Origin of the sequence: Desulfovibrio sp. JC010 (assembly GCF_010470675.1) — a bacterium.
GTDB lineage: Bacteria > Desulfobacterota > Desulfovibrionia > Desulfovibrionales > Desulfovibrionaceae > Maridesulfovibrio.
In genome coordinates, this window is the sequence record NZ_VOIQ01000013.1 from 1 (window position 1) to 57671 (window position 57671).

Here is a 57671-nt window from a genome sequence, read left to right on the forward strand (position 1 = left end):
TCCCAAGCAACGGTTCGGGTTAGAAGAACAAAGCATGACGACCCAAGCTCCGGCACGGTCTTAAAAAACCAAGGCAAAATCGGTCTGCCATGCAAAATTACAACTGTTTAATTGGTTAAACAACGTCAATCAAGACGTACTAGGCATTCTTATTTAATCTTTAAATCTTTCTTCAACAAAGTAAGTTCTTTTGCGGAAAGTTCGCGCCATTTGCCGGGCTTGAGGTTGCCTAGCTCAATACGTCCCTGCCGGACCCTTTTGAGGCGCAGGATTGTTTTGTCGAATTCATCGAACATGCGCCGGATCTGGCGGTTGATGCCTTGGCGTAGTTCCATTTCGTATTTGGTTGTTTCGCCTACTTCAGAGACGGCCTTGATCTTGACCGGGGCGAGCAGTTCGCCTTTGTCTTCAAGGTACATGCCGTTTTTCATAATAGACATTTCCTTTTCGGAAAGCCTGCCGCGAATGGTGACATGGTAGATTTTGGGCAGATGCCATTTGGGATGGGTCATGCGGTTGCAGAGCTCACCGTCGGTGGTCAGCAGGAGCATGCCTTCGGAATAGAAATCCAGCCTGCCCACGGGAAAAACCCTGCGTTTGATGATATCATCCGGCAGCAGGTCGAGCACTGTCTTGCGCCCTTGCGGGTCCTTGGCAGTGGTTACAGTTTCAATGGTCTTGTGCAGTAGGATGTAGAGGTCTTTGGACTTTTGATCATGCTGGATCAGCTTGCCGTTTACTTCTACTCGGTCATTTTCAGGATCAACCTGAATGCCGGGGGAATCCGCAAGTTCGCCATTGATTTTAACTTTGCCCTTTTGGACAAGTTCATCCGCCCCGCGCCGGGAAGCGATCCCGGCGGAGGCAATATATTTATTGAGTCGGATTGTTTGTTTTTCGGTCATGTGGGCTTTATTAAGCCTTAATAACCTTAGTGGCAAGCTGTAAACTGGTGACTACGTCGAGCATATTTGTGGTTTCGCCGACCTGTTTTTTCTCGAGCAGCTTAAAATGGTCGAGGCAGGTTCCACAGACAAGGATGGAAACGCCCGCTTTTTCAAGCTCCTGAAGCTTTTCAAGGCACTTGCTGCCTTCAACAGCGAGCTTGACCGCGCCGTTGACCATGATGATCCGCCACAGGGAATCGCCCAGCTCGGGCAGGGTGGAAATAAAGTTGAACATCAGTCCGGCACCAAGGACGTCATCGCCGCTACCCAGAACATCGCTGTTCAGGAAAACGAGGGTCTTGCTGCCGACGTTGGCAATTTCCGCATCGCTCATTACTTCGCAGACTTCACATTCTGCAGGGGACTTTGCGTCGGATACATCTTTTTTGCCTTTTACAACAAAGGCTCCGTTTTTTTCCTTAATGCTGACTTCGTAGCCCTTGGTTCTCATGAAGCGGGAAACGTTTTCTTTGGCTGCTTCGTTATCAACAATGATTTTGATTTTGCCGGGATTTTCGGATTCAATGGCATTCTTGCATTTGAGCACGGGCTGCGGGCAGGGCAGTCCTTTACAATCTATTTTTACTGACATTTCAGTTCTCCTTTATTAAAAATCTTAAAATATCAGCCTGTGTTCAATGGTCAAATTGATTAATCTGATTAAATCGACGCAAAGCAATCAGCTAAATCTATCTTTGCAGAATAGATACTTGCAGTTGACAGCAATGAGAAGTAAGGAAATAGCGCAATCGGCATTCAGCCATAATCAAGGAGTCTAATTTGCCCAAAGGCGAAAGATACAGCTATCTGAAAAATAAACATCTTATTAGAAGATGTCTTTCATATTTCGGACCTTATAAATTCAAGATTTTTGTTTCATTTGTATCCATGGCAATTGTGGCTGCGGCAACAGCTGCCACTGCGTATTTGATTCAGCCGGCCATGGATGACATCTTTATCAATAAGGATCGCGAGGCACTGATGCTGGTGCCTATCGCTTTTGTGGCGGTTATGCTGATCAAAGGCGTATTCAGGTTTTTGCAGACCTATCTGATGAATAGTGTCGGCCTGCTGGTGCTGGAGAAGCTCAGAAATGATCTTTTCAGCAAGATCATCTGTCTGCCCATGGACTTTTTTGAGGAAAGTCAGGTGGGTATGCTCATGTCCCGCATTTTGAACGATGTTATTGAAATCCGGGCCAGCCTGCCTTCATTTGTAATGATGATTCGCGAGGCGTGCACCATTATCTGTTTGATCGGACTGGTTTTTTACCGTGATCCCTATCTTGCATTTTTCGCGGTGCTGGTGCTCCCGCTGGCAATTTTTCCGTTCTTTTATTTCGGGCGTAAGCTGCGCAAGCTGGGCCGTAAAAACCAGAGCAAGATTTCCGATATTAACGCCCTACTGCAGGAAAGTTTCAGCGGGGTAAAGGTGATCAAGGCGTTTGCCAACGAAAAGCTGGAAACCGAAAAGTTCGCGGAAGAGAACTACCGTCTGGTCAGGATAGCCATCAAGTCTGTGCTGAACAGTGAACTTTCTTCGCGGATTATGGAAATCGTCGGGGCCTTCGGTATCGGTCTTGTGCTCTGGTACGGCGGTGCGCAGGTTATTGACGGCCATTCCACTCCCGGTACATTCTTTTCTTTTATCGCCGCGCTGGTCATGCTTTATGAACCGATCAAGAAAATGAACACCTCCAACCACACCATCCAGCGCGCTCTGGCCGGGGCGGAAAGGGTCTTTGAGATTCTTGATTCCCCGAAGATTAATGTGGAGAAGGGCGGCGATGTCGAACTGGAAGAAGATTTCAAAAAGCTTGAAATCAAAGACCTTACTTTCAGTTATCCTTCATCTGAAAAGCCGGTGCTGGATAACATCAACCTTGATGTTGAAGCCGGACAGAAGGTGGCCATTGTCGGTCCCAGCGGATCGGGTAAAACCACGCTGGTCAATCTCATCCCTCGGTTCTACGATGCTCATGAGGGGAGAATTATCCTTAACGGCAAACCCGTTAATGAATACAGCCTCAAATCACTGCGTTTGAAAATCGGCATGGTTTCGCAGGAAACCTTCCTGTTCAACGCATCCGTGCTCGATAACATCTCTTATGTAAGCCTTGAGTCTGATCTTGAAGATGTTGAGGGGTGCGCAAGGACCGCTTTTGCCCATGAGTTTATTGAAAGACTTCCTGAAGGTTACGATACCATGGTCGGTGAACGCGGAGTGCGACTTTCCGGCGGCCAGAAACAGAGACTGACCATTGCTCGCGCTTTGTTCAAGAACCCGCCGCTGCTCATCCTTGATGAAGCAACCAGCGCCCTTGATACCGAGGCCGAGCGCATCGTTCAGATGGCCCTTGAAAACCTCATGAAGGACAGGACCAGCATTGTTATCGCCCACAGGCTTTCTACTGTGCTTTCCGCAGATGTGATCGTGGTTATGGAAAAAGGTAAGATTGTTTCCAAGGGCACCCATAAAGAACTGCTGCAGAATTCCCCCTTGTACATCAAGCTTTACAACATGCAGTTTCAGGATAATTCATAGTCATGAAGATCAAGGTTGATCCGGTCATATTCGCGCCGCAGGTGGCTTTTTTGTACCGCTGGTGGGTACGCTCCATGCGTTTTGATATCAGCGGGTACGAGAATATTATAGAGCCGCATAAGCAGGGTAAGCCGGTTATGCTGGCCCTGTGGCACAATGAGCTGTTCAGCCTGATCGGTATCGGATTTTTGAAAAAACTGCCTTTGGTGACCATGGCCAGCGACAGCAAGGACGGCCAGATTATCACCGAGGTGCTTGAGCGTATCGGTTACGAAGTGGCCCGCGGTTCATCTACCCGTGGCGGGCTGAAAGCCATGCTCGGCGTGGCCCGGATTATGCGCAAGCAGGGCAAGATTGGTGCGATCACCATGGACGGCCCCAAAGGTCCGCGCCATGAAGTCAAGCCCGGCATTCTGGCCATTGCCCAGAAAACCGGAGCTTCTATCATTCCCATGCGCGCCTATCCGTCCAACCCCGTGGTTTTTGAAAAGTCATGGGACAGATTTGAATTGCCTAAGCCTTTCATGCCTTGCAGAATCCTGCTTGGTGAGCCGTTTACAGTAACTGGGCAGAAGCTTGATGAAGAAGTACTGGCAGCTGAAGCCCGTCGCCTTGAAGCAGTTATGGCGGGCATGAATCCGGATTAAGTGTTAAATTTATATGAGATGAAAAGGCCCTGATTCTTAAATGGATCAGGGCCTTTTGTGTTTGTGAGGGTTGCGGAGTTTAAATTCCGGCTGCGTTACTGAGCCTCTCAATGAGCTTTTCAAGCTCCTGCGCTGTTCTTGCCAGAGAGGTAATTGAAGTCGCGGATTCCTGCATGTCTTCTTTGGTGTCTCCAGCCAGCATTTTGAGGTCTTCCACGCTTTTATGAATCTGGTCGTGGGCTTCGGACTGCTGGTCCGTTGCCTGTGCAATTTTTTCAATTTCAGTGGCTGTATCCACGGACATGGAGGAGATTTCCTGAAATGCTTCTACCGATTTGCTCACCAGCTCGCTGGCGTGTTCCACAGCTTCCACGGTCTGGTCGGTATTGGCAATGTTCTCCTGTGCGGAAGCCTGAATGGATTTGATAGCTTCTTCCACTTCTTTGGTGGACTGCACAGTTTTTTCTGCCAGTTTGCGGACTTCATCGGCAACAACTGCGAAGCCCCGGCCTGCTTCTCCGGCACGGGCTGCCTCAATGGCAGCGTTCAGGGCCAGCAGGTTGGTCTGGTCGGCGATGTCATTAATAACGCCAATGATGCCGCCAATGGACTGACTGTGATCGCCGAGCCTGTGCATGTTCTCTTTTACCGTATCCGAAAGAGCCTGCAATTGATCTATGGCCACGCTGGTTTCAGTCATGGTCTGCATGCCGTCTTCTGCACGCACCCGGGTCTGCTTGGCCTGCTGCGCTGCGTTTTCCGCGTTGGTTACGGAATTCATCAGGGTCTGGTTCATTTCAGTAATTGCCTGCGATGAATACTCAATACGGTCGAATTGCTGTTCTGTGTTGGAACTGACCTGATCCACCTGTGTTTCAATTTCGGAAGCACCTTTGGTCAGGTATTTGGAAATGGTCTGTGCTTTTTCGGTGATTTCAACCATTACCTTATGTTGTTCGCTGATCTGCTTTTCCTTAGCTTTCATATCGCTTAGGTCAACGATAACGGCGAATCCTCCGATGAGCTGTTTGTCGAGGTCATAGAGCGGGGCGGCATCAATCCGGACATTGCGGAAATTATTCTTTTTGGTCTTCCAGACCCTCTCCACATTGAGGATTGATTGTTTTTCATCAAGGCAACGAGTCAGGATTCCTTTTTCCCCGGGAGGGGCCTGCAAAAGTTCTTTTACCGGACGGCCGATCCAGTTCTGGCAGGATTGTCCGCTTTCCAGCAGGTCGCAGAGCGGCTGGTTGAGGTAGGATATTTTTGCGTCGGTATCCGAAATCAGGCAGGGCACAGTCATGCCGTCCAGCATGCCTTGGGAAAAGCCGAGTTTGTTTTTCAGCTCCGCAACCATGACCTGAATTCCGTCGGCCAGCTTTTTCATTTCGCTTTTAAATTTACCTTCAAGCTCCGCCTTAAAATTACCTGCGGCAATTGCGCTGACAAAAGATTCGATTCTTTCAATCGGTCCGAGGATGGAGCGGCGCAGGAAGATGAGTGTTACCAGCACGACGAGAACCGCGGTTACCAGTGAGATGATCAGCGCAAAATTTCTGAGATTGTTTACAGCATGAAAAGCTTCTTCTTCATGAATCTCAGAGATTAATGCCCAACGGGATTTGCCGATTTCAATGGGGCAGAAAGCAACCAGCTGTTCAATTCCATCTTTGGAAGTCATTAAAGCGGTCTTGCTTTTACCTTCAAGGGCCATCTTTACAGCCGCGTATTTCACTTTTCCTTTGCCGGGATTTGCGAAGGAGTTTTTAACTGTGCGGAATTGGGGATTGAGTTCCGAGTCCGAGCGCATCAGTAAATCAGGACCGACAAGATAGGATTCACCGGTTTTGCCCATGCCGGAACGAAGAGTCATAATGGAGTTGATTTCCTTAAGCGGAATGCGCAGGGCAACTACTCCCTGAATATCTCCGGCATGGGAGCGAACCGGCGCGCAGACAAAAGCAACCGGTGTGTTGCCCATGGGCGCATACGGTTCAAAATCAGCAAATACAATCTCACCTTTAACGGCTTTAGCAAAAGCCTGTCCGAGATTTGTGTCTTTGTATCTACCTTTTTTAAGGTCAATCCCGAGGTCTTTTTCTTTTTTTACGGAGTAGAGCACCCGGCCATAGTCATTTATAAGGATAGCATCATCATAACCGAGTGTTTTTACGAAAGGCATGAACGGCGCGGAGGCATATTGGTGAAGTTCTTGATATTCTTCGGAAGCAACATCCATGGGTTCGCCTGGATCAGCATATTCCATGGCATATTCACCCACCAGTCCAACTGTATTGTATACTTCCTTTACATTGGAGAAGAGTTCAACTTCATGAAACCATTTGTTGACAAGATCTTGAAGGTTTTTCTTTTTAGCGTCACGGACGGATTCGAGTTGCCCGAAAGCTTGGTCCGATAAAGCTTTTGAGGCCATATTGACACTCAAGGTGCCGACTAGAATCAAAGGTATGAGTCCTATGGCAACGCAAAAAGTTATTAGTTTTAATTTCAGAGACATAGAGAGTTTCCCTCCTCGGCTTTGTTGAGGGCAACTTATGTGTTGTGAGTGATTATTACCATGTCTCAATGGTTACAGTTGTGTGAAAAGTGTCGCTATTTCAAGTGTCTACATGTATGGTGATGAAATGATTACGAATTTTCTTTCATTTTTTGCAATTTTATAAATGAAATTTTTTAGATTATATTTTATGTTAATAAGTTTAACTTAATCGCGATTGACACTCATTTTCAATTCAAATAATGTCCGTGCTGTTTCATTGATAAATTAAATTTCCAAATAGATGGTATTAAATGAGAAAGATAATAGATTTTTTTAGAAGAAAAGAATCATGCGGGAATTGTGTTGCCAGTATGACTGTTCATCAATTTGCAGAATCACTTGGTAATGCCATTGACGCAAAAGATCATTGCACATGTTCCCATTCTGAAGAAGTAGCTGTAGTTGCGCAGGCCTTGGGAGTGCAATTTGGGATGCACCCGCGAGAATGTGAATTATTGCATATTGCGGGACATCTGCATGATATCGGCAAGATCGGTTTACCGGATGCTATTTTGAAGAAAAAAGGTAAGCTTACTGCGGAAGAATATGAAATAGTGAAACAGCACCCTGCTATGGGGGCGGAAATTGTTAAGCCTGTGGCATCTGTTTCCGGGCTGGATCGCATTACGGGTATAATACTGCATCATCATGAAAGGTATGACGGCGGCGGCTATCCTCATGGTTTGAAAGGGGAGCAGATTCCCTTCGGAGCGAGGATTATTGCTGTGGCGGACACTTTATCCGCCATGGCCAGTAACCGGCCTTACCGGGATGCAATCCAGTTTGATAAGATAGTAGAAGAAATTAAATCTTGCTCAGGCAGTCAATTCGATCCGCAGGTTGTATCTGAATTTTTAAAAATATCAGATGAAATAGGACAATATTTTGCTGCCGGAAACGTGCTGGATATAAATCAGTATGAAACTGAAACAGTAAGCGCACAGGGGCAGGTTGCAATAGTTCATCAATGATGATGACCTTTGTGGCTGTTCATTCTTTTTTCCAGTTCCCGCACAATAATTGAGCAGGGGAAAGTGAGAATAAAGTACAGCAGAATAACAAGTGACCAGATTTCGAAGGTCCGGTATGTGGCGGACATCAATTCCTGCCCGGCAAAGGTGAGTTCCTGTATAGAGATAACTGAGACAATGGATGAATCCTTAATGGTGGAAATAAACTGCCCGGCCAGCGGCGGCAGTGAGCGGGAAAATGCCTGCGGCAGGATAATGTGGATCAGTTGATTTCTTCTGGTAAAACCCAAGGCTGCTGAAGCTTCCCATTGTTCTCGGTCGATTGATTCAATACCTGCGCGGACTATCTCGGCAATATAAGCTCCTTCGAAAAGGGCCATGGTCAACACTCCGGAGAGAAAGGCCGGAAGCTGTTCCATCGGTCCGAAAAGTGTGCTCAGCACAGGAGACGTGCTGTCGTCCAAAGAATATGAAAGCTCGGTAATCCCGGTAGCCTGCATTATTTGATCACCGAGAAAGAAATAAAAAATAAAAATCAGTACCAGCGGGGGCACGTTGCGCACCAGTCCCACGTAGCTGCCGGAGATCATGCGCAGCAACGGGCGCGGGCTGACCCGCCAGATACCCATGACTGTTCCGGCCAGCAGGGCCAGCAGAATGGACCACAGGGAAAGGCGTAGGGTGACATACAGACCACGGGTAAGCATGCCTGCCCGCCAATCACCGGAAGCGGGATCAAAGCGGGCAATGTAGCCGGGAATCACGGTCCAGTCCCAGTTGTAGTTGAGTCCTTGGGCCAGATGACGGAAAAGTAAAACAGCTCCTCCCATGATGCATGCCAGCAGCAATACATCACGGGAGGAGATTCTTTTTGGTGAATCAAACATTTAAATGACTATTCTACCTGTGATTTCCAGTCTTCGGTTTTGAACCAGTAGTTGTAGCGGGCTTCGAGCCAGCCTTCAGAATTGCAGACTCTGATCCAGTTGTTCAGGTAGTTCAGGAAGTCCGGGTCACCCTTGCGCACAGCAAAGCCGATGGGTTCGCTGGTGAAATCGGATTTCAGGGGCAGGTAGAGTTTGCCGGGGTATTTCTTGACCAGATTTTCAGGCAGGGGATTGGAGGCCACAAGGCAGGCGGCTTTACCGTTGAGCAGTTCCTGAATGGAGGCTGCTTCATCATTGAATTTAAGGATATTTGCCTTGGGAAGGAAGTTCTTGGCCGCTTTTTCCGCAGTAGTACCGAGGCGAACGGAAACGCGGGTGTCGGCGTTATTAAATGATTTCAGCGAAGATTTGCCGGGAGCAACATCTTTGTTGGCTACAATGGACATGCCGCTGAATTCATAAGGATCGGAAAAATTGACCTTGAGGTTGCGTTTGGGGGTGATGCCCATGCCGCCGATGATGATATCAAATTTTCCGGTCAGCAGGGCGGGGATGATGCCGTCCCATTTGGTAGGTATAAAGCGGGCTTTTACGCCCATATCCGAGGCAAGACGTTTGGCCACATCGATTTCAAAGCCGATGAAGTCTCCGTTCACATCTTTCATGGCCCATGGTTTGAAAGTTGAGAAACCGATTCTCAGAGTCTGGCGTTTAAGGACGTTTTCAAGGGCACTGTCCTGTGAGAGAGCCTGCCTGGCGTCTCCTGCCCAGACGGCGGATGAGAGGCCCATAATCAGGAGCACTGTAGTAATGCCCACGCTGACGGTTTTCCATAAGGTCATTTTTCCTCCGGTTTGTTTAATCGGTGTTTACCATTCGCTTTTGAATTTGCGGGCCGCGTTATCAAGTACCCACGAAAGCAAAAGCGTAATTGAAAGATATATGGCTGCCACAGTAAACCATATCTCAAAGGTGAGAAAGGTTTCTGAAATAATGGACTGTCCCTGCATGGTCAGGTCGTAAATGGCTACAGTGCTGACCAGTGCGGAATCCTTGACCAGTGCTATGGCTTGTCCCGCCAGCGGCGGGGCAACGCGCGGCACGGCCTGCGGCAGGATGACATTGTAGTAGGCAAATTTTCTGTCACCGCCGAGGCTGAAGGCCGCCTCCCATTGACCGCGGTCGATGGAAGTAATCCCGGCCCGGAATATTTCAGAGGCATAGGCACCTTCAAAAAGGCTTAGTGCAATGACTGAAGCCCAGAAGCCGTTCATGTCGACAATGGGTGCTACAACGAAATATATGAAGAAAAGTTGAATCAGCAGCGGGGTGTTGCGGATAATTTCAAGATAGATGCGGGCCAAAGATCTGGCGGTGAATGAATTGGATAGGCGCATGATGGCCGCACCCAATCCGATGGCAAAGGTCAGCACAAATCCCAGTCCGGTAATTTCAAGGGTTACTGCCAGCCCCTGCAGAAGCAGGCCGGGGGTGAACTTCCCGTCATTTATGGAGAAAAGAAATTCCGGTACCCGGAACCACTGCCAGTTATAGCCCAGAGATTCCGTGCCCCTGTAAAGAAGGTAGCATAATCCGCAGATAATAATGCAGAAGAGCAGGGAGTCGAGCAGGAATATTTTTTTATTATCGGCCTTTAAAGGTCGGCCGTCTGTGTCGAACATGCTTTCTGAGTACTATGGAATAGAATACAAATCTAGGAAGTTATTAAATTATACAGGGCAATGAGAATTTGGATGAATTACTGGTAATTTTTTACTGCCCGATAAAAAATCCCTCCCCATTAATTAAAACGGAGAGGGATTTTTGATTGCGATGGGAATGTTTCTACATCATTCCGGATATCTTATCCATCAAACGGACAAGCTGGTTGGTGAAGCTTGCTTCGTTATCGTACCAGATGATGAGTTTGAGCATCTTGCCGTCCATGACTTCGGTGCAGGGACCGTCAACAACACCACCGTGGGTGTCGCCGAGATAGTCAGTGGAGACGAGGGGCATTTCAGTGTAGCCCATGTGCTCGTTGGCAGCCTTGGCGAGTACTGCGTTGACTTCTTCCTTGGTGGTGTTGCGGCCGAGGTCGCAGGTAAGGTCCACAAGGGAGACGTTGGGGGTGGGAACACGGATGGACATGCCGTCCAGCTTGCCTTCCAGTTCCGGGATAACCATAGCTACCGCTTTTGCGGCACCGGTGGTGGTAGGTACCATGTTTACAGCACAGGCACGGGCGCGGCGGATATCCTTGTGGGAACCGTCCAGAACCCTCTGGCTCATGGTGTATGCGTGTACAGTGGTCATCAGGCCGCGTTCAAGGCCGAATTCGTCATTGATGACTTTGGCAACAGGTGCCAGACAGTTGGTGGTGCAGGATGCGCCGGAAATGATATTGTGTTCCGGTTTGATTTCAGCATCGTTTACTCCCATGACCACAGTCAGGTCGGCATCAATGCCGGGGGAGCTGATGATGACTTTTTTCGCACCGCAGGCCATGTGCTTTTCGCAGCTGGCGCGGTCACGGAATTTACCGGTGGTTTCAACCACCATGTCGCAGCCGAGATCTTTCCAGAGCCACTCGCCGGGAGCGCATCTGGTTACCTTGATCTGTTTGCCGTTGACGGTGAAGCCGTCATCGTTTGCTTCAACATCGGCATGGAAGGTTCCGTGCACGGAATCGTGCTTGAACAGAAGAGCGAGGTCTTCATTAGAAGCGCGTGCGTTAATGGCTACCAGATCGAAGTCCTTACTATCGTGAATCAGGCGGACGAGGTAGCGCCCGATTCTGCCAAACCCATTAATACCAACTTTTACAGCCATTGCTTGTTTTCTCCTTATTCTGTCTCTTTTTCCGGGCCGGACAAGTTCTCTGGCGAGTCCGGTCAGGAACAGTTGCAGTGAAACACTGAGCAGCCGCGATTTCCCTGGTGCGGCGGTGTCCCATGCATGGAGACATGCTTCCCTTTTATGCATCTTAATTAAAGATGCGGGTCCCTGGTTTATATGATTACAGGCCGCTCTTTCCCTAAGAGCGGCCTGTAAAAATTATGCTTTGTTGGAGCAGCCCAGCACATTGATAATCTTATGGCGGACCATTTCCTTAACGGCCTTGCGGGATTCACCCAGATAGCCCCTCGGGTCGAATACAGTGGGGTTCTCGGCCATGAATTTGCGGATAACACCGGTCATTGCAAGGCGGATGTCGGTGTCGATGTTGATCTTGCAGACCGCTTTGGATGCGGCTTTGCGCAGCAGATCTTCGGGTACGCCTTTTGCTCCGGCAATGTCACCGCCGAATTCGTTGGCCATGGCTACGAATTCGGGAACAACGCTGGAAGCTCCGTGCAGTACGATGGGGTAATTCGGCATCATGGAAGCGATTTTGTCCAGACGGTCAAAGTCCAGAACTGCTTCTCCGGTGAACTTGTATGCTCCGTGGCTGGTGCCGATGGCGATGGCAAGGGAGTCGCAGCCTGTGCGTTCTACAAATTCAACTGCTTCATCAGGATCGGTGTAGATGCTTTTTTCGGAAGAAACATGTCCTTCCACACCGGCAAGGCGACCGAGTTCCGCTTCTACCCATACGCCTTTGTCGTGTGCGTATTCCACGACCTTTTTGGTCATGGCGATGTTTTCATCAAAAGGAAGATGTGAACCGTCAATCATGACTGAAGTAAATCCGCCGTCAATAACTTCTTTGCAGATTTCAAAGTTTGCGCCGTGGTCGAGATGCAGCACAACCGGGAGGTCGGTTTCCAGCAGTGCGGCTTCCATCAATTTCATGATGTAGTTCAGTCCGGCGTATTTTTTGGCACCGGCGGAAACCTGAAGAATAAGGGGAGCGTTCTCCTCGCTGCCCGCTTCCATGATTCCCTGAATGATCTCCATGTTGTTCACATTGAACGCGCCAATGGCATAGCCGCCGGCATAGGCTCCCTCGAACATTTCCTTGGGCGAAACTAGTGGCATTGTAATCCTCCTTAGTGGATAACTATACTTAAATGATGATGCGGCAGTTTTTCTGAAATTATTAACCGGCAGGAAACTTTCACCTCCGCCGTACTTCCCTTATTCAGTTGTTGATGCCGCAAATTGGTTCCAAATACATCTTATATATCCTATCAGGAAACAAAATGTCCACATCCTCTTGCAAAAGGACATGGACTATACACCGAAGCTTTGCTCCAGAGTCTCAATTGCCTCCCGATCGGTGAAATCAAAATGCAACGGAGTCATGGTTATGTGGCCTTTGGTCAGCAGGTCACGATCTGTGCCGGGGCTGATTTTTTCTTTGGGCATGACTCCGTTCAGCCAGAAATATTTGTGTCCGCGAGGGTCTTCGCGGGTTTCGTACCAGTCCTGCCATGAGACACGGGTGTGACGGCAGATTTTCAATCCTTCGGCATCCTTGACCGGAATTGCCGGGAAATTCAGGTTGACCACAGTCTTATCCCCAAGGCTTGACCAGGGAATCTTTTTGAGCAGTTCAGCGCAGTAGTCGCCCTGATCTGTCAGTTCTTCCGGCTTGAAGCTGTCATAGGAGACCGCCACGGCCGGGTAGCCCATGAGTGCGCCCTCGGTTGCAGCGGAAACAGTTCCCGAGTATAAAATGTCCACTCCCACGTTGGCGCCGCTGTTGATGCCGGAGACCACAATGTCCGGTTTTGTTTCCAGCAGGGTGGTCAGGGCAATTTTGACGCAGTCCACCGGAGTTCCGTAAACGCCCAGTCCGGTGAAGCCGTCTTCTTCAAATTTCTTGACACGAAGGGGCGAGGAGAGCGATACGGCGTGTCCCACTGCGGATTGTTCCGCAACAGGAGCAACAACCTGAACATTCATTCCGGCTCTCTTCAGGCCGTGATAAAGGGCGCGCAGGCCGACTGCCTGAATCCCGTCATCGTTGGTAAGAAGGATATTCATCGGTTTTCTCCGCTGGACATTGCAAAAAATAATTGGACAGTCATCCCGTGGGTTGACTATGAATACAAATTCCGGGCAGTTATAAAAAAAGCCCTTGATAAGTTCAAAAAACGTATCGCCTGATGGCGAGGTATCAAAGCAATTCAGGAATAGCAAGAAGTGTCGCAAAAATATACATATATTAAAGATCTTATAAACGGAGAGAGAGTAAAAGATATATTTCTCATCGGTGACGCCCAGCTGCGTGAATCAAGGAACGGGCCGTTCTGGAATCTGCGGCTGCAGGATAATTCCGGCGTGGTTGAAGCAAAAATATGGAGTCCGTTAAGTCAGAATTTTCAGGGACTTGAAGCTGGATTGTTCGTTGTAGCCGGAGGAATGGTCGGGTCTTTCAGGGACAAACCCCAGCTTACCGTTGAGGTTATGGATGTTCTTGATCCTGAACTGGCCGGGCTTGATATCACCGATTTCCTGCCTTCGAGCAAAGAAAAGCCCGAAGATATGATGCAGGAGCTTGATTACCTCATCGCCGAGCATATGGTTCATATTCCATGGAAAAAGTTCTGCCGTAAGGTGCTCAAGGACGAGACTGTGCGTGGACGGCTGCTTACGGCTACCGGGGCAAAAGCTGTGCATCATGCCTACGTGGGCGGTCTGCTGGAACATACTTTGGCGGTTGCCAAGCTGTGTATGTCCATCTGTGACAATTATCCCGAAGTTGACCGGCAGGTATTGCTGGCGGCGGCTATTTTTCATGATCTCGGCAAGGCGTGGGAGCTTTCCGGCGGTTTGACCAATGATTATACCGATGAAGGGCGTCTGCTGGGGCATATTCATATCGGCGTCGAAATACTTGAACCTTTTCTACTGAAATCCAAGCTGGATACAAAGTTAAAGCTTCACTTGAAACATCTTATTCTGTCGCATCATGGTGAGTATGAGTTCGGCGCACCCAAGCGCCCCAAAACCCCTGAAGCTTTTATTTTGCATTTTGCCGACAATATTGACGCAAAAATGAATACAATTTTCGCGGAATTAGATAAGTTGGAAGGCTCAGACAGCAACTGGACTCCTTACCAGCGGTTTTTGGACAGGTATTTATACAAGGCGGAAAAATCACCCGATAACCCGTCGAGCAAGTGCGAACTCAAAAAATCGGAGGCTCAATGTTCATTACCTTTGAAGGCATAGAAGGAACCGGGAAGACTACCCAGATTAAAATGCTGACCGCTTTTCTGGAAGAATCAGGTCACAGGGTTGATGTCACCCTTGAGCCGGGCGGTAGTCGTATCGGTAAGGAATTGCGTAAGATCCTGCTTAATATGGACAGCACCGATATTACGGGTGAGTGCGAGTTGTTTCTTTATCTGGCCGACCGCGCCCAGCATGTGGGTACAGTGATCAAGCCTGCCGTGGAAGCCGGGAAAATTATTATTTCCGACCGTTTTGCCGATTCTACCATTGTTTATCAAGGGTATGGTCGCGGTCTTGATCCCAGGCTTCTGCGTGAACTTAACGACGTTGCAGTTTCAGGACACTGGCCGGATTTAACTATCCTGCTGGACATTGACCCTGAGATCGGCCTTAAGCGGGCCATGACCCGCAATCTGCAGGAAAACAAGATGCAGGAAGAAGGGCGTTTCGAAGCTGAATCCCTTGATTTCCACAGCCGGGTCCGCGAAGGGTATTTGACTTGGGCGGCACTTAATAATGATAGGATCGTTGTTGTGAATGCCGATCAGACCCCTGATGAGATTTTTGAGGAGATTAAGGAGAAGGTTGTTGAGCGCATAAAAGGGGATTTTATGGGCAACGGCTAATAGATTCTTATAATAAGTCTTTTTTTCATAAACGCAGTCTTTTGGGGGCTGCGTTTTTTTGTGTTTTTGGCCGTGCTACTTATTGTGATATTTGTGTGAAGTGTAGATATGTTATTATGGAGATATGTTTTTGTCTTAAGTAGTTACATTTTTAGCTGTTGTACAACATGAGAGATACATATTTCTAAAAAGTAATATTTAGTGCTATCTTTATCTATACTTCGACAAAATAAGCATCTAAAACAATAATCTGCCATTTGGGGTTGACGCTGTCATAGCAAAATGGTTTAAGAGTAATTAGGATTTTCAATACATTAGCGTTCATGTGATCTTTTATATCAGAGTGAGACGATACTAAAGTTCAAGAGCTGATGGATAAAATTTAGTACGCATTGCGGTTTTGGGCCGGATATGTTTCCGACTCTGGATTGAAGATCGCAATGCCAGAGGGGTAAACCCACTGATCTTTAATTAGAGGATGGAGGTTTTTATGAAATTCTCTGTGGGACTCGGAAAGGATGGAGCGGAAAAACGCCTGGAGCAGAATGGCGTCTCCCGCCGCGATTTCATGAAGTTCTGCGCAACAACCGCCGCTGCTATGGGTATGGGACCCGCTTTTGCGCCTACTATTGCGGAAGCCCTGACCCAGAAGAAGCGTCCTTCTGTTGTTTATCTGCATGCAGCTGAGTGTACCGGCTGTTCAGAAGCTGTTCTTCGTACTGTTTCTCCGTACATTGATGCCCTTATTCTCGACACCATTTCCCTTGACTACCATGAGACCATCATGGCAGCCGCAGGTCATGCCGCTGAAGAAGCACTGCATCAGGCTGTGCATTCTCCTGAAGGTTACATCTGCGTGGTTGAAGGTGCTATTCCTACCATTGAAGGTGGTGCCTGGGGTAAAGTCGGCGGTAAGACCATGCTTGAGATTGTTGAGGAAATTGTTCCTCACGCTAAAGCTACCATCTGCATCGGTACCTGCGCCTGCTACGGCGGTGTTCAGGCTGCTGCACCCAACCCGTCACAATCAAAAGGTGTTTCCGCTGCTCTCGGCGGCGTAACCACCGTGAACCTGCCCGGTTGCCCGACCAACCCGTTCAACTTCGTAGGTACCGTTGTTCATTACCTGACCAAAGGTATCCCCGAACTTGACGATGACGGTCGTCCGACTCTCTTCTACGGTGAGTCCGTGCATGACAACTGCCCGAGACTCAAGCATTTTGATAATGATGAATTTGCACCTTCCTTCTCATCTGAAGAAGCCAAGAAAGGCTACTGCCTGTACGAGCTGGGATGTAAAGGACCGGACACCTACAACAACTGTCCGAAAGTCAAGTTTAATCAGACCAACTGGCCTGTTGAAGCCGGCCATCCCTGCATCGGTTGCAGTGAGCCCGATTTCTGGGATGAAATGAGCCCGTTCTACGAGCAGGGTTAGTGCTCTCAATTATTTAAAGTTATTAAACTAACTTTCAATTCTTTTGGAGGATTGTATATGTCTGGTTGCAAGGCTAAATCGGGCCCCGCTGTAATGGCGACCCCTTTTGATAAAAACTACACTGGTCCGGTGATTGTTGACCCGCTTACCAGAATTGAGGGACACCTCAAGATTGAAGTAGAGGTCGAAAACGGTAAAGTAAGTAATGTGTGGAGTAGCTCCCAGCTCTTCCGCGGTCTGGAAATTATCCTGAAAGGCCGTGATCCCCGCGATGCACAGCACTTCACCCAGCGTTCCTGCGGTGTTTGTACTTATACCCACGCACTGGCTTCCACCCGCTGTGTTGATAACGCAGTCGGTGTTGATAAAAAAATGCCCGAAAATGCACGTCTAATTCGTAATCTCGTGCTGGGCGCACAGTATCTGCATGACCATATCGTTCACTTCTATCATCTGCATGCCCTTGACTGGGTTGATGTTGTAAGTGCACTGCAGGCAGATCCTGTTAAAGCTGCTAAAATCGCCAACAGCCAGTCTTCCCGCGTTACCAAGCCCGAAGATCTGAAAGCTGTTCAGGAAAAGCTGAAAAAGTTTGTTGATTCCGGCCAGCTCGGTATCTTCACCAACGCTTACTTCCTCGGCGGTCACGATGCATACTACCTGCGTCCTGAAGAAAACCTCATTGCTACTGCCCACTACCTTGAAGGTCTGCATCTTCAGGTTAAAGCAGCCCGCGCAATGGCTGTTTTCGGCGCAAAGAACCCGCACACCCAGTTCACCATCGTAGGTGGCGTGACCTGCTACGAATCCCTGTCCAAAAAACGTATTCAGGAATTCAAGGACCTTTACAACGAAACCATGGCATTTGTTAACGAATGCTACATTCCCGACCTGCTGATGGTTGCAGGGTACTATAAAGACTGGGCCGGAATCGGCGGTACCACCAACTTCCTGACCTTCGGTGAATTCCCGGATGTGGAAGCAGATATCAACAGCCGCTTCCTTGAGCAGGGCGTGATCATGAACCGCGACCTGAGCAACGTCATGGACTTCAACCCCGATTCCATCAAGGAAGACATCAGCCACAGCTGGTATGATGGTGATTCTTCACTGCATCCGTACGAAGGTGAAACTGATCCTAAGTACACCAATTATGAAGACCGTGACCGTTATTCCTGGATGAAGGCTCCCCGCTACAAAGGCGAATCCATGGAAGTCGGTCCGCTGGCACAGATGCTGGTCTCCTATGCCCGCGGTAACAAGGACGTTGTTCCTGTTGTTAACCATGTCCTCTCCACTCTCGGTGTAGGGCCCGAAGCACTGTTCTCCACTCTGGGTAGAACTGCTGCTCGCGGTATTGAAACCGTTGTTGCCGGTAATAAGATGACTGAATGGGTTAACAACCTCGAAGATAACGTTGCTTCCGGCAATACCGATCTCGCGGTTGAGTGGGAAATGCCTGATGAAGCGGAAGGTGTCGGATTTGTCGGCGCTCCCCGTGGCGGCCTGTCTCACTGGATTAAGATCAAGGGCGGCAAAATTGAGAATTTCCAGCTGGTTGTACCTTCCACCTGGAACCTCGGTCCCCGTTGTAACCAGAACAAAATGTCCGCAGTTGAAGAAGCCCTCATGGGTACTCCCATCGCAGACGCCAAGCGTCCTGTTGAGATTCTGCGTACTGTTCATTCCTATGACCCCTGTATCGCCTGCGGTGTACACGTCATCGATGCTGCAACCAACGAAGTTCACAAATTCAAGATCCTCTAGTTGGTTCAAGCTTCAAGGAAATATTACGGGAGCCCGCGCTGCGGGTTCCCGTTTTTTAATGCCTCCGGCGGCTTAAACCCTTTTGCAAAAGGGTTTAAGAATCCCAAAATCTTTTATTAGGCTTCGCCGGAGACTTTTTTACACCTCATTTTTGGTTATAATATTTTGATTTTTTTATTGAATTTCTATTCCAAGTTGAGCTACACAGATTCATAGGGATGGAATAGAAAATGGACTATAATAAATTTTGAAGAACCCGTAGCGCAGCCTATTGAAGGGTTTTGAAGAGTCCAAAGAAATTTTTGCAAAAGTTTCTTTGGCCCTCGGAGAGACCGCCGGTAGGCCCGCCGGAGGCATCTGAATGACAGAAGACAAAAAGATTTTAGTTCTGGGTGTTGGAAACATACTTTTTACTGATGAAGGCATCGGCGTAAAAGTGGTAAATGAACTGATGGACCAGTATTCCTTTTCCGACAATGTGGAACTCATGGACGGCGGCACGCTGGGCACCAAGCTTATGGGGCCCATGATGGAATGTGATTTCCTTATTGTTGTTGATGCTGTGCTGGGGGGAGACGAGCCCGGTTCGGTTTATCGCTTGACAGGAGACGATTTGCGTAAGAGTCTTGGATTCAGAGATTCTATTCATCAGACAGACCTGCTTGACACAATGGTCCTATGTGAATTGTGCGACCAGCGTCCTGAGTGTGTGGTTATCGGCGTGGAGCCGAAGGATTATGAAACCATGCATGATGAAGTTTCTGATGTTACGCTGGCACGTCTTCCATTCATGATGGAAAAGGTGCTTGAGGAAGTTTCCGCTGCGGGCGGAAGTTATGAAAAGATGGCCTAGTGCCGAGAAGGGGTGTTTTCATGTGTTTAGCTATTCCTGTTCAGATTAAGTCCATTGAAGATCAAGTTGCCAAATGTAAAGTGGGCGAGGGCGAGACCTATCTTGATGCGTCACTCATGCTCTTGCCCGATGAAGTTGAAATCGATGACTATCTCATCGTTCACGCCGGGTTTGCTCTGCGTAAGCTTGATCCGAAGGAAGCGGAAGAAACCCTGAAAATTTTACGTGATATGGTTGAGCTTACTGAAGCTGAGGCCGCGAAACATAACGCGTGCAACGCTTAAGTTCTTAGACTGTTTCACTAAAAAATCCCGGTAACCTGATAGGCTGCCGGGATTTTTTTGATTCTGAATAGAGTAAATTTATTTTGCGAATTTCTTTTTAATCCCGAAGAGGGCAACAAGGGATGCACCGAGCAGCCAGACAGCCCCGGGGAGCGGGGTAGGGGCGGTAGGTTTTTCAATCACGTAGCCGCTGATCATCTGTGAAACAGCGGAACCTTCATCATTCCACTGAAAGTCAAACCGCTGATCCGCACTCAGGTGCATTTCATCGATTTTCATATTGTTGGGTTCGGCACTGTACCAGTCGGTAAAATTCCATTCTTCTCCGGTGACCCAATGCCAATTCGAATATGGATCTTGTCTGTTTTCATCTCCTGTCTGGTATGCACCCAGCCAGTATGCTTTGTCTAACCCTTGAAATACCGTGTTTTTTAGAAAATTATTTTCAGCAGCGGAAGTAATAGTGACCAGATGTCCTCCTGCTGCTTCTGCAGCAGTTCTTGCATCATTCCAATTTATTCCAGTTGATTGCACAATAGTGTATTCAGATCCTCCAAAACTAAACGTTGACGCATAGATTGATTGACTGGTCAATGCAATAACTAGGATTGAAGCTGATAGTACATAAAAATATTTCATATTAAACCTCCACAAGGCTCTCTGAATACAGTTTCACTCCTTGATAGTATGTATAAATAATCTATTTGACAAGTATTGCATTGAAAAAATGTTGGTTTTAATGCTGATGCGTTCTGTGATGCTATAAAAGTTAACGTGTTAAAGTGTATGTGATTTTACAAAAAATATCCCTGTTCAAGGGTGTGTTTCAGTGATAATTATGCGAAACGAAATTTAAGTAAGTCTTTTGGAGATATTATGATAAATAAAGAGCGAATTCTTGACCTTTTTTTCAATCTTGTGCGTATTGACAGTCCTTCCCTTCAGGAGAAGGAAGTTGCTGTTTATCTACGTGAAAAAATGGAAAAAAGAGGTTATGTTGTCCGTGAAGATAAGGCGGGCGAACTCAGCGGCGGTAATACCGGAAATCTGATAGTCCATATTCCGGCTACGGGCGAAGGTGACCCCATTGCCTTTTCTGCTCATATGGATTGTGTGCAGCCCTGCCTCGGAGTGGAACCTGTCATTGAAGGAGATCTGGTGCGCAGTGCCGGGGATACAGTTCTGGGCGGTGATGACAAGGCCGGAATTGCCATTGCCATAGAAGCACTGAACCATCTGGAAGACGAATCCATTGCCCACCCGGATATCTATTTTATTTTTTCCATCTGCGAAGAATCAGGCATGCACGGTGCTAAAAATATGGATACCGACCTGCTGCCTGCCAAGGATATCATCGTGCTTGATTCCGGGGGAGCTGTTGGAACTGTAGTCACCGGTGCACCCGCCAAAGCCGGGATTACCATGACCTTTACCGGTAAATCCGCACATGCCGGAATCGCCCCGGAAGAGGGCATCAGTGCCATTCAGATAGCCGCTGAAGCTGTATCCAAAATGAATCTGCTGCGCATTGACGAAAGCACCACTGCCAACCTCGGACGCATAGAAGGCGGATCCGTTACCAATATTGTAACCGACTCCGCAATTTTGACTGCCGAAGCCCGTTCGCTGTATGATGATTCGCTCGACAAGCAGCTTAAGCACATGGAAACGTGCTGTGCTGATGCTGTGCAGAAAATCGGCGGCGAGTATAAATTTGAATATGAAATTTCATACCCCGCATTGCATGTTGCTGATGACAGTGCGGTGCTGGCAAAAGTGGAGCATGCCTGCAAAAACATAGGAATTACACCGCGCAGGGGACCGACCGGCGGTGGAAGTGATGCCAATATCCTTTATGGAAAAGGGTATAATGCCCTGGCTCTTGGAATCGGCATGAGCAAAGTGCACACAACAGAAGAATTTATTACCATCGAAAGCCTGACCAGTTGTTCAGAACTGGTGGCAGAGATTATGAAAAGTTAGATAAGCCTGAAGTTCTGCCCGGATTGACTGCGGTTTTTCCGGGCAGATTCTGAGCGCTGGATTTTGACTCCAGCGTGTCCGGCGAATTAATACGGAGGTTCCAATGCCTTTACCTGAGAAAGATGCCATTATTTTTCATCCCATCGGATATATCCGCTCGCCCCATAAAACCCTTGAGGGGATGCCTATTCAGCCTTCCGGGGCAAAAGATTTTACGGGAACAGTTGAACTGCACGGTGCCCTTGAAGAAGGATTACAGGACCTTGAAGGCTTTTCACACATAATCCTTTTGTATCATTTTCATGAAAATGACGGCTACAAGCTGAAGGTTAAACCGTTCATGGATACTGTGGAGCGGGGACTTTTTTCCACCCGTGCGCCGCGCAGGCCGAACATGATCGGCATGTCCACTGTGGAGTTGCTCAGGATTGAGGGCAATATTCTGCATATCAAGGGTGTTGATGTGCTGGACGGAACTCCGCTTATCGACATCAAACCTTACGTAAAGAAATTTGATGCTGTGCCGGCAGATCGCTTCGGCTGGCTGGAGAGCAATGCGGAAAAGTCCGAAACCATTCGCTCCGATGAAAGATTCAAGAATGAGTAAGTTTTAATTTATGGGACCTTATTAAGATTAATCCAGAGTGATTTGTCATCAATCGGTGTTTCAGGCGGAAGGTTAGGATTTTCAATGTCAATAATCTTTCGCTGAGACAGTTTCGCTTTTTCAAAAGCTTCTTTCATCATTGGGTGATTGTAGAATAATTTGTCGAATGATCCGTCTTTCAGTGCCAATCGCAGACCATATTCTACGCGCTTGGCAAGTGCTGGATTATCGCGACTTACGAAAAAATAAAGCGGTGACGGATAGCGGAGCAGAATTGTTTTCTCAACCGTAAGATCCATATCCAGATGTTCTTTTATTTCACCCCAGGGTTCACACACACCACGCGGAAAATAGTCAAATCTCTTCTCATTCAGCATAATGAAGCAAAACTGATAGCGGGAACAGGTTGTAGTCGGAAGTCCGTTTTTTTGTAAAATTTCAGTGTCCGGCCAATCGTATCCTTGCCCGGCCCGAAATTTTTTAAGATCTTCAACGTTTTTTACTTTGTTGAACGCGTGCTGATCCTTAGGTTTTATAAGGAATATCCTGTGGGCCAACAGACCTTTCTGCATGGGAATGCGGATAGGCAGAAATTCTTTTTCCCGTTCTTTTGAGGTCATGGACCAAGTCAAATCAATGCCTCTGCCGTCTTTCATCAACCGCAGGGCTCTTAATTGTTCAGTGGGTAGGTCGTATATTTTTAATTTATAATCACCGTATTTCGGAACGGATTTATCCAAAGCCAGCTTTAGCAGGTCAAGATTGTAATCACTTCTATGGTCATTGGGCGGAGTGAAGGGGATGGTTATTGTTTCTACTGCACATGCTCTTTCAGCCGTACCAACAAGGCAGACAAAACAAATCCCAAATATAATGGTTCGAAATATATAAATAAACATGGCACCTTCAAAGAAATAGTTAACAGTCTTCAGGTGCTTGATATCCTGACTTCATTCTATTTTGAATTATAAGTCTTTAAAAATCGATCTCTGCACTTTGACTAATCCGGGATTTTGTCAATATCGATCCAGAGCCTTTGGTCATTTAATGGAGTTTTCGGGGGCATGATCGGGTTATTAAGATCGATGATTATGCGTTGTTTAAGCTTGGCTTTTTTTAAAGCGGGACGGATTTGGGGATGGTTGTAAAAGAGTTCATCGAAAGATCCGTCTTCAATGGCCATCATCAATCCCTTCTCAATACGTTCGGCCAGCTTTGTGTTATTCTTACTTACAAAGAAATAAAGCGGTGAAGGGTATCGCAGCATTAATTTCTTTTCGACGGTCAGATCCATTTCCGGGTGTTGCCGTATTTCATCCCATGGTTCAACAACTCCGCGCGGAAAATATTCAAAACGATCCTGATTGAGCATGATAAAGCAGAGTCGGTATTGCGGACATGTGGTTGTGGGAAGTTCATTAAGTTTGAGAATTTCCGTATCCGGCCAGTCGTAACCTTGTCCAGCACGGTATTTTTTTAAATCATCAATGGATTTAACTTTGTTGAAGGCAGCCTGATTCTCAGGTTTAATAATAAAAATCCTGTGTGATATAAGTCCTTTCTGGATGGGAATACGAATAGGTTGAAATTCTTCTTCTCGTTGAATTGTGGTTTCAGCCCAGCCGACATCCATTCCTTTGTTATGCTTTATCAGGCGGAGAGAGCGAAGCTGTTCTGATGGGATATGATAGTGTACTAATTTGTATTCACCATACTCCGGAATTGTTTTATCAAGTCCCAATTTCAAAACATCAATATTATAATGACTTCTGTTATCATACGGTTAGATGTAGGGGATTACTATTTCCTCGACAGCAAAAGCGTTTTGGTAATTAAGCAGTACTGTAGTGAAAGCCAGTAAAATAATTAGAATCCGAAAAAATGAGAACCGCATAACTCTCCCTCTATCTTAAAGAATACTATTCAATAAATATAATTAATTCCTTTTTTTTCATAGTAAAATTTCAACAACTTGATTCATAGTCAGACATGCCAGCAACAAAAAGACCCTGCCGAAGCAGGGTCTTTAATTGGAGGAGGATGAATTTTTAGACTGTTATCTGATTCCCTCAGGATGGCAGGCGGAGTTAACGCAGCCGGTCAATTCCTTGTCATTACCGAATTCCTTCACGTGGCAGCCTAGGCAGGAAGCGCGTTTAAGGTCTTTACGCTTGTAGTGCATGGCCTTGAAGTAGGACTTGTAGCCCTTCTCCGGAACCGGAGCGAAGTTGGTATGACAATCAGCACAGCTGGTCGGTTCGCCTGTCTTTTTCATTTTGTGGTGGCAGTCTGCGCATTCATAGTTTTCGTGGCTCGAATGGTTGAAGACAACACCATGGTCTTTATCACTTTTGCCCTTGATGAAGTTGATGACCAGATCATCATCCGGGGCGGTGAAGTCTTCCTGTGCGCCCGCGCCGATGGCAACGAATACAATGCCCATCAGACACAGGCATGCGATCAATAATTTTTTCATCTTATTTCTCCTGCCTGCTAGGCTTTATTTTTAAGAGCGGTGAGGAAGCCGCGTCTTGACGTTTTAGAAGGACTTACCCCGGCCATGATGGTTTTGCGCTGGTCAGCGGAAGCCACGAGAGTTTCGTGATAGCTTTCCGGCTTGGTTTCGCAAAGGTAGATCACGCGCACATCCTCGGGATCGGCGAGGTAGGCGTTGGGGTTGGTCTTTTTTACTACCGCAAGTCTTTCCTCGGCCAGCTTGAGCATATCCGCACGGTCACCGAAGTTCATGGTGCCGGTGGGGCAGCTCTGTACGCAGGCAGGCTGCATGCCCATTTCCACGCGGTCAATGCACATATCGCACTTGGAGAAGAGACCTGTTTTCGGGTCCTGACGGGGAACGTTGTAAGGACACATTTCCCAGCCTTCCACCTTACCTTTGGGCAGCACGGCCTTGTCGGTCATGATTACTGCCCCGGTCTTTTCGTCCTGTACTACAGAACCGGGCTTGTACATATTTGCGATGTACTTACAGGGCGGCTCTATGCAGTGGCGGCACTGTTCCGGGAAGAACAGCCAGCGGAATTTGCCGTCTTCGTCGCGGGCTTCGCTGAAGCGCACCAGACGAATGGTTTTGGAAGAAAGGTCCTGCGGGTTCTGATGTGAACCCACGTTGCGGGTCTGTTCCGCAGGCAGCTTTTTCCATTGTTTACAGGCAACCTGACAACCACGGCAGGCGGTACACAAGGAGAGGTCTACAAAGAAGCTTTTACCGGACATTATTTGTCACCCTCCTTCCACTTGCGGATGTTGACCATGAAGGCCTTGTATTCAGGAATACCGGTGTTCGGGTCACCCACGTTGGGGGTTACGATGTTTGCGGAATCACCGCCGTTTATGGGGGTTACCCAGCCGTAATGCCAGGGCATACCGACCATGTGAACGTCGGTTCCGTTGATGTTGTAAGGCTGGATGCGTTCGGTAACCATAGCAATTGCCCAGAGTGAACCACGCACACTTTCGATGGTGACTTTTTCGCCGTTTTCAATGCCGCGCAGCTTGGCCAGCTCGGGGCTGATTTCCACGAACATCTGCGGTTCGGCCTCAACCAGCCAGTCCTGCCAGCGGGTCATGGAGCCGGTCTGCCAATGTTCAGTGATACGGTAGGTGGTACCGACGAACGGGTAACGCGGATCGCAGACTGCCTTTTCTTCACCTTCGACCTGAACCGCCGTGGGGTTGTGCAGGGTCCTGGAGAAGGGATGCTTATCAACCGGGCATTCCAGCGGTTCGTAGTATTCCGGCAGGGGACCGTCAGCGCGGCCGGGACCGAAGAGCTGTCCGTAACCGTGCTTACGCATGATGAACGGATGACGGGTACCGGGTTTCCATCCGCCGTCAGGCACATCGCCCACCCACTTGGAACCGTTCCATTTGATAACGGCCTTCTTGGGTGCCCAAGGCTGTCCTTTTTCATCGACAGAAGCTCTGTTGTATAGGATGCGGCGGTTTACAGGCCAGCACCATGTCCAGTTGGGGAAGAGTCCGATATTGGCCTGTTCCTTGGTCTGGGTGGAGTCGTGGCGCATGCCGCGGTTTTCAGTATCGGTTACGGAGTTACAGTACAGCCAGTTACCGGAGGTAGTGGAACCGTCTGCCTGCAGGTAAGCGAAACTGGGAACCTGTTGACCTTTTTTGAATTTTTTACCTTTTACTTCCACATCGCGGGTGAACCAGCCGTTGCAGAGCTTGGCGGTTTTGCGCGCACTGAACTCCATGTGGCCGTGATCGTTCTCTTCACACATGTTTTCGAAGCTCAGATGGGTGATGGGCTCGGGGTAAACGCCACCTTCTTTTTCATAAAGGTGTTTAAGCTCTTCCCAGATTTCATGGAAATAGTGGCCGTCAGTCAAAACATCGCCGAACGGTTCGGGACCTTTATAACGCCACTGCATCCAGCGACCGGAGTTGGAAACGGAACCTTCTTTCTCGATAGCTGATGCACAGGGGATGAAGAAGGTTTCAGTTTTGCACTTCTTGGTGTCGATTTCAGGGCCTTTCCAGAAATCACTGGTTTCGCATTGGAAGAGGTTGACGTTGACCATCCAGTCCAGTTTGCCGAGAGCCTTACGGGTCTTGATGGCATCGGAGCTGGAGCAGGCCGGGTTCATACCCCAGATAAGTCCGCCGCTGAATTTGTCGCGATACATGCGGTCGATGAGCGGAATCCAAGAGTACTGGCTGGCCTTGTGGTTATCAAGGCGGGGCAAATACTGATAGCCCTGTTCCGGGGTATCATCGGAGTACATGGCCTTGATCAGGCTGGCCGAGTACTTGGGATAATGCTGCCACCAGTTTGCGGATTCGGGGTCATTACTCTTGGGTGTATAAGTGTCGTTGTATATTTCAAGAGTGTCCTGACCTGCCAGGGGAGTTTTGAGGTAGCCGGGCAGAATGTGGTAGAGCAGGGCATAGTCAGTGGAACCCTGAACGTTACACTCTCCGCGCAGGGCGTTTACGCCGCCGCCTGCAACACCGATATTACCGAGCATGAGCTGGATGATGGCCATGGCACGGATGTTCTGTACGCCCACAGAGTGCTGGGTCCAGCCCATGGCATACATGATGGTACCGGATTTGTCCGGCTTACCGGTGGCAGTGTAGGTGTCGTAAAGCACTTCCAGTTCTTTCTCGGATACACCGGAGATGGAGGATACTTTTTCCGGAGTATAACGGGAGAAGTGCTTTTTGAGAATCTGGAATACGCAATTGGGGTCCTGAAGGGATTCATCCTTTTTGGGAAGGCCCTTTTCGTCCAGTTCAAAAGCCCATTTGGATTTATCGTAGGAGTTGGTCTTGGAATCAAAACCGGAGAAGATGCCGTCTTCGAATTCGAATTTATCACCTACGATGAAGGAAGCGTTGGTGTAGTCCACCATATATTTATGGAAGTAACGCTTGTTCTTGATGATGTAGTTGATCATCCCGCCGAGCACGGCGATATCAGTACCGGAACGCAGGGGGATGTATACATCGGACCTTGCGGAGGTACGGGTAAAGCGCGGGTCAACATGAATAATCTTGCCGCCTTTGAGCTGCGCCTTTGTGGCCCATTTAAAGGAAATGGGATGGTTTTCGGCAGCATTACTGCCCATGATTAAAATACAATCACTGTTCTGAAGATCATTCCAGTGGTTGGTCATCGCACCGCGTCCGAACGACTCTACCAGAGCCGCAACAGTTGCGCTGTGTCAGATACGCGCCTGGTGCTCAACATAGACCAGGCCGAGAGATCTCATGAAAGCGTGCATGGCATAACATTCTTCGTTATCCAGTGCAGCGGAACCGAGGGAGGCGATACCCATGGTGCGGTTGACGACCTGTCCCTTGGCATTTTTCTTTTCAAAGCTTTCATCGCGAGATTTTTTGATCAGCTTCGCGATGCGTTTTTTACAGAAATCCCAATCTTTTTCTTCCCATTCCTCGGCGTAAGGCGCACGGTACAGGAATTTTCCGGGACGCTTGGGGTTCTCGGTCATCTGAATGGTGGCCGCACCCTTGGCGCAGAGTGAGCCTTCATTGATGGGGTGGTCGGGATCGCCTTCCACGTTAAGGGCGCGTTTGGTCTCAATGTCTGTGTTGACCAGCAGGCCGCAACCCACGGAACAGAATGCACAGACTGATGTGGTCTGCTTGGTCCATTTGGGACTGAGCTGCCTTGCCCGTTCCTCGGCTGTGTTCGCAAAGGCTTTACCAAGCCCGCCGAACGCCGGAACAGCGGCTATCCCCGCAGCTGCCGCGGTCGTCAGCTTTACAAAATCTCTACGATTAATGTTCATCATCGCTCCTGAAATTTGAGGGTGTTCCAATCATCTGGATAACAACCTAACGGTCAAGAGGGTTGATGGAAAAAAAAAGTTGCTTGGGGAGTGAATGGCACAATTTTATATATGCGACTTTTGACACAATTGACCATTCTTGAGCTAAAGGACTGAATTTAAGGATGTAATTCTAGTATTAATTGAGTGTTAAGAGATGGGCAGAATTAAATTCAGTAGTATTTCGGAAATAAAGCTTTATGGATAGTGTTTTTGTATAAGATGTTGAAATTATGTCTTTTTGTTGATTTGCAGCATTGTTATCTACGAGCGGCAAGAGGGTATTGTTACTAACCTGACATAATTACTTGATATTTGCTGAGAACAGGGTCCGTTTTCTTGATCGAAAACAGACCCTGCTAATATATTCAACTACTTACGTAGAATGACCGCAAATTCATTGCTTTTACTTTGGTACTTGTTTCCGGCCACACTGCCCAGCAATTCCATTTTGCTGAATCCGCAAAACTTGAATTCAGCCTGCAAATCTTCGGGCCTGAAGTATTGGAGCCAATTATAAATGGTTCGTGTCTTGGTTTCTTCTATGATGTCATATTTTTCTAGAATCACCTTTTCAGTTTCATACTTGAATCTGCGCATGAATCCGTAATAATTATCAGCAGACCAGAATCCGTCCATCAGGTTCGGTTCAAAAACGCACTTTTCCTCTAGATCGTTGAATGCCTGAAGCGAAAACACATCCAGAAGAATTGATCCGCCGGATTTAAGCAGGGTATGGAATTTCTGGATCAGCATCATGCGTTGCGCTGGGCTCAGCGCGCAAAAGTCGCACATAATCATAGTAATGAGGTCAAAACGTTTATCCGTTTGTAATTCCAGATAATTGGTTTTGATGTAGTTAATTATAAGTCCGGAACTGTCCGCTTGTTCACGGGCATAGCCAAGTGAATTTGCGGAAAAATCAATTCCGGTGACCTCTGCTCCAGCCTGCGCAAAAGCAGTAGTGTAGAGACCGGGACCGCACCCAAAGTCTGCGACTTTTTTGCAGTCATTCAATTCAAAACGGTTAATCATCCATTCGGACGAATCGGCAATAAATTCGCGGTTGCGGGAGGCTGCATCGATATCAGGATTCAAGTGATACTTGAGCATCTGTTTGGCGATGTGCTCATCGGTCCACAGGTCGGAAGCAGTATAGAATTCAAAAGGAAGGGGACGTGAGTTTATGTCCCTAAGTTCTTTAAACATAACAAAACCTTAATATCCTTAGGTAGAATATTATTTGATAAAGTTGCCTTTTGCCGAAACGGCAGGGCAACGCAAGAGCCGAAATGGTCTTTATATGCTTAAAGTCTGGACATAGTGAAGTTTCTCTAATTGTAATTGTGCTCGTAAGTCAATCGTCTTTTTTAATTTCTTGACCGTTGTTTTTGCTGTGTGTATGTTTACACAAATAGCATCCAAAAAGAAATCTGAGACTATTCAGAGGTCCTTTTAATGACATCTAAAGAACTAATTAAACAATTGGAAAAAGATGGCTGGCACAAAGTTAATAGTGTGGGCAGTCATTGGCAATTTAAACATCCAAGTAAATCCGGTAGAGTGACGGTTCCACACCCCAAAAAAGACCTTCCTGTAGGAACACTCAAGTCTATTGAGAAACAGGCAGGTTTAAAATTGCGGTAAGGTAGTTATAAAATGGCAAGTTACTATGCAGTAATCCATAAAGAAGGTGCCTCTGATTACGGTGTATCCTTCCCGGATTTCCCCGGATGTATTTCTGCGGGATCAACTCTGGAAGAAGCCGAAGTCATGGCTAAGGAAGCCCTTGATTTCCATGTAGATGGAATGAAAGAGGACGGAGAGGAAATTCCTGTCCCGAATCTTGATTTCAAGGGTATTTATGAAGAATATTCAAAGGATGAGGATTTCCATAGCCTCATGCTCATTAACATTCCTGAGAAGGTCAAACGGGTTCGGGTAAACATCAGTGTCCCTGAACAGGACCTGAAATTTATTGATACCGTTGCTGACAAATACGGAATGGACAGGTCTGCTTTTCTGGTTCTTGCAGCTAAGAAGATAGGGACCGGAGCGTGCGAGCTTTAAGTCCGTCTGGTTTAGAACCTGAAAATCCCCCGGCTCATCCAATGCGCCGGGGGATTCGCTTTTCAATTTTCAAAATTCTAATCCAGTTTCTTACGAGCGGTACCTTCTTTATAGAAAGGAAGCTCGCCTTTCTTGGCTTCAAGTCCTTTTTTACCATTATTAATGGTAAAGGCATCCGCCTCGGCTGCATCAGCGGCAACGTAAGCAAGTGCGATGGAATAACCAAGGGTGGGAGAGAATGATCCACTGGTGACCACACCTACTTCCTTACCGTCAATTTCAACTTTATCACCATGACGGGCAGCACGGCGGCCTTCGATGGTCAGGGGGATAAGCAGTTCTTTAACATCGGTGTAAGCATCTGCGGGAAGCAGGAAGCCGTATCCGCCTTCGCGGGGATTGTGCTCGGTATCGAGATCCTGGCCGTAAAGCGGGTAGCCGCACTCAAGGCGCAGGGTGTCGCGGGCACCGAGACCGATGGGATCAACCCTTTCGTCCGCAACCAGTTTCTCCCAGAGAGAGAGGGCTTTGTCGGAAGGCAGGTAGAATTCGTAACCCAGTTCTCCGGTATAGCCGGTGCGGCTGATGATCAGTTTGTAACCGTCAAATTCGGTTTCCTCGAAGTTGAAGTACTTGAGGTGTTTGAAATCACGGCCGAAAACAGATTCCAGAACATCAAGAGCCAGAGGCCCCTGCAGGTCGATCTTGGCTGTCTCGTAGGAAACATTTTCGAAATTCAATCCTTCCGGAAGTGCGGAATCAATCCAGTTGAAATCACCTTCTTCGCAGGAACCGTTTACTACCAGCATGTAGGAATCTTCAGCAAGGCAGTAGATGATCAGGTCGTCAAGCACGCCGCCTTTTTCATTAGGCAGGAATCCGTAACGGCATTTGCCCGGAGCGAGGGTATCCAGATTTTGGGTAACCAGCTTGTTCAGTGCGTCTTTGGCTCCTTTGCCGCTGAGTTTGAATTCACCCATGTGGCTGATATCGAACACGCCGACCTTTTCACGGGTTTGCTTATGCTCAACGATAATGCCGGCATACTGGACAGGCATTTCAAATCCGGCAAAAGGAACAAGTTTTGCGCCGTTTTCACGGTGCCACTCAGTCAGGGGGGTAGTGCGCAGTGCTGTCAATTTTTTACTCCGTATAAATTGAAAGCACCCGGAATCCCTAGAGTGCTTTCACAATTAAATTTAAACCAATCCGCTTACCGAAGCACCTTCTTCATAGAGGGTGCGGCTTTTGCGGATCGACCTGAATTCATCAAGGATCACCACCATGCGACCGTAATATTTTTTCACATTCTGGCCGTACTGGGTGAGCTCTTCTTCCGTGCAGGAAATATATTTGCGCCTCAGGTAAGAGTCATTGAGGACGCGGTCTCCGATCTTTAAAGCTGTTTCCACCAGCTTGTCAAAGTAGTTGACGATTTCAAATTTTAATTCATTTAAGATTTCGGTCATCACCTGAAGCATCTCAAGGTAGCCGATGTTTTTGCCTCTAAATTTCCTTTCCTTGAGGTCTTCAAGGACTTTCAATTTACGGGCCTGCTGGATGTAGCTGTATTTGGACCAGACCTCCTGATAAAGGTCGGTCAGGTCGTTGAACGGTTCGTAGTTGTCCGGGGCCAGTAGATAGCTGTCCAGCACTTTTACCACCCCGGAATAAAATTCGTCAGAATAACCGATGATCCTGCGCTGGTGTTTGGAAAGCCATGCGAAGAGAAATTTGAGCCTTTTCTCATGTGTTTCGGTGTCTTCAATCAGCTCATTGCGTTTGTAAACAATGCTGCCAGTGTATTCACCGCGCACAATATCGTTCAGCAGGATGGTCATGCTGGAAGCGTCTTTGATTACGTTGAAGTGGGACGCACATTCCCCGGTGATGGGATGGATGACTTCCTGCCGATAGACTGAAAGGGCGCGGTCTTCACGGACGTTTTCCGGGTTGAATTTGTGCTGGCGGTACTTGACCTTGAGGATGACTACCCGTTTTTTTTCATCCACAAAGAAACCGCCTTTTTTAAGTTCAGCGATGGTTTCTTTATTGTCTTTGCTGACCTGCACCAGCGCGATTTTTTCAACACGCGGATAGTGCTTTGCCTTAGAGTGTGAAAAAAGGGAGGTGATGGTTCTATCCGACTGGCCGAGCACGCGGACCATAAACTTTTCGCCCATGCGATGTAGTCTGCGGGCAAAAAGGGCAGAGGAGGTGCGCCGTTCCGAAACAATGGGGAATCCATGCAGCTCCATGAGAAAAGTGTATACAAAAAGGCGGTTGTATTCGTAGAGCAGGTTGTCGCCCGGCTTAAATTTTCCTATCCTGATGCCGAACCGCTTCAGCTCGTTATCAAGATCGGAAGGAAAAGATCCGAATACCCCGGAAAGATAGAATTTTCCGGTATTATCCTGCGCCATGACATGGGCCCGTTCAATCTCCAGCAGATAGGGAATGATCTTGCCGTAATTTTCAATGGCTGAAAGATCTGTTTTGCCGTATTCGCTGATGAAATCTTTATGCGAACGTTTGGGCAGTCTGCTCTCGAAAGTTTCAATATTGGCGTTTACAATGGATTCAAAAAGAGGGCAGGCGTCTTCGGTGGTGGTTTCGTCCAGCAGCCTCGGACTGTGCAGGATATCGAACTGGAAAATTTCCTGAAAAAAATTCAGGGGACGCTCAAGGGCGACCATACTGAAGCCGGGAAGCTTTTTGTATTCGTATAAATCGACTTCAAAAGAGGGCAGCAGTTCGCGGGAATCAACCAGCGGATACTGGTTGCGCTGTTCAAAATAGGGGCGCAGCAGGCAGTTTTTGATGTGGACGTGATCCAGATGCAACCGCAATCCGTCCAGTGATTTTAAATCATAAACATCATGCGATGAATCGGCTTCCGCGTCACAGGTTTTCCCTGTATATTTGGAAAAAGCTTCCTGCCACATATTCATATCCTGCATGTGCTTGTATAATTAAAAGAGAGTCCCTCTTTATTTATTAAGGTATGATTAGCTTGAACCGCGAATAATTACAACTGAATTTATCTAGAAAAATTGTAGAAACGGCCTTTTTTTTAAAAAAACATGTCGTTTCTTGCTGAAAAGAGTTGTTTTAAGGGTTGTTCGGTTGGAATTCTAAAAAAAACCATCAAATAGCAACGGAAAAAGGATGGGTATTAAACATTGAATCTGTTGACCGGGGTAGCTCTTTCAAATAAGAATGATACGGATTTGATTATATCATACGATTTTTGTTTTTTCTAACGATCAGAATTTAAGGATGAAAATATATGAGTTTAGATGGCTGCACCAATATTGAGAGCAACAAAGTTGATTGTCCCTGTACTTACAGCGGATGCCCCCGGGCCGGCGCATGCTGCGAATGCATTAAGTATCATCGGGCTAAAGATCAGCTTCCTGCCTGCTACTTTACACCGGAGCAGGAAAAAACGTATAATCGGAGCATTGATTATTTCATCGAGTGCAGGACCAAATAGAGCATGCCTAGAAACGAAATTCTGATAAATATCCTCAGCATTGTCTGCAATGTTTTTGAGGCGCACAGTGTTGTCCTGTATCTTCCGGACGGGCAGCACGGATACTCTTTATCCACTTATTTCAGCCTTGGGGATGACATATCCCCTAAAGGAACCCCTTTGCAGAAAAAGAGTCTTGCCGGGATTGTGATCGGCAAAAACGAGCCTCTTTTTATCAACAATATGGACCGCAAAGGAGCGACCACCCTCGGCTATTACGAGAACCGTGAGGACTCCAAGGTCAAGGCTTTCATGGGCACCCCGCTGGAGCAGTCACTTGGTGCCATTTGTCTGGACAGTAAGCGGACCTATTCTTTCAGCACCAAGGATTTGAAGATTCTTTCCCAGTTCGGAAAAATGATCACCTCCATGCTTTCCTGCATTCGCTCCGTTGATGCTGATGGTCGCAAGAATGAATATTTCATGACCCTTAAGCTGCTGCATGACCTGCGTAAAAGGCAGCCGAAATGGAATTCCTTTCTCGATAATCTTTTGAATATGACTGCAAGCACAAGTGGATTTTCCCATTCTTTTCTGACTGTTATAGACCAGAGAGGGACCTCTTTTTATGTCGAGGGGGAAAATAAGTCCATTTTGCAGCGAGGGGAGTCCAAAACCATGGCCTTTCCTTTAGGCAGCGGGCTTGTGGGCTGGGTTTATAAAAATAACGAGCCCATGTTCATTGAAGAAAACAATGCCGGGCAGGCTGCTTCCAGTTTACTGGGGGCAAGTGCCAGCACTGTTGACTTCATGAGCGTAATTTGTCTGCCACTAGTATTTCAGCGCAAGACCCGGGGAGTTCTTGTGCTGGCCAATGAAGAACCGAAACGAATTGATGAAGACTTGAAGGATTTCCTGTTTATGGTATCTGAATACCTGAATCAGTTCCTTGAAAATCTCTTTCTAAAAAGCAAACTTGCGGAAGCCCGCACAGCCTTGCAGAAAGTTACCCCGGCCAAAACCGATCCGGTTTTGATCAACGACAATTAACCGCTTCATGCATGAGGCCTTATTTATATGTTATGGGCTAAATTAATGAGCTTTTTCGGCAAGGATCTTGCCATGGATCTGGGCACGGCAAATACGCTGCTCTACACCCCGAAAGACGGCATTATCCTTAATGAACCGTCTGTCGTTGCCCTTGATGCCCGAGATGAATCAGTTATTGCCGTGGGTAAAGAAGCCAAGGAGTATCTTGGCCGCACCCCGGACAAAATCAAGGCCATACGCCCCATGAAGGACGGGGTTATCGCTGATTTTGAAGTGACCAAGAAAATGATCGCTTTTTTCATCAAGAAAGCAATCAAAGGCCGTAATCTGGTCAAGCCCAAAATCATCATCTGCGTACCCACCGGGATTACCCAGGTTGAGAAGAGGGCGGTTATCGAATCCGGTCAGCAGGCCGGAGCGCGTGAAGTCCGTCTCATCGAAGAACCCATGGCCGCAGCCATCGGTGCCGGGCTGAACATTCATGAACCTGAAGGCAACATGGTTGTGGATATCGGCGGGGGTACAACTGAAGTAGCGGTTATTACCCTTTCTTCCGTGGCCCACAGCCAGTCCGTACGCGTGGCAGGGGACGAGATGAACCTTGCCATCATGCGCTACATGCAGGATGAATTTAAGCTGCTGGTCGGTGAAAACACTGCGGAAAAAGCAAAAATGCAGATCGGCTCAGCTATTGAATTGCCGGAACCGTTGACCATGACCATTTCCGGTCGCAATCTCATTGACGGCAAGCCCAAGGCCATAGAAATCAACGATGCCCAGATCAGGGAAGCAATTGCCGACCCTGTGGCTGCTATTGTCCATTCCGTGCGGGTGGCCCTTGAACGCACTCAGCCGGAACTTGTGGCCGATATCGCCAACAATGGTCTGCTGCTGGCAGGTGGCGGAGCACTACTCAAGGGGCTGGATGAACTCATCCACCGCGAAAGTTCCCTCAAGGTCATTATTGATAATGATCCCCTGACCACTGTAGTGCGTGGCACAGGGTTAAGTCTCCAGAAAGACAAGGGTTTTGAGAAGGTTTATATTAATTAGATGCAATTTCTTATAAAAAAAGCTGCAGCGGCAGTCCTTGAAGCCGGTGAAATAATCAAGGAAGCCTACAATAAGCCTAAGAAAATCAAGCATAAAGGCCGTATTGATCTCGTTACTGAGACTGATCTGGCGGTGGAAAAATTTCTTAAAGCAAAGCTTGCGGAAATCCTGCCCGGTTCGTCTTTTATTGCCGAAGAAACTTCCGGCGATGCCAAGCTTGTGGACCGTACATGGATTATTGATCCTCTGGACGGAACCACTAACTTTGCCCACGGGTTGCCCATGGTGGCCACTTCCGTCGCTCTCTGGGAAAACGGTCAGGTGGTGCTGGGCATCGTTAACCTGCCCATTCTTAATGAAGTATTCACGGCTGTGCGCGGCGGCGGGGCATTCATGAATGGTGAGCCGATCCATGTCTCGGATTGTGATTCGCTGGAAGAATCCCTTATCGCCACCGGATTTCCTTACGCCATTGAAGAGCATGTTGATTTCATCACTGATGCTTTGAGCCGGGTGCTGCTCAAAACACAGGGCGTGCGCCGTCCGGGCGCGGCTGCTTTTGATCTCGCTTATACCGCCTGCGGTCGTTATGAAGGGTATTATGAAAATTCCCTCAAGCCTTGGGATATGGCGGCTGGATGGCTGCTGGTGCAGGAAGCCGGAGGCAGGGTGACCGAGTACGGCGAAGATGAATTCAATTTGTATTCACCGTGTATTCTGGCTACCAATGGACCTATTCATGAAAAACTTCGGGAATTGATTCTGCCGGAAAATTAATCCGGCGAAGCCTAATAAAAGTTTTAGGAGTGTCCAGAGAACCCTTTTTCAAAAGGGTTCTTTGGTCCCCGAAGGGCCGCCGGAGGCTTCTTACTTAAATTTAAAAAGTAAATCCCGGTCATACAGGAATACAAGGGCCGGGACGAGCAGTTCACGGCATTCGCGGACCAGCCAGTCCATTTCACTTTCTGAATAGAAGTAGCCGGATTCGGCTTCTTCCTTGTTCAGATCCGGGATGGAATTTTGTTTTTCCAGAATATACAGAGTTACAAATTCATATCCGGACTCGGAAGATGCTTCAATTTCCTCGATTAACTTCAGGTTGGAACTGCGGATGCCGAGATCTGTCTCAAGTTCACGCAGGGCTGCTTTTTCGCTTGATTCACCTGTTTGCACATGTCCCCCGGCGGAGATATCCCAGCGACCTGCGTATAATTTTTTCTGCGGGCTTCTTTTTTGAAGAAAAAGTTTTCCTTCGCTGTCATAGACAAGTATAATCACCGAGCGATGACGCAGCGATTGACGGTGGACCTCATTGATATCCATGCTTGTTATGGGACGGTTGTTCTGGTCGACAACCTCGATTTGAACGAACTTTTTTTTCACTTTTAAACAATTTCTTTTCGTTTTTGAACATCGAGTTCTTTCAATTCGTAAGAATTGCGTGTAAGAGGTTCACATTGACTTTGGTTGTGAACCCACAATTTCCACTCATACACAGGTAGATAACCTATTTATGAAAAGCGCGGAAGTCACCACCGGCATTCAAAAAATTTTCGATCTCGGCTCTGACCATCTTAGTCAGCTCAGGGCACTTGAGTCTCTATGTTTTGAATATCATTGGACCGAAGAGCAGTTCCGGCTGGGGCTGGAGAAAAAAGCATTCTTCGTCCTCGGATATGAAGAACAGGGGATGCTGGTCGGCTATCTGGCTTATTCACTTGTGTTGGATGAAATGGAAGTTCTCAATTTAGGGGTACACCCCCGGTTCAGGAGAAAGGGAATTGGCAGGGCACTTATGCTGGAGCTTATGCACAAGTGCCGGGAGATGAATGTGAGTAGAGGGCTTCTGGATGTAAAGGAATCCAATGCTCCCGCCATCGGGCTTTATGAAAGTCTCGGCTTTAAGCAGGTGGGAGTCAGGAAAAATTACTATCCGGATACAAGGGAAGACGCCCTCCTGTATGACTTGGATTTTAGTCAGTAATTAAACCGATTTAACCACGGAGTGATCATGCGCTTCATTGACCAGCTTGACATTGCAGGCAAGAAACTGCTGATGAGAGTTGATTTCAACGTCCCTCTGGACGGCGAAACCATCACTGACGACAACCGCATCAAAGCCGCTGTCCCTACGTTTAAATATGCACTTGAAAAGGGCGCGTCGGTTATCGTCATGGCCCATCTGGGCAAACCTAAAGGCAAAAGGGTTGATTCCCTGAGTCTGGCACCTGCTGCCAAACGCCTTGGCGAATACCTCGGTATGGAAGTTCCCCTTGCTCCCGACTGCATCGGTTCTGAAGTGGAGAAAATGGCTGCCGAGCTTAAGCCCGGTCAGGTTATGATGCTTGAGAACCTGCGTTTCCACGCAGAAGAGCAGGCCAAGACTCCCGAAGAGCGCGGCGATTTCGGCAAACAGCTCGCCGCCCTTGCTGATATTTACGTAAACGACGCGTTTGGCGTGGCCCACCGTGCCAACGCTTCCGTTGTTGATGTCCCTTATGCTGCCAAAGACTGCTGTGCCGGTTTCCTGCTCAAGCTGGAATGGGAATATCTCGGCGAAGCACTCAAGAATGCCCGCAAGCCCTACATCGCTGTTTCCGGCGGTGCCAAGGTTTCCTCCAAACTCGGCATCCTCAACAACCTGATCGGCAAAGTTGATGACTTCATCATCGGCGGTGCCATGGCCAATACTTTCCTGCTCGCACAGGGCAAGGCTGTAGGTAAATCCCTTGTGGAAGAATCCCTTGTGGACACTGCCAAAGAAATCATGGATAAGGCTGCCGGCTCCGGCACCACCCTGCATCTGCCCACCGACTTTGTCTGGGGTAAAGATATTGATACCGCACAGGGTGTCTGCGACGGTGATTCCGTTCCCGAAGACGGCATGCTGCTTGATATCGGCCCTGAATCCGCAAAGAAATTCTGCGAAGTAATTGAACGCTCCAAGACTATCGTCTGGAACGGTCCCATGGGTCTGTTCGAGAAAGAGCCTTTTGCCCAAGGTTCTCTGAAGGTCTGCGAAGCCATGGCCGACCTTGAAGACGCCACCACCATCGTAGGCGGCGGCGATACTGACGCAGTTGTGCATCAGGCCAAGCTCGAAGATAAATTCACTTTTATTTCCACCGGCGGCGGCTCTTTCCTTGAGTTCCTCGAGGGTAAAGAACTTCCCGCATTCAAAGCACTTAAGGAGAACAGCTAATGAAAAAATTAATGGCCGCTAACTGGAAAATGTACAAGACCCGCGCAGAAGCAAAAGCAACTGCTGAAGGTCTGCTTGAAAAAATCGCCGGCAAACTTCCCGCTGACCGCGAAGTCGTTATTGCCGCTCCTTATACTGCTCTGGAAACCGTAGGTTCCGTGCTGGAAGCAAATGCTGACTGCCACCTTTCCGCTGAAAACCTTTACCCTAAGGCTGAGGGTGCTTTCACCGGAGAAATTTCTCCCGCAATGCTTAAGGATGTAGGTTGCGTTTACGCACTGGCAGGACACTCCGAGCGTCGCGCAATTATGGGCGAAACCGATGAGATGGTTGGAGAAAAAGTTGCTTTCGGTCTTGAAAACGGTCTGTCCATGATCCTGTGCATCGGTGAAACAATCGATGAAAGAAAAGCAGGGGAAGTACAGAAGGTTATTGACGAACAGCTCGAAGCTGGTTTAAAGAATGTAGCTTCCGACTTCGCGCCTGAAACCGTTGTTGTTGCTTATGAGCCTGTCTGGGCCATCGGCACCGGTGAAGTGGCCGGAGAAGGCGAAATCGTTGAAGCTCACGGCTTTGTTAGAGAAAAGCTGAAAAAACTTTTCCCTGAAAAAGCTAATGAAATCCGCATCTTGTACGGCGGAAGCGTAAAGCCTGCCAACTGCGCACAGATCATTGCACTTGACAATGTGGACGGAGTACTGGTAGGAGGCGCGAGCTTGGACGCGGAAAGTTTCAGCCAGATCGCACTGGCTTAAATATCTGCCTTATTCCAGGTGAAAAAATAAAGGAAAAAAAGCTTTGCAAACGCTCGTAATTACTGTACACATTATCGCTTGCGTCTTTCTGATTATCTTCGTTCTTTTACAGAGCGGTAAAGAAGACATGGGCGTAATCTTCGGCGGAGGAAGTGGTTCTGTTTTCGGTAGCACCGGAGCAGGCGGGGTTCTCGTTAAGATCACTGCATTTCTGGCAGCAGTCTTTCTGGTAACTTCCCTTTCATACAACTACCTCTCCGGCAACAGGATTGCTGATGAGTCTGTCGTACTTGAAGGCGACACCATCATCACTCCCGAAAAGCCTGCTGTCACTTTTGAAGAGCCCGTTAAGGCTCCTGCAGAAGAGACCAAATAGTAAGTTTTTAAAAACTTCACGTAAGTTCTTTAAAATATACAGCTCGTATTTCAGAGCCGAGGTGGTGGAACTGGTAGACACGCTGTCTTGAGGGGGCAGTGGAAGAGATTCCGTGGGGGTTCGAATCCCCCCCTCGGCACCATCTGAAAAGCAGGTACTTCGAAAGAAAAATCCTAAATATTACGAGCAATTATTTGCAAAAACATCTTGCAAATATGTTTTAAGAGCGTTAAGTCTTTCCTCAACGAAACGTTCTTAGAACGACACCTCATGCCGAGGTGGTGGAACTGGTAGACACGCTGTCTTGAGGGGGCAGTGGAAGAGATTCCGTGGGGGTTCGAATCCCCCCCTCGGCACCATGCAACTGAGAAGGGCCGGAACATTTGTTCCGGCCCTTTTTGCGTTTGGAGGAAAAATAGAAATCAGAGATGTACGAAAATCCGGCTACATTGAAATGAGAGAAGTCTGAGAAAGCTCTGTGCGTGCGGCTCATTATTTTTAGCAGAAGAAGATATGGAACTGGCCGATAATTACAAAAACTAAAAAAATATAAGTGTAAAAAACTAGGCTCTCAGAATCGTATCAGAAACGTATTTTAATGTGTTTGTCTTGTTCGGTGTCGTGAAGAAGTAAAAGTCCCGTCAGAACGAATTTTGACATTAAAATCACATTTTGACGCACAGAGGCGGGAATATACCAATATTACCCCTGTATAAAGCATCAAAACTGATCAGCTGATCGAATGATTTGCCCTTGATTTTATTGATAAAAAATTAATTTAAATTTTTTTCAAATTATTTCAAAAAACATCTTGCCAAGGGTGACAGATTTCCGTAAACACTTCTTCACACGACGTTCACAGCAACGTTGTTCACCTCTTGCCGAGGTGGTGGAACTGGTAGACACGCTGTCTTGAGGGGGCAGTGGAAGAGATTCCGTGGGGGTTCGAATCCCCCCCTCGGCACCATGCAACAGAGAAAGGGTTGAAACGAAAGTTTCAACCCTTTTTTGCATTTATCGATCAGCAATACGATCCTTTTTTATTTATAGTCATATTGTCAAATCTAAAATAGTTTTGTAGATATTCCTGTGCGCAATACAAATAAATATAGCATATGCGTAAACAGGGATAATCTACAGTGAAAAAAGCCTTCATTTTCTTTCTGGCAGCAATACTGATTCTGATCGCCTCGGTCTATTACGCCCACGCCGAACAATTCCAATATCTACGCCCAAAAGACGGCGACTCCTTTTCGGTCATGCTGCGCGGGCTTGATATTGATCTGCGGCTGATATCTGTAGACTGCCCGGAATACAAACAGGAGTTCGGACAGCAGGCGCGCGAATTCACAGATAAGTGGCTACGCAAAGGCCCGGCCTACATTGAATACGATCACCGCACTCAGGATCGCTACAAACGGGTGCTCGGTTATGTCTGGCGGAAAGGGGAGATGCTTAATTATGTACTGGTGCGTCAGGGATATTGCATTGTAGCCTACTATGAGGACACTAAGATGCATTACCCGGAACTTAAGCATGCGCAGGAATTGGCCAAGCAGGAAAAGCTCGGCATCTGGGCTAATGGCGGTTTGAAGATGACTCCGAAGGAGTTTCGGAAATGGAAGCGGGGTCGGAAGGTATCGGTACGGACACCTTCAAAGAAGTAAGGCGGCTACAAAAGTTTGTGCATATTCTTCAAAGCCTCGCGTCTGCTCAGTCCTGAAAGACGTTCAGCATTAGCATCAATGTAATCATTCACTATCTGTGGGTGCGTCCAAGCATAATCCCGCAAGGCCCAGCCGATAGCTTTGCGCAGGAAGAATTCTTTGGAATCAATATTCGGCTCAATGCATTGCATAAGAAATTCAAAATCCAGATCTTCTTTAAATCGTAGCTGGCAGAGAATGGATGAGCGGCGTTTCCACATGTTGTCATCAGTGGACCATCTGAGCATCAATGCACGCATCCGTTCCGGTTCAGCGCGAAGAATATTACCCAACGGTTTGGCTAAATAGTCACAATAATCCCACCAAGCCCCGGTGGTGATTATCTCTTCGAGCATGGGCAGGGCTTTCCATACATGATGTTTGTTGCATGATTTCAAGATAATTAATTCAATGGCGCAATAGCGTTCTTCTCGAAATTCAGCATCACGCCACAGCTCAAGAACAGCAGCCTGCCATTTGTCAAAATCCCATGGTTCGTATTTTTTAAATATTTGTTTACATATCTTACGGTAAACCGGCGTGCGGATACCGTAAAACTCCATTTCGGATTTCATGTATTTTTGCATGGCCGGTGCGCGTTCAGGATCGGCAACAGCTTGCAGGGAATGGCGGATGGTGGGGAGGAGTTGAATATTCCGGCGTATGTTAGATGACATCTTGCAGCTTATTTTCCAATGTGTTTATATGCATAGTGATGATGTTTAATTTTATTAGGGTAACTTTCTTTGATTATCAACTAAACTTTGACAACCAACAATAGAAACTGACAAGTCAACGGGGTAGACCATGATTCATCATGTAAAAAAGCATAAAAGGGATTCTGAAAACCGCAAAAACTATATCATGCCCGTTTACGGGTCCCGCGACCTTGAAGACCCGATCCCAAAATACGCCATACCTGAAAGCAGCATTGACCCCCGGCACGCATATTCTCTGGTGCACGATGAGCTCATGCTGGACGGTAACTCCCGTCTCAATCTGGCCACCTTCGTTACCACATGGATGGAAGACGAAGCCCGGCAGCTGATGACCGATACTTTCGATAAAAATATGATCGACAAGGATGAATATCCGCAGACAGCCGAACTGGAAGACCGCTGTGTGCATATTCTTTCCGATCTTTATAATTCCCCGGACGAAGAACATGCCTGCGGCTGCTCCACAACCGGATCAAGCGAAGCGGCCATGCTTTGCGGAATGGCCTTGAAATGGAAATGGCGTGATCGCATGAAAGCCAAGGGCAAACCCACAGATAAGCCGAACATGATTATCAGTGCCAGTGTGCAGGTCTGCTGGGAGAAATTCTGCCGTTACTGGGAAATTGAACCTCGTCTGATTCCGGTTTCCGATGGTCATTACAGCATGAAGACCGAGGATGTCCTTGCCGCTTGCGATGAAAACACCATCGGCGTGGTTGCCATTCTGGGCACCACCCATACCGGGGATTTTGAACCGGTCAAGGAATACAACGACGCCCTTGAGAAATTTAACGCTGAAACCGGATATGAAATTCCCCTGCATGTGGATGCGGCCAGCGGTGGATTCATCGCTCCGTTCCTGCAGCCGGAACTGGAATGGGATTTCCGTCTGAAATGGGTAAAATCCATCAACGTGTCGGGCCACAAATTCGGCCTTGTTTATCCCGGCGTGGGCTGGGCAATCTGGCGTACTCCTGAAGAACTTCCCGAAGATCTGGTTTTCAGGGTCAATTATCTGGGTGGTGAAATGCCTACTTTCGCACTGAACTTTTCCCGCCCCGGAAATCAGGTTGTAGCCCAGTACTACAACTTTATCCGGCTCGGACGTGAAGGGTACACCCGCATTATGCAAGCCTGCATGGATACTGCTAATTTTATTAAAGAAGAGCTTGAAGAAACCGGTGTATTCCAGAGTCTGCTGCCCAAGCTGCATATGCCCTTGATTACTTTCAGAATTCGTCGCGATGTGGATGTTGATTTTGATGTATACAAGGTTTCGGAAATGCTGCGCCATCGCGGCTGGCTGGTTCCGGCCTACAGCATGTGCGAAAATTGCGAAGATGATAATGTGCTGCGCATCGTGGTCAAGGAAGGCATGTCCATGGATATGGCCCACCTGCTCATGGATGACATCAGGCGCATCCTGAAGTCTTTTGACGGTGAAATTGAAGAAAAGAAAAGCACCAAGCAAACTTTCAAGCATTGCTGATCATTTATTAATAGACATCTTTATTTACAGGCAATATGATCCAACTTGCCTGTAAATAAAGATTTTTCATATAAAGGAGTTTTAAATGAGTGAGATCAAAAAAAGCGTAGATTATATTTTCCACGGCCTTGATGCCCTTGATGTGCTGCTTTGCTCCAAGGAAGCCGAAAACCTTAATGTCCGCAATATTGTCGGCTTGCTGCATCCCATTCTTGATGATGCAAAACGCCGCGCACATACTGAAATTTCCGCCAGAAGCGGCAGCAAAGAAAAAGAATAACAAGCCTTAAGGATTCCAGATGAATCTGATTGAACTGGTTCAAGATGAACTGGATGATCTGGTCGGGATATACAAACATCTGCACGCCAATCCGGAGCTTTCCGGTCATGAAGAAAAATCTTCTGAACTGATTGCAGCCCAGCTTGAAGCAAGCGGCATATCCGTAACCCGCAATTTCGGCGGCCACGGCGTGGTCGGTGTTCTGGAGAACGGTGACGGTCCCACTGTAGTGGTCCGTGGCGATATGGACGCGCTGCCTGTCATTGAGGAAACCGGACTGGACTATGCCAGCAATGAAACAGGCATCATGCATGCCTGCGGGCACGATTTCCACATGACGACCCTTGTGGGCACAGCCCGCGTCCTTTCCCGGTCCAAGGAAAACTGGAATGGGAAGATCATTTTTATCGGCCAGCCTGCTGAAGAAGTCGGGGCCGGAGCGAAGGCGATGCTCAGGCAGGGGCTTTTTGAGCAGTTCGGTTATCCTGATTATTGTTTAGCCACACACGTTATTCCCGGTGTTGAATCCGGAAGGATAGTAGTTAAATCCGGGCCAGTCATGGCCGGGGTTTCCCAGCTGAAAATAACCGTACGCGGAGTAGGGGGACACGGTGCCCTTCCGCAGGAATGCAAAGATCCTATCGTGCTTGCAGCCCGGATAGTTACTTCCCTCCAAACTGTTGTCAGCCGGGAAATCAGCCCGCTCACTCCGGCAGTTGTCACCGTAGGTTCTATCCATGGCGGCACGCGGGCCAATATTATTTCCGCAGAAGTTATCTTGGAAGTTTCGGTTAGATTTGCTGACTCCGAAACATGCGCTCAAATTCTTCAATCCATCAAAAGAATCTGCAAACACGAAGCCCTGTCCATGGAAGTGCCGGACAATCTCCTGCCTGTAATCGAAGTCATTGAATCAAATTCCCTGCCTGCTACCATTAATGATGAAGGTCTGACTGAAATTGTCCGCAAAGCTGCGGGTGAATTTCTCGGTGCAGATAGGGTTCATGAAGCGGAAATGGTCATGGTCAGCGAGGATTTTTCTCTATTCCGAACAGCCGGAAATAAAGAGATTCCCTGCTGCATGTTCTTTACCGGGGCAGCCTCGGCAGAAGAAATGGACTTGTACCATGAAAAAGGAATCAAGCCGCCGTCGCTGCATAACAGCAAATTTTGTCCACCACCGGAACCGACTATCAAAACTGCCGTAATTACCATGACAGGAAGCGTTTTGAATATTTTAGGATAAATTGAAGCCCTGCTAAAAACTTAGCAGGGCTTCTTTAGTGGGGCGAATCAATAAGCTATATGCGAAGCTTACCAAATGGTTTTGGGATTCTTAAACCCTTTTGCAAAAGGGTTTAAGCCCCCGGAGGGACTCCCGGTAGGGCCGCCGGAGGCATCATTAAAATGGAAAGCTAACTTCTTTATCTGCGCCGACTTTGGCCAGCTTGGTGTCGATGGCATTGAGCCGGGCTTTTGCGGCCTCTTTCTGGGCCTTGCGGTCAGCGCGTTTGATGACAGTTTTGAGAAACCGTTTGGCAGTTTCGAACTGGCCTTTGTGTTCGTAGATCATGGAAGAACGATACATGGCGGTCACGGCCCAGATATTCTGCTCCGGGAACTCCCATGCCAATTCGAGATAATGCTTAAGTGCTTTTTCTTTCCTGCCCATAGCGTGCTCACCTTCGGCAATCCAGAAAAGCACCTCTGCACGCAGTTCGTCATTTTCCAGATCGTCGCGGGTTGACCAGATTCTTTCAAGTATGGCTTGAGCTTTTTTTAAGTCACCTTTCTGTTGAATCATGAGTGCCAGCTTGAGTTCCTTCTCAGCCGGAAGGGTGCCGCCGGACTTGAGAATTTCGTTATAAGCCTTCATGGCTTTGTCGTCTTTACCGACAGCAAGATCATATGCGACTGCCGCAGAGAGCCACTGAAGGCGTAATTCAGGACCGAATTTATCCTGATCAACCCGTTTCAGGTAATAGGCGGAGAGTTTGAAGTCCCTGTTTTGAGCGGCCTGATCTGCCAAGTAGATAAAACTCTCAGCACCCAGCTTGGACTTGGGAAACAGAAACGCACATCGACGGGCTATTTTAATGCTCTGTTTTTTATCTGCCTGAGCATTCAGGTCTGCGAATACCAGCAGCCTGTCCAACGGATTGGAGTTGATAGTTGGATTAAGTGCTTTCCGGGAAATGGGCTTCCAGAAGGGCGTATCAATATCGCTTAAATAGTTGATCCCGGCAGCCTCGCTAAGCCCGGAAATTATGTAGATGTTTTCGTTTTTACCATAATCAGCGCTACTGAGCACTCTGGACAGAGGCAGCTTGAAAGCAATACCGCAGGCGACTCTGAGGCTCATGGGCAGAGTGTCCGTATCAAGACGCTTCAGAACATTCTCAGCAAGCTCCATGTCTCCGCTCAGAAATGCGAACGCAAGACGGTAGTTCTGGAGAGCGTTAACCAAATCGCTGGAAAGCAGCAATGACCCGGTTTCGCGGTCGATAGTTTTAAGTGCTTCCTGCGGTTTCATCTCCAGGAGCTGCTTGCGGAAAGCATTCCATGCCGGTGAAGTGGGCGCGCCAAGCTGCCAGAGAGTAGGGGAGACGGTCACAGGCTCAAGAACCCCTGCCTCAAAAAAAGAATTCGGTCGAATCAGATTTTCTTCATTAAAGATAGAAACAGATTCCGGAGTATTGCCGGATTCCAGATACTGGTTAACGGATTTCCAGAAAGTCTGAACTGTTGAGTTGGAAACTGCAGTTAAAGCGTTATCTGCTTTTTCCCATTCTCCGATACTTGCTGCTGCCAGAGACTGAGCAATAGCATTACGGTCATCATCGCTGACAATAGTTGAATTGCTGATAACAGGAATGATTTCAGAAGTACTGTTCAACGCTCCCAGCTTGGCTTTGCTGTTGATGACAAAATAGGTTGTCGGCCAGACTTTTTCAGCCTGTGCAAAGGTCTGATCGAGCAGCATCTTCCGTGATTCGCGGGCAGCCTCCGGGGTTACCTGGTATCCCCAGTAAAGGGAACGCCAGACATCAAACCAGATGCTTTTAAGCTGTGAATCCTTTTTAAATTTTGAAGCCATGGTTCTCTGATCCATCAAACGTGCAGCCTGACTGAACCAGATTACGCCTTTTACCGGATCGCCGAGAGCGCGCTGGCATTTACCGCCTAGCCAGAGCCGGGTGATTTCCTGAGTTTTGTCGGTAAAAGCCGGTGTGGATTGCAGTGTTTCAAGACATGCGGAATAGCGGCCGAGATTAAAAGCGGTTTCAGCCCGTTTAAGGATAAGTTCCGGTGTATCTCCGGTCTGGGAGTAATTCTGTTCAAGAATGTCCCAGGCACCGTATTTTTCCAGCCATGATTCAAATGAATCATTTTTCTTGGCAGAAGCAGCAAAAACATTTCCTCCGGCCCCGAACAAAACAGATGCAGCCAGCAGGGAAGGTAATATCTTTTTCTTAAGTATCGATCTCATGAAAACCCCGTAGGTTTAAATTTCTAGTCAGTGTGAACTTTACCTCAGTGAGATAAAGAAAAGCAGCCTAAGAGGCAAATTTAAATCTCGTAATCTTTGGCTACCGGAATCGAACTGTCAGAAAGGACGATATAAGCAAAATAAAACACCGGATCGAGTTATCAGAGAAACAGGTAATTCAAAAATATCTAAAATTTAACACATATTTTAAATGACAATTACCGATAGTAGAGATGCTGGTTTTAGTTTCAGAGTGGAAGACATACCGCCCATATCTCAAAGTTTACATAATTTACATTATGAGACAATCATATAAACTAAGTTAAAACAGATAGTTATGATTAAAAGATGTAAGGTTGGCAAAAAATAAGGCCAATAATCGTAAAATCACTCTTTTTCGTCCTGACTGTCCTTTTTAGGCAAATCAGCATGCTCGCTAATGAGAATATCAACTTTAATTTTTAAATCGATCAGGAGCTAAATTTGAAGGTCATTTTGTGAGGAATAAAAAAGCCTTGCCCGACTTTTTGTCAGACAAGGCTCGCAAACCTGTTTTTATAGCACTGTCAACTTAACGCTAACTGTCGTTGCTCATTAGTCCCATCAATCCATTAAGCGCAAAAAAGAACCCTTCTGACATTCCAGTCAAAAGGGTTCCCTGAAATATTGCAGACAGCTTATTCGCCGCCATCAGCCTCAAGCCGCTTGATGTACTTATCGCGACATTCATAGGAACAGAAGCATTCGACTTTCTCGCCGTTTTTTACCCGGATGTCGCCGTCTTTGGGAACGTAGGCACCGCAGATGGGGTCTTTGACCATTTCTCCGGTTTTGACCTTTTTATTGAAATCTTTGCCTTCTTTATCCTGTTTCTTTTTCTGATCGCCCATAAATAGTTTCCACATGACAAATGCGGCAATGGCGATAACAACAAATTTCAACATAGTTTCTTCACCTCAATAAAGAAAAGGCCGCACCTGTAGAAGGTGCGGCCCTAGAATTAATCCTGATAAATCTTCTTACCTTCTGTACGGTAATCGATTTTCTGCAGAGCGTCAGAAATGGTTGTCCCATCCGGGAAAGCCAGTTCCGGCTCAATATCAGCCAGCGGAAGGAGCACAAACGCCCTCTCCTGCGCCCGCGGATGCGGAACAGTGAGATAGCTGCCGCTGTCAATGACCCGGTCTCCGAAGAGAATAATATCCAGATCAATGGTTCGGGGGCCGTTCTTAACGTCCCTGACCCGGTCCATCTGCCCTTCCACCGCTTGAAGCGTGGAAAGGAATCCTTCTGCGGACCAGAGTTCCGGGTCAACGTCGAAACGGACCACCTGATTGGTAAACCATGGCTGATCTTTCAGTCCCTGAGGTTCGGTCTGGTATGTTTCAGACCATTTTTCAGGTTCAATTCCTTCATATTTTTCCAGTCTGGCGACTGCCTGATTCAAATGATCTTCTGTGTCTCCGATATTTGAACCAAGGCTGACGTAGACCTTTATAATTGGGATATCCGTGATACTGCCTCCTTGAGCCTTTCGGTATCGACAGTCAGCGAAATTCTGAAATACCCTTCACCGGATTCGCCAAAGCCGTTACCGGGAGTAACAACAACGCCGGTTTCCTTCAGGAGCTTGGATACGAACTCGGAAGAAGTGTAGCCTTCGGGAGTTTTAGCCCATACGAAGATGGATGCATCAGGCACCTTGCAGGAAATGTTGATCTTTTCCAGAGCTTCGATAACGCAGTCACGACGCTCTTTATAGATCTTGCGGAATTCCTTAACGTAAGGTTCGCCTTCTTTAAGTGCAACAATTCCGGCTTCCTGTACAGCCTGAAAGATGCCGGAGTCGACATTTTCTTTAATTTTTCCAAGTCCGGCCACGAGTGAGGCATTACCCACTGCCATGCCGCAACGCCAGCCGGTCATGTTGTAAGTCTTGGACAGGGAATGGAATTCTATGGCCACATCTTTTGCGCCGGGAGTTTCCAGAATGGAAATGGGCTTCTTGTCTTCTTCGTAGTAGACTTCGGTGTAAGCGGCGTCAGCTGCGATGATTACGTTATGCTTCTTGGCTTTGGCAACCAGCTCTGCATAGAATTTGGGGGTTGCGGTGGCGGATGTGGGGTTGTTGGGGTAGTTTACGAAAATGATTTTGCACTTGTCCCATTTTGCGTCCTCGATGGCGTCAAGGTCGGGCAGGAAATCATTTTCTTCGAGAAGCGGTACCATTTCAACCACGCCGCCGGCAAAACCGGATGCTACCGGGTAAACCGGGTAGTTGGGGGAAGCTACCAGCACCAGATCGCCGGGGTTAACGAAAGCCAGCGGGAAGTGTGCGATACCTTCTTTGGAACCGATCAGGGAAACTACTTCGCTTGCTGCGTCCAGTTCCACGTTGAATCTTTCCTTGTACCAGTCGGCAACAGCCTGACGGAAAGTCATGAGTCCTACATAAGAAGGATACTGGTGGTTGACCGGGTTCTGAGCTGCCTTGTGCAGTGCTTCAATAATGAAATCGGGAGTCGGAAGGTCGGGATCTCCGATGCCGAGGCTGATGATATCCACGCCCTGAGCTGCAACTTCAGCTTTAAGTCTGTCGATTTCTGCAAAGAGGTACGGGGGAAGTGTGGCAAGTCTGTCGGCAAGTTTAAATTCCGGCATTTCGATATGCTCCTGTCATTTTTTTGGTTAAATTATTATCAAAACTCTTTAAATGTGCTTGTTTGCTCTGTCAATCACCTTGAGCAGTTACGGCCATACGTGTAATGAATACGGGATATGACCGAGAACGAAAACAATACATCTTCTAAACACCAATGGGTTGACCGTTACCTGGAGTACCTGCTCATTGAGCGTGGACTTTCGGAAAACAGCCTCAACGGATATCTGAGTGATCTGGAGTCTTTTCAGAATTTTCTGGAGGAAAGGTCCGCGAAAATAGATGACACCACAAGTCAGACACTTCTGCTCTACCTTACATATCTAAGGTCAAAAGCATTGAAATCAACCTCGCTGGCGAGGCATCTTTCGTCTTTGCGGGGATTCTTCGCGTTCTGCACGTCACGCGGCTTCATTAAAGAAGACCCGGCAACCCTGCTGGAAAACCCGAAGCTCCCCAGAAAAATACCTGAGTTCCTTTCACCGGAGGAAATCGGCCGCATACTCGCCCTGCCCAAGCTGACCGAAAAACTGGGCTTTCGCGATCGTGCTATGCTTGAGCTGCTTTATGCAGCCGGAATGAGAGTCTCCGAATTGATCAACCTTAACATTGAAGACTTTGATCCTCAAACCGGAGTTCTCATTATTTTCGGTAAAGGTTCCAAGGAACGGTTGGTACCGATTCATTATGTGGCGCAAAATTTCTTAAACCAATACATTAAAGATTGGCGTCCTGCTTTTAATCCCAAGGTCAAGAACATATTCTTAAACAGATCAGGAAAAGGACTGACCAGACAGGGGGTCTGGAAACTGATCAAGAAGTTCGCACTGGAAGCAGGGATAAAACGTTCAATATCTCCGCACACTTTCAGGCATTCGTTTGCCACCCACTTGCTGGATGGCGGTGCGGATCTGCGTACAGTCCAGTTGCTTCTCGGTCATTCAGACATTAATGCTACCGAAATATACACACATATTCAAGCCGGAAGATTAGTCCAGCTTCATAAACGTTTTCACCCACGATCTGTAATGTGAGATTTTAAGAATGTCAAAAAATGAAAACCTGATAAAAGCGGAAACCATAATTACCGGCCATGTAAATGCGGATTTCGATTGTCTGGCCGCCATTGTGGCTGCCGGAAAACTATATCCCGACGCAACGCTTATTTTCCCCGGAAGCCAGGAAAAGAACCTGCGTAATTTCTACATGGAAAGCGCGACTTATTTCTTTAATTTCAAACATCTGAAAGAAATAGATAAAAGCGCGGTCAAGCTGCTGGTTGTGGTGGATACCTCACGCCGCAAACGCATTGTTCATATTGATCCCATTCTGCAGAATCCTGGGCTGAGAATCCATATTTACGACCATCACATGAAATCCGAATGCGACCTTGATCCTGAATTCATGATTAAAAAGCCTTGGGGATCAAGCGTTGCAATTCTTTCCCATGAAATTCGCGAGCGCGGGCTGGAGATCAATCAGGAAGAAGCCACCATCATGGGCCTTGGACTTTATGAAGATACCGGATCATTCACTTTCAATTCCACCACCGAGCACGATTTCGAGGCCGGGAAATGGCTCTTGAAAAACGGCATGGAGCTGGACGTTATCACCGACCTGCTCAACCGCGATCTTTCCGCGCAGCAGATTACCCTGCTCGGGAGACTGCTTGAAGGGGCCACCACCCATACCATCAACGACCTCGATGTGGTTATATCCGAGATCAGTACGCCCGAATATGTGGTTGATTTTTCCGTACTGGTTCATAAATTCATGGACGTTGAAAATATCAAGGTCCTTTTTGCACTGGGCCGCATGAACGACCGTATCCATCTGGTGGCCCGTTCCCGCACACCGGACATTGACGTGGGCGCGATCTGCACGGCTTTTGGTGGAGGCGGACATGTTTATGCCGCATCCGCAACCATCAAAGACCGCACGCTGGCCGAAGTGCGTGATGAACTTTTCGCCCTGCTCTATTCCAAGGTTACCCCGCGCTTGAACGTGGAGTCCATCATGACCAAGCCGCCTGTTGCCATTCCCCGCAATATGAATATTACCAAGGCCGTAGACCGCATGACCAAGTACAACCTCAAAGGTGTGCCTGTGGTGGACTCCATGGAGAATATGCGCGTGGTCGGTCTACTGGAGCAGAAAACCGCAGACAAAGCTCTTTCGCATAGTCTGGGTGAGATGGAAGTTGAAATTTACATGCAGCACCCCTTTTCCACCATCAAGACTGATTCCGGGCTGCACCGGGTCATGGAAATTATCCTTGGCCAGAAGCAGCGTCTGGTTCCAGTGGTGGAAAATGACCGGGTTGAGGCTGTGGTCACCCGCACCGACCTGATTAATATGCTGGTGCAGGACCCGGCACGCATTCCGGAATCCCTGTTTCCGGACAAGAAACAGGAACGCAATATCCGCAACATAATGCGCAACCGTCTGCCCAACAAAATCCTCGACATCCTTGAGACTGCCGGGGAAATGGCTGCCGAGATCGGCACAGAAGCTTACGTGGTCGGCGGATTTGTGCGTGATGTGCTGCTGACCAAGACCAATTTCGACCTTGATCTGGTGGTTGAAGGTGACGGTATCGCCTTTGCCAAAAAGCTGGCTAAGAAAATGGACGGTCGGGCCAAATACCACCGCAAATTCAAGACCGCTGTAGTCATCCTGCCAGACGGGCAGCGGGTGGATGTGGCTACCGCACGTCTGGAATATTATGAATATCCGGCCGCCCTGCCTACGGTTGAGCTTTCATCTATAAAAATGGATCTTTACCGCCGCGACTTCACCATCAACGCACTGGCAGTGCACATCAATCCGGGAAGCTTCGGTAAACTGGTGGATTTCTTCGGTTCCCAGCGCGACTTGAAAGACAAGACCGTGCGGGTGCTGCACGCCCTTAGTTTTGTGGAAGACCCGACCCGAATCATGCGCGCCATCCGCTTTGAACAACGTTTTGATTTCAAAATCGGCGGCCAGACCCTGAATCTAATCAAAAACGCGCTCAAGCTGAATCTGATCAACAAACTTTCCGGCTACCGCTTAACCCACGAAATGCGCATTATTTTGGATGAAGCGCATGTGCTGCGCTCCATTGAGCGTATGAACGAACTGGGTGTGCTTGAAGCGATTCATCCATTGATGGTGCTCAATTCCGCCCGTTCGCAGGTTATCGGGGAACTTGAGCGGCTCATGAGCTGGTACAGTCTGCTCTATCTTGAACCGCCTCTTTCGGTCTGGAAAACATATTTTCTGGCCATGTGCATGGGTATACCTAAGGCAAAAATGGAGCAGATTTACGACCGCTTCAGCTTTTCTCCCACAGAACGCAGGGAATTTGTCCATTTGCGTGATACTGTTTTCTGGGCAGCCGGGAATATCATGAACATCAAGCAGGAAATGAAACCCAGCGAGATTTACGAAACCCTCAGCCCGGTTCCGCTGGAGGGAGTGCTTTTCATCATGGCCCGCACCAAGCGGGAGATGATTAAAAAATATGTCTCCCAATATCTGACCAGCCTGAGACTTAAGACAATAGATGTGACCGGTGAAGACCTGAAGGAACTAGGACTTGAGCCGGGGCCTATGTATTCGGAATTGTTGACTAAGGTAAAACTGGCCTGCCTTGATGGTGAATTGAAAGGGCGTCAGGATCAATTATCTTTTTTAAAGGATAAAATTAAAGATTTAAAAAAATAGGCCGAAAATTTCCATTTTAGAAAGTATATCAAGTACTTTAAAAAATGGTTTCCCTTGCTCTTGCCCGGCAAGGCGTGTAGAACATGCAGACTTTTTCAATAAGCTGTGAAAAAGCCGCTTATGAATGTTTTTTTCATGAATAAGCTGTTTTTTCCATATTTATTGTTGATAATTAGCTGGTATTTAATTACTGGAAATTAATATTGTTTGATAAAAACAATGTGAACGGTCCTTGCTCAAGTTTAGCAGGACAATCGGACAGTAACTTCACTACTGTGCGAAGGTATTGTAAAGGTTGTTTTACAGATGGACGTATTATGGGCACCGTGGCGGATGGACTACATTCTTGGTCCCAAGCCTGATGAATGTGTTTTCTGTATTCCGGAAAGCACTGAAGAGGATGAGGAAAGATTAATTCTGCACAGGGCTGAGCACTGCTTTGTGATCATGAATAAATTTCCTTACAACAACTGCCACCTGATGGTTACGCCGTACCGTCATGTCAGTAAACTCACTGATCTTGATGAAGCGGAAGCTTCGGAGATCATGAAATATATAACCATAAGCTGCGATATTCTGGATAAAGCATGCAACCCGCAAGGGATAAATGTCGGCCTGAATATAGGGGAAGCAGCCGGAGCTGGGATCGCCGCCCATCTCCACTTTCAGTTAGTACCCCGTTGGAACGGGGATGCATCGTTTATGGCAGTGTTCGGAGAAACCAATGTTATCCCCGACCACTTGTCCTCAACTTACAATAGGCTCAAGCCGTTTTTTGACAGCTGCTGTCGCTAGTAACACTAAGGAGGGTTTCATGCGTTACTTGAAGGTTTTGGCTCTGGTGGTTCTCTTTTTCCTTTCCATGGTATTCTTTATTCAGAATACTCCTGAACTTTCCAAGGAAGTAACTCTGTCCATCGAACTGTTTAACTACAAGTTCATGAGCCAGCCTCTTCCCTACTATCTGTTGATCCTGATTGCCTTTGCCGCAGGTTCCTTGCTCTGTCTGCTTTACTTCATGGCTGACAAAGTCCGTCTTTCCGGCCAGCTCCGCACCTGCCGCACCAGAATGGCAAACCTTGAGCAGGAAGTTAACTCTCTGCGCAATCTGCCCCTCGATGAGGGGAACTATCCCTCCGCAGAAGAAAGCGAAGAGAAAGCTTCTTAATAAATAAGCGCATATACAAGGAGTATACGTGTCCTTTTTAAGCGTATTTAAAAAGAAGAAAATGACGGCGTCCGATAATCGGGCGCCGTCTTATTCGTCCGGGGCCGGAAAAGGCAAGTCCGGACTTGCGGATACCCGCGCAGCTATTGATGAACTCAGCAAGGTTGTAAAAGATACTCCCGAAGCTGTTGAGATCTACCTCGCCCTTGGTAACCTCTACCGTTCACAGGGCGAAATCGAACGTGCCGCCCAGATCAGGAACAGCCTGATTGTCCGTCCCGGTCTGGCCCCGGCTATCAAGGCCCGCGCCCTATATGAACTGGGGCGTGATTTCAGCCGTGGGGGCTTTCTGGACCGTGCGGTGAGTGCTTTTGAAAAAGCCCGTGAAATCGTAGGGGATTCCCCTGAGATTCTGACCGAACTGGCTGAACTGGCCGCAGGAGGCCGGGAATTCGAAAAAGCTGCAGCCTATTACTCCAAACTGAATCAGCCTGTGCAGGAAGCGCACTATCTCGCCCGGCTGGCTGAAGATTACAATTCAGAAGGCGAATACGCTCTCGCCAACCGTACCTTAAGAAAAGCCATTGATGTTTCTGAAAGCTCTGTAGAGTCATGGTTGCTGGTGCTGACCAGAATGAAACAGGAAGGGGCACTGGATAAATTCAAAAAGAAATTTAACATCGCTCTTGCAAAGGTTCCCAAGCACTTAAGATTTGTCCTTATTGAAGGCGTACTGGCTGAATCCCTTGTTTTCGGGGAGACTCCGCTCCAGAAAAAAGAACCGGACAATGACCGCAGCTATCCTTTTTATGAAGTGATGGTTGAAGAAATTTCCCAAGCCGACCCGGATGTGATCATGCAGTATTACGGTGCGCGGCTCCTGCAGCTCTGCGGCAAGCAGGAAGAAGCCGGGGTCTGGCTTGAAAAGACCCTCATGCTCAACCAGAATTTCTGGCTTGCGCGGCTTGAACTCTTTAATCTTGCGCAGGACCAGCAACAACTGACCTCATCTTTTAAAAATCAGCTGGACTTTTTTGTAAACGTTGCGAAAAAAGTGCAAAGATTCACCTGTTCCAGTTGCGGTCTTAAGCGTGATAGAATATTTTTCAATTGCCCGCGGTGCCGCAGTTGGCATTCAATTTCGTTCCGTAAAGAACTGAACCAGTAAGCCCCATATATTTATTGTGAGCAAACCTAAACTCACTCCCATGTTCGAGCAGTACATGCAGATCAAGGCCGAACACCCTGATTCTCTGCTGTTTTTCCGTATGGGAGACTTCTACGAGCTTTTCTTTGAGGACGCTGAAATTGCAGCGCGTGAATTGCAGATCGCTTTGACCTGCCGTAATCCCAATTCTCCCGATAAAATTCCCATGTGCGGAGTTCCGCATCATGCCTCACGTACATATCTGGCTCAGTTGGTAGACAAAGGCTACACTGTTGCGCTTTGCGATCAGCTTGAAGATCCCAAACAGACAAAAGGGTTGGTGAAACGCGGCGTAACAAGGGTTTACACGCCCGGAACAGTTGTCGAAGACGACACCCTTACAGCCAAGGACAATAACTTTCTTGCCGCCCTGCTCTGGGATGAAACAAAGTCCGCAGGCGGGCTGGCATGGATGGATTTTTCCACCGGACAATGGTCCGGGCTTCAAAGCAAGAATGAAAACGACCTCTGGCAATGGGCACTAAAAGTAAATCCCCGGGAACTGATATTACCGCAGGGCAAGGCCGTTCCCGGTCAGTATGGCGACATGGATGCCCGTATCGCCCCTGCTCCTTCCGCCGGATATTTCAATTACAATTCTGCCAAAGACAATGTCCTTGAAGCACAGGATGTCGCCGATCTCGATTCATTGGACCTTGAAGACAAACCGCAGCTGACCCAGGCTTGCG

General features: G+C 47.8%; 55 protein-coding genes and 3 tRNA genes (1 of these 58 running past the window's edge). 34 read left to right on the forward strand and 24 right to left on the reverse strand.

Going from position 1 to position 57671, the window contains the following annotated elements; all coding sequences use genetic code 11:
- Positions 1-149 precede the first annotated feature (149 nt).
- Entirely contained in the window at positions 150-905 is a 756-nt protein-coding gene (locus FMR86_RS14805; protein ID WP_163352183.1) for a pseudouridine synthase, read from the reverse strand.
- Positions 906-915: 10 nt separating this feature from the next.
- Positions 916-1539, reverse strand: coding sequence for a sulfurtransferase-like selenium metabolism protein YedF (gene yedF / locus FMR86_RS14810; protein ID WP_163352184.1), 624 nt, complete (start codon positions 1537-1539; stop codon positions 916-918).
- Between the two features lie 188 nt (positions 1540-1727).
- Between yedF and FMR86_RS14815 the strand changes: the two genes are divergently transcribed.
- On the forward strand, positions 1728-3491 hold the full coding sequence (locus tag FMR86_RS14815; protein WP_163352185.1) for an ABC transporter ATP-binding protein: 1764 nt from the start codon (positions 1728-1730) through the stop codon (positions 3489-3491).
- A 2-nt stretch (positions 3492-3493) separates the two neighbouring features.
- Positions 3494-4138: a lysophospholipid acyltransferase family protein gene (locus FMR86_RS14820; RefSeq protein WP_163352186.1), complete on the forward strand. Its 645-nt coding sequence runs from the start codon at positions 3494-3496 to the stop codon at positions 4136-4138.
- 79 nt (positions 4139-4217) lie between these two features.
- Here FMR86_RS14820 and FMR86_RS14825 read toward each other — a convergent pair whose 3' ends face one another.
- Positions 4218-6656 (reverse strand): methyl-accepting chemotaxis protein, encoded by a 2439-nt coding sequence (locus FMR86_RS14825; RefSeq protein ID WP_163352187.1) that lies wholly within the window; start codon positions 6654-6656, stop codon positions 4218-4220.
- Between the two features lie 293 nt (positions 6657-6949).
- On the opposite strand from FMR86_RS14825, the gene FMR86_RS14830 reads away from it, so the two are divergent.
- Complete coding sequence (locus tag FMR86_RS14830) at positions 6950-7669, forward strand: HD-GYP domain-containing protein (protein WP_163352188.1); 720 nt, start codon at positions 6950-6952, stop codon at positions 7667-7669.
- Here FMR86_RS14830 and FMR86_RS14835 read toward each other — a convergent pair.
- The 6 genes from FMR86_RS14835 to surE all read right to left on the reverse strand — a co-directional run bounded on the left by FMR86_RS14835 (position 7663) and on the right by surE (position 13488).
- Positions 7663-8556, reverse strand: a complete 894-nt coding sequence (locus tag FMR86_RS14835) for an amino acid ABC transporter permease (protein ID WP_163352189.1) — start codon at positions 8554-8556, stop codon at positions 7663-7665. The genes FMR86_RS14830 and FMR86_RS14835 overlap by 7 nt on opposite strands.
- A gap of 8 nt (positions 8557-8564) precedes the next feature.
- Positions 8565-9398, reverse strand: a complete 834-nt coding sequence (locus FMR86_RS14840; RefSeq protein WP_163352190.1) for a transporter substrate-binding domain-containing protein — start codon at positions 9396-9398, stop codon at positions 8565-8567.
- Between the two features lie 27 nt (positions 9399-9425).
- Complete coding sequence (locus FMR86_RS14845; protein ID WP_163352191.1) at positions 9426-10238, reverse strand: amino acid ABC transporter permease; 813 nt, start codon at positions 10236-10238, stop codon at positions 9426-9428.
- Positions 10239-10401: 163 nt separating this feature from the next.
- A complete protein-coding gene (gap, locus tag FMR86_RS14850; protein ID WP_163352192.1) occupies positions 10402-11388 on the reverse strand; it encodes a type I glyceraldehyde-3-phosphate dehydrogenase in 987 nt (328 codons plus the stop codon).
- 225 nt (positions 11389-11613) lie between these two features.
- Positions 11614-12537: a class II fructose-1,6-bisphosphate aldolase gene (gene fba / locus FMR86_RS14855; RefSeq protein ID WP_163352193.1), complete on the reverse strand. Its 924-nt coding sequence runs from the start codon at positions 12535-12537 to the stop codon at positions 11614-11616.
- 195 nt (positions 12538-12732) lie between these two features.
- A complete protein-coding gene (gene surE / locus FMR86_RS14860; RefSeq protein ID WP_163352194.1) occupies positions 12733-13488 on the reverse strand; it encodes a 5'/3'-nucleotidase SurE in 756 nt (251 codons plus the stop codon).
- Between the two features lie 159 nt (positions 13489-13647).
- Between surE and FMR86_RS14865 the strand changes: the two genes are divergently transcribed.
- From FMR86_RS14865 to FMR86_RS14890, 6 genes are all read left to right on the forward strand, one after another.
- Positions 13648-14679: an HD domain-containing protein gene (locus FMR86_RS14865; protein WP_163352195.1), complete on the forward strand. Its 1032-nt coding sequence runs from the start codon at positions 13648-13650 to the stop codon at positions 14677-14679.
- Positions 14655-15308, forward strand: a complete 654-nt coding sequence (tmk, locus tag FMR86_RS14870; protein WP_163352196.1) for a dTMP kinase — start codon at positions 14655-14657, stop codon at positions 15306-15308. The genes FMR86_RS14865 and tmk overlap by 25 nt, the downstream gene beginning before the upstream one ends.
- Positions 15309-15798: 490 nt before the next feature.
- Positions 15799-16746, forward strand: coding sequence for a hydrogenase small subunit (locus tag FMR86_RS14875; RefSeq protein ID WP_163352197.1), 948 nt, complete (start codon positions 15799-15801; stop codon positions 16744-16746).
- Between the two features lie 57 nt (positions 16747-16803).
- Complete coding sequence (locus FMR86_RS14880) at positions 16804-18513, forward strand: nickel-dependent hydrogenase large subunit (protein WP_163352198.1); 1710 nt, start codon at positions 16804-16806, stop codon at positions 18511-18513.
- Between the two features lie 361 nt (positions 18514-18874).
- On the forward strand, positions 18875-19366 hold the full coding sequence (locus FMR86_RS14885) for a HyaD/HybD family hydrogenase maturation endopeptidase (protein WP_163352199.1): 492 nt from the start codon (positions 18875-18877) through the stop codon (positions 19364-19366).
- 20 nt (positions 19367-19386) lie between these two features.
- Positions 19387-19650, forward strand: a complete 264-nt coding sequence (locus FMR86_RS14890; RefSeq protein ID WP_163352200.1) for a HypC/HybG/HupF family hydrogenase formation chaperone — start codon at positions 19387-19389, stop codon at positions 19648-19650.
- Between the two features lie 78 nt (positions 19651-19728).
- On the opposite strand, the gene FMR86_RS14895 is transcribed toward FMR86_RS14890, so the two are convergent.
- On the reverse strand, positions 19729-20289 hold the full coding sequence (locus tag FMR86_RS14895) for a lectin-like protein (protein ID WP_163352201.1): 561 nt from the start codon (positions 20287-20289) through the stop codon (positions 19729-19731).
- Positions 20290-20526: 237 nt separating this feature from the next.
- On the opposite strand from FMR86_RS14895, the gene FMR86_RS14900 reads away from it, so the two are divergent.
- On the forward strand, positions 20527-21633 hold the full coding sequence (locus FMR86_RS14900) for a M20/M25/M40 family metallo-hydrolase (protein ID WP_163352202.1): 1107 nt from the start codon (positions 20527-20529) through the stop codon (positions 21631-21633).
- Between the two features lie 103 nt (positions 21634-21736).
- Positions 21737-22240 carry a tRNA (N6-threonylcarbamoyladenosine(37)-N6)-methyltransferase TrmO gene (gene tsaA, locus FMR86_RS14905; protein WP_163352203.1) on the forward strand — a complete coding sequence of 168 codons (504 nt, stop codon included), beginning with the start codon at positions 21737-21739 and terminating at the stop codon, positions 22238-22240.
- Between the two features lie 8 nt (positions 22241-22248).
- Here tsaA and FMR86_RS14910 read toward each other — a convergent pair whose 3' ends face one another.
- The 6 genes from FMR86_RS14910 to FMR86_RS14935 form a co-directional block, all read right to left on the reverse strand.
- A complete protein-coding gene (locus FMR86_RS14910) occupies positions 22249-23139 on the reverse strand; it encodes an amino acid ABC transporter substrate-binding protein (protein WP_163352204.1) in 891 nt (296 codons plus the stop codon).
- Positions 23140-23240: 101 nt separating this feature from the next.
- Positions 23241-23981 (reverse strand): amino acid ABC transporter substrate-binding protein, encoded by a 741-nt coding sequence (locus tag FMR86_RS14915; RefSeq protein WP_163352205.1) that lies wholly within the window; start codon positions 23979-23981, stop codon positions 23241-23243.
- A 315-nt stretch (positions 23982-24296) separates the two neighbouring features.
- Positions 24297-24716 carry a cytochrome c3 family protein gene (locus tag FMR86_RS14920; protein ID WP_163352206.1) on the reverse strand — a complete coding sequence of 140 codons (420 nt, stop codon included), beginning with the start codon at positions 24714-24716 and terminating at the stop codon, positions 24297-24299.
- A 17-nt stretch (positions 24717-24733) separates the two neighbouring features.
- Positions 24734-25477, reverse strand: coding sequence for a 4Fe-4S dicluster domain-containing protein (locus FMR86_RS14925; protein WP_163352207.1), 744 nt, complete (start codon positions 25475-25477; stop codon positions 24734-24736).
- The gene (gene fdnG, locus FMR86_RS14930; RefSeq protein ID WP_163352208.1) at positions 25477-28536 is read right to left on the reverse strand and encodes a formate dehydrogenase-N subunit alpha; all 3060 of its coding nucleotides are present in this window, start codon (positions 28534-28536) and stop codon (positions 25477-25479) included. Before fdnG ends, FMR86_RS14925 begins: the two co-directional genes overlap by 1 nt.
- Positions 28537-28947: 411 nt before the next feature.
- The gene (locus FMR86_RS14935; protein ID WP_163352209.1) at positions 28948-29784 is read right to left on the reverse strand and encodes a class I SAM-dependent methyltransferase; all 837 of its coding nucleotides are present in this window, start codon (positions 29782-29784) and stop codon (positions 28948-28950) included.
- A 249-nt stretch (positions 29785-30033) separates the two neighbouring features.
- On the opposite strand from FMR86_RS14935, the gene FMR86_RS14940 reads away from it, so the two are divergent.
- Together FMR86_RS14940 and FMR86_RS14945 are read left to right on the forward strand one after the other, a co-directional pair.
- Positions 30034-30222, forward strand: coding sequence for a type II toxin-antitoxin system HicA family toxin (locus tag FMR86_RS14940; protein WP_163352210.1), 189 nt, complete (start codon positions 30034-30036; stop codon positions 30220-30222).
- A 12-nt stretch (positions 30223-30234) separates the two neighbouring features.
- Positions 30235-30645, forward strand: a complete 411-nt coding sequence (locus FMR86_RS14945) for a type II toxin-antitoxin system HicB family antitoxin (protein ID WP_163352211.1) — start codon at positions 30235-30237, stop codon at positions 30643-30645.
- 77 nt (positions 30646-30722) lie between these two features.
- Here FMR86_RS14945 and gcvT read toward each other — a convergent pair whose 3' ends face one another.
- Both gcvT and FMR86_RS14955 read right to left on the reverse strand, forming a co-directional pair.
- Positions 30723-31784, reverse strand: coding sequence for a glycine cleavage system aminomethyltransferase GcvT (gcvT, locus tag FMR86_RS14950; protein WP_163352212.1), 1062 nt, complete (start codon positions 31782-31784; stop codon positions 30723-30725).
- A 60-nt stretch (positions 31785-31844) separates the two neighbouring features.
- The gene (locus FMR86_RS14955; protein WP_373682488.1) at positions 31845-33590 is read right to left on the reverse strand and encodes a hypothetical protein; all 1746 of its coding nucleotides are present in this window, start codon (positions 33588-33590) and stop codon (positions 31845-31847) included.
- A gap of 344 nt (positions 33591-33934) precedes the next feature.
- On the opposite strand from FMR86_RS14955, the gene FMR86_RS20600 reads away from it, so the two are divergent.
- Genes FMR86_RS20600 through FMR86_RS14970 form a run of 4 tightly spaced genes read left to right on the forward strand, consistent with a single transcriptional unit; the run spans position 33935 to position 37000 of the window.
- Positions 33935-34141, forward strand: coding sequence for a DUF6485 family protein (locus FMR86_RS20600; protein ID WP_239057253.1), 207 nt, complete (start codon positions 33935-33937; stop codon positions 34139-34141).
- A 3-nt stretch (positions 34142-34144) separates the two neighbouring features.
- A complete protein-coding gene (locus FMR86_RS14960) occupies positions 34145-35170 on the forward strand; it encodes a GAF domain-containing protein (protein WP_163352213.1) in 1026 nt (341 codons plus the stop codon).
- Positions 35171-35197: 27 nt separating this feature from the next.
- Positions 35198-36223, forward strand: coding sequence for a rod shape-determining protein (locus FMR86_RS14965; RefSeq protein ID WP_163352214.1), 1026 nt, complete (start codon positions 35198-35200; stop codon positions 36221-36223).
- Positions 36224-37000, forward strand: a complete 777-nt coding sequence (locus FMR86_RS14970) for an inositol monophosphatase family protein (RefSeq protein ID WP_163352215.1) — start codon at positions 36224-36226, stop codon at positions 36998-37000.
- Positions 37001-37090: 90 nt separating this feature from the next.
- Here the strand turns inward: FMR86_RS14970 and FMR86_RS14975 are convergent, their stop codons facing one another.
- Positions 37091-37606 (reverse strand): NUDIX domain-containing protein, encoded by a 516-nt coding sequence (locus FMR86_RS14975; RefSeq protein WP_163352216.1) that lies wholly within the window; start codon positions 37604-37606, stop codon positions 37091-37093.
- A 130-nt stretch (positions 37607-37736) separates the two neighbouring features.
- Here FMR86_RS14975 and rimI point away from each other — a divergent pair, with 130 nt between their 5' ends.
- From rimI to FMR86_RS15015, 8 genes are all read left to right on the forward strand, one after another.
- Complete coding sequence (gene rimI / locus FMR86_RS14980; protein ID WP_163352217.1) at positions 37737-38207, forward strand: ribosomal protein S18-alanine N-acetyltransferase; 471 nt, start codon at positions 37737-37739, stop codon at positions 38205-38207.
- 27 nt (positions 38208-38234) lie between these two features.
- Entirely contained in the window at positions 38235-39425 is a 1191-nt protein-coding gene (gene pgk, locus FMR86_RS14985; protein ID WP_163352218.1) for a phosphoglycerate kinase, read from the forward strand.
- Entirely contained in the window at positions 39425-40180 is a 756-nt protein-coding gene (gene tpiA / locus FMR86_RS14990) for a triose-phosphate isomerase (RefSeq protein WP_163352219.1), read from the forward strand. Before pgk ends, tpiA begins: the two co-directional genes overlap by 1 nt.
- A gap of 43 nt (positions 40181-40223) precedes the next feature.
- Positions 40224-40556, forward strand: a complete 333-nt coding sequence (gene secG, locus FMR86_RS14995) for a preprotein translocase subunit SecG (RefSeq protein WP_163352220.1) — start codon at positions 40224-40226, stop codon at positions 40554-40556.
- 55 nt (positions 40557-40611) lie between these two features.
- A tRNA-Leu gene (locus tag FMR86_RS15000) sits at positions 40612-40698 on the forward strand.
- 130 nt (positions 40699-40828) lie between these two features.
- Positions 40829-40915 (forward strand) — tRNA-Leu (locus tag FMR86_RS15005).
- A gap of 521 nt (positions 40916-41436) precedes the next feature.
- Positions 41437-41523 (forward strand) — tRNA-Leu (locus tag FMR86_RS15010).
- A gap of 172 nt (positions 41524-41695) precedes the next feature.
- A complete protein-coding gene (locus FMR86_RS15015) occupies positions 41696-42223 on the forward strand; it encodes a thermonuclease family protein (RefSeq protein WP_163352221.1) in 528 nt (175 codons plus the stop codon).
- A 5-nt stretch (positions 42224-42228) separates the two neighbouring features.
- Here the strand turns inward: FMR86_RS15015 and FMR86_RS15020 are convergent, their stop codons facing one another.
- Entirely contained in the window at positions 42229-42939 is a 711-nt protein-coding gene (locus FMR86_RS15020; RefSeq protein WP_163352222.1) for a DNA alkylation repair protein, read from the reverse strand.
- 130 nt (positions 42940-43069) lie between these two features.
- Here FMR86_RS15020 and FMR86_RS15025 point away from each other — a divergent pair, with 130 nt between their 5' ends.
- From FMR86_RS15025 to FMR86_RS15035, 3 genes are all read left to right on the forward strand, one after another.
- Positions 43070-44470 carry a glutamate decarboxylase gene (locus tag FMR86_RS15025; protein WP_163352223.1) on the forward strand — a complete coding sequence of 467 codons (1401 nt, stop codon included), beginning with the start codon at positions 43070-43072 and terminating at the stop codon, positions 44468-44470.
- 85 nt (positions 44471-44555) lie between these two features.
- Complete coding sequence (locus FMR86_RS15030) at positions 44556-44750, forward strand: hypothetical protein (RefSeq protein ID WP_163352224.1); 195 nt, start codon at positions 44556-44558, stop codon at positions 44748-44750.
- 19 nt (positions 44751-44769) lie between these two features.
- Positions 44770-45996 (forward strand): M20 family metallopeptidase, encoded by a 1227-nt coding sequence (locus FMR86_RS15035; RefSeq protein WP_163352225.1) that lies wholly within the window; start codon positions 44770-44772, stop codon positions 45994-45996.
- Between the two features lie 156 nt (positions 45997-46152).
- On the opposite strand, the gene FMR86_RS15040 is transcribed toward FMR86_RS15035, so the two are convergent.
- From FMR86_RS15040 to FMR86_RS15055, 4 genes are all read right to left on the reverse strand, one after another.
- The gene (locus FMR86_RS15040) at positions 46153-48240 is read right to left on the reverse strand and encodes a tetratricopeptide repeat protein (RefSeq protein ID WP_163352226.1); all 2088 of its coding nucleotides are present in this window, start codon (positions 48238-48240) and stop codon (positions 46153-46155) included.
- A gap of 677 nt (positions 48241-48917) precedes the next feature.
- The gene (locus FMR86_RS15045) at positions 48918-49184 is read right to left on the reverse strand and encodes a transcriptional regulator (RefSeq protein WP_163352227.1); all 267 of its coding nucleotides are present in this window, start codon (positions 49182-49184) and stop codon (positions 48918-48920) included.
- Positions 49185-49240: 56 nt separating this feature from the next.
- The gene (folK, locus tag FMR86_RS15050) at positions 49241-49756 is read right to left on the reverse strand and encodes a 2-amino-4-hydroxy-6-hydroxymethyldihydropteridine diphosphokinase (protein WP_373682490.1); all 516 of its coding nucleotides are present in this window, start codon (positions 49754-49756) and stop codon (positions 49241-49243) included.
- Entirely contained in the window at positions 49735-50901 is a 1167-nt protein-coding gene (locus FMR86_RS15055; RefSeq protein ID WP_163352228.1) for an LL-diaminopimelate aminotransferase, read from the reverse strand. The genes folK and FMR86_RS15055 overlap by 22 nt, the downstream gene beginning before the upstream one ends.
- A 117-nt stretch (positions 50902-51018) precedes the next feature.
- Between FMR86_RS15055 and xerD the strand changes: the two genes are divergently transcribed.
- From xerD to mutS, 6 genes are all read left to right on the forward strand, one after another.
- The gene (gene xerD / locus FMR86_RS15060) at positions 51019-51933 is read left to right on the forward strand and encodes a site-specific tyrosine recombinase XerD (protein ID WP_163352229.1); all 915 of its coding nucleotides are present in this window, start codon (positions 51019-51021) and stop codon (positions 51931-51933) included.
- Between the two features lie 10 nt (positions 51934-51943).
- A complete protein-coding gene (locus FMR86_RS15065) occupies positions 51944-54607 on the forward strand; it encodes a CBS domain-containing protein (protein ID WP_163352230.1) in 2664 nt (887 codons plus the stop codon).
- Between the two features lie 306 nt (positions 54608-54913).
- The gene (locus tag FMR86_RS15070; RefSeq protein ID WP_163352231.1) at positions 54914-55402 is read left to right on the forward strand and encodes an HIT domain-containing protein; all 489 of its coding nucleotides are present in this window, start codon (positions 54914-54916) and stop codon (positions 55400-55402) included.
- A gap of 19 nt (positions 55403-55421) precedes the next feature.
- Positions 55422-55775 carry a lipopolysaccharide assembly LapA domain-containing protein gene (locus FMR86_RS15075; protein WP_163352232.1) on the forward strand — a complete coding sequence of 118 codons (354 nt, stop codon included), beginning with the start codon at positions 55422-55424 and terminating at the stop codon, positions 55773-55775.
- 28 nt (positions 55776-55803) lie between these two features.
- Entirely contained in the window at positions 55804-56943 is a 1140-nt protein-coding gene (locus FMR86_RS15080; protein ID WP_163352233.1) for a tetratricopeptide repeat protein, read from the forward strand.
- Between the two features lie 16 nt (positions 56944-56959).
- Positions 56960-57671 carry the 5' end (the start) of a DNA mismatch repair protein MutS gene (mutS, locus tag FMR86_RS15085; protein ID WP_373682489.1) on the forward strand. The gene runs 1943 nt beyond the window's last position, so only the first 712 of its 2655 coding nucleotides appear in the window; the start codon lies at positions 56960-56962; its stop codon lies off the right edge, out of view.

Excerpts from the sequence above, each read along its gene's own strand:
- FMR86_RS14845 (WP_163352191.1), bottom strand. The coding sequence starts at position 10,238 with ATGTTCGACACAGACGGCCGACCTTTAAAGGCCGATAATAAAAAAATA.
- FMR86_RS14880 (WP_163352198.1), top strand. The coding sequence starts at position 16,804 with ATGTCTGGTTGCAAGGCTAAATCGGGCCCCGCTGTAATGGCGACCCCT.
- FMR86_RS15025 (WP_163352223.1), top strand. The coding sequence starts at position 43,070 with ATGATTCATCATGTAAAAAAGCATAAAAGGGATTCTGAAAACCGCAAA.
- gap (WP_163352192.1), bottom strand. The coding sequence starts at position 11,388 with ATGGCTGTAAAAGTTGGTATTAATGGGTTTGGCAGAATCGGGCGCTAC.
- tsaA (WP_163352203.1), top strand. The coding sequence starts at position 21,737 with ATGCCTTTACCTGAGAAAGATGCCATTATTTTTCATCCCATCGGATAT.
- FMR86_RS14890 (WP_163352200.1), top strand. The coding sequence starts at position 19,387 with ATGTGTTTAGCTATTCCTGTTCAGATTAAGTCCATTGAAGATCAAGTT.
- FMR86_RS15040 (WP_163352226.1), bottom strand. The coding sequence starts at position 48,240 with ATGAGATCGATACTTAAGAAAAAGATATTACCTTCCCTGCTGGCTGCA.
- FMR86_RS14805 (WP_163352183.1), bottom strand. The coding sequence starts at position 905 with ATGACCGAAAAACAAACAATCCGACTCAATAAATATATTGCCTCCGCC.
- FMR86_RS14895 (WP_163352201.1), bottom strand. The coding sequence starts at position 20,289 with ATGAAATATTTTTATGTACTATCAGCTTCAATCCTAGTTATTGCATTG.
- FMR86_RS14830 (WP_163352188.1), top strand. The coding sequence starts at position 6,950 with ATGAGAAAGATAATAGATTTTTTTAGAAGAAAAGAATCATGCGGGAAT.
- FMR86_RS14840 (WP_163352190.1), bottom strand. The coding sequence starts at position 9,398 with ATGACCTTATGGAAAACCGTCAGCGTGGGCATTACTACAGTGCTCCTG.
- FMR86_RS14875 (WP_163352197.1), top strand. The coding sequence starts at position 15,799 with ATGAAATTCTCTGTGGGACTCGGAAAGGATGGAGCGGAAAAACGCCTG.
- FMR86_RS14960 (WP_163352213.1), top strand. The coding sequence starts at position 34,145 with ATGCCTAGAAACGAAATTCTGATAAATATCCTCAGCATTGTCTGCAAT.
- FMR86_RS14940 (WP_163352210.1), top strand. The coding sequence starts at position 30,034 with ATGACATCTAAAGAACTAATTAAACAATTGGAAAAAGATGGCTGGCAC.
- surE (WP_163352194.1), bottom strand. The coding sequence starts at position 13,488 with ATGAATATCCTTCTTACCAACGATGACGGGATTCAGGCAGTCGGCCTG.
- pgk (WP_163352218.1), top strand. The coding sequence starts at position 38,235 with ATGCGCTTCATTGACCAGCTTGACATTGCAGGCAAGAAACTGCTGATG.
- FMR86_RS15055 (WP_163352228.1), bottom strand. The coding sequence starts at position 50,901 with ATGCCGGAATTTAAACTTGCCGACAGACTTGCCACACTTCCCCCGTAC.
- FMR86_RS14935 (WP_163352209.1), bottom strand. The coding sequence starts at position 29,784 with ATGTTTAAAGAACTTAGGGACATAAACTCACGTCCCCTTCCTTTTGAA.
- FMR86_RS14970 (WP_163352215.1), top strand. The coding sequence starts at position 36,224 with ATGCAATTTCTTATAAAAAAAGCTGCAGCGGCAGTCCTTGAAGCCGGT.
- xerD (WP_163352229.1), top strand. The coding sequence starts at position 51,019 with ATGACCGAGAACGAAAACAATACATCTTCTAAACACCAATGGGTTGAC.
- FMR86_RS14885 (WP_163352199.1), top strand. The coding sequence starts at position 18,875 with ATGACAGAAGACAAAAAGATTTTAGTTCTGGGTGTTGGAAACATACTT.
- FMR86_RS14820 (WP_163352186.1), top strand. The coding sequence starts at position 3,494 with ATGAAGATCAAGGTTGATCCGGTCATATTCGCGCCGCAGGTGGCTTTT.
- FMR86_RS14900 (WP_163352202.1), top strand. The coding sequence starts at position 20,527 with ATGATAAATAAAGAGCGAATTCTTGACCTTTTTTTCAATCTTGTGCGT.
- FMR86_RS14835 (WP_163352189.1), bottom strand. The coding sequence starts at position 8,556 with ATGTTTGATTCACCAAAAAGAATCTCCTCCCGTGATGTATTGCTGCTG.
- rimI (WP_163352217.1), top strand. The coding sequence starts at position 37,737 with ATGAAAAGCGCGGAAGTCACCACCGGCATTCAAAAAATTTTCGATCTC.
- FMR86_RS14955 (WP_373682488.1), bottom strand. The coding sequence starts at position 33,590 with ATGTGGCAGGAAGCTTTTTCCAAATATACAGGGAAAACCTGTGACGCG.
- FMR86_RS14965 (WP_163352214.1), top strand. The coding sequence starts at position 35,198 with ATGTTATGGGCTAAATTAATGAGCTTTTTCGGCAAGGATCTTGCCATG.
- yedF (WP_163352184.1), bottom strand. The coding sequence starts at position 1,539 with ATGTCAGTAAAAATAGATTGTAAAGGACTGCCCTGCCCGCAGCCCGTG.
- tpiA (WP_163352219.1), top strand. The coding sequence starts at position 39,425 with ATGAAAAAATTAATGGCCGCTAACTGGAAAATGTACAAGACCCGCGCA.
- FMR86_RS15070 (WP_163352231.1), top strand. The coding sequence starts at position 54,914 with ATGGACGTATTATGGGCACCGTGGCGGATGGACTACATTCTTGGTCCC.
- FMR86_RS15020 (WP_163352222.1), bottom strand. The coding sequence starts at position 42,939 with ATGTCATCTAACATACGCCGGAATATTCAACTCCTCCCCACCATCCGC.
- tmk (WP_163352196.1), top strand. The coding sequence starts at position 14,655 with ATGTTCATTACCTTTGAAGGCATAGAAGGAACCGGGAAGACTACCCAG.
- FMR86_RS15065 (WP_163352230.1), top strand. The coding sequence starts at position 51,944 with ATGTCAAAAAATGAAAACCTGATAAAAGCGGAAACCATAATTACCGGC.
- FMR86_RS15035 (WP_163352225.1), top strand. The coding sequence starts at position 44,770 with ATGAATCTGATTGAACTGGTTCAAGATGAACTGGATGATCTGGTCGGG.
- FMR86_RS14945 (WP_163352211.1), top strand. The coding sequence starts at position 30,235 with ATGGCAAGTTACTATGCAGTAATCCATAAAGAAGGTGCCTCTGATTAC.
- FMR86_RS14825 (WP_163352187.1), bottom strand. The coding sequence starts at position 6,656 with ATGTCTCTGAAATTAAAACTAATAACTTTTTGCGTTGCCATAGGACTC.
- FMR86_RS14920 (WP_163352206.1), bottom strand. The coding sequence starts at position 24,716 with ATGAAAAAATTATTGATCGCATGCCTGTGTCTGATGGGCATTGTATTC.
- FMR86_RS14925 (WP_163352207.1), bottom strand. The coding sequence starts at position 25,477 with ATGTCCGGTAAAAGCTTCTTTGTAGACCTCTCCTTGTGTACCGCCTGC.
- fba (WP_163352193.1), bottom strand. The coding sequence starts at position 12,537 with ATGCCACTAGTTTCGCCCAAGGAAATGTTCGAGGGAGCCTATGCCGGC.
- FMR86_RS15030 (WP_163352224.1), top strand. The coding sequence starts at position 44,556 with ATGAGTGAGATCAAAAAAAGCGTAGATTATATTTTCCACGGCCTTGAT.
- FMR86_RS20600 (WP_239057253.1), top strand. The coding sequence starts at position 33,935 with ATGAGTTTAGATGGCTGCACCAATATTGAGAGCAACAAAGTTGATTGT.
- FMR86_RS15075 (WP_163352232.1), top strand. The coding sequence starts at position 55,422 with ATGCGTTACTTGAAGGTTTTGGCTCTGGTGGTTCTCTTTTTCCTTTCC.
- FMR86_RS14910 (WP_163352204.1), bottom strand. The coding sequence starts at position 23,139 with ATGTTTATTTATATATTTCGAACCATTATATTTGGGATTTGTTTTGTC.
- FMR86_RS15045 (WP_163352227.1), bottom strand. The coding sequence starts at position 49,184 with ATGTTGAAATTTGTTGTTATCGCCATTGCCGCATTTGTCATGTGGAAA.